Origin of the sequence: Actinomyces urogenitalis, from assembly GCF_002861525.1 — a bacterium.
Taxonomy (GTDB): Bacteria; Actinomycetota; Actinomycetes; order Actinomycetales; family Actinomycetaceae; genus Actinomyces; species Actinomyces urogenitalis.
Genome location: NZ_PKHA01000003.1, coordinates 1 through 56,137, shown reverse-complemented (window position 1 = coordinate 56,137; position 56,137 = coordinate 1). Strand labels below are relative to the sequence as shown.

General features: G+C 69.2%; 52 protein-coding genes, 1 pseudogene and 1 riboswitch (1 of these 54 cut by a window edge). Of the genes and pseudogenes, 47 read left to right on the top strand and 6 right to left on the bottom strand.

What is annotated here, in order from left to right:
* A protein-coding gene (locus tag CYJ26_RS04400; RefSeq protein ID WP_101638029.1) for a xylulokinase crosses the window boundary here: on the bottom strand, positions 1-1,360 show its 5' portion. Its footprint begins 230 nt before the window's first position; only the first 1,360 of its 1,590 coding nucleotides appear in the window; it begins with the start codon at positions 1,358-1,360; the stop codon falls past the left edge of the window.
* A 293-nt stretch (positions 1,361-1,653) separates the two neighbouring features.
* Here CYJ26_RS04400 and CYJ26_RS04395 point away from each other — a divergent pair, with 293 nt between their 5' ends.
* From CYJ26_RS04395 to CYJ26_RS04325, 16 genes and pseudogenes are all read left to right on the top strand, one after another.
* Positions 1,654-2,247, top strand: coding sequence for a hypothetical protein (locus CYJ26_RS04395; protein WP_145990764.1), 594 nt, complete (start codon positions 1,654-1,656; stop codon positions 2,245-2,247).
* Between the two features lie 38 nt (positions 2,248-2,285).
* A complete protein-coding gene (locus CYJ26_RS04390) occupies positions 2,286-3,341 on the top strand; it encodes an asparaginase (protein WP_219619536.1) in 1,056 nt (351 codons plus the stop codon).
* A 48-nt stretch (positions 3,342-3,389) separates the two neighbouring features.
* On the top strand, positions 3,390-4,370 hold the full coding sequence (locus CYJ26_RS04385) for an alpha/beta fold hydrolase (RefSeq protein ID WP_006548784.1): 981 nt from the start codon (positions 3,390-3,392) through the stop codon (positions 4,368-4,370).
* 162 nt (positions 4,371-4,532) lie between these two features.
* A complete protein-coding gene (locus tag CYJ26_RS04380; RefSeq protein ID WP_244902027.1) occupies positions 4,533-5,549 on the top strand; it encodes a LacI family DNA-binding transcriptional regulator in 1,017 nt (338 codons plus the stop codon).
* A gap of 87 nt (positions 5,550-5,636) precedes the next feature.
* Positions 5,637-6,950, top strand: a complete 1,314-nt coding sequence (locus CYJ26_RS04375) for an ABC transporter substrate-binding protein (RefSeq protein WP_101638026.1) — start codon at positions 5,637-5,639, stop codon at positions 6,948-6,950.
* A gap of 103 nt (positions 6,951-7,053) precedes the next feature.
* Positions 7,054-7,989: a carbohydrate ABC transporter permease gene (locus tag CYJ26_RS04370; RefSeq protein ID WP_024035778.1), complete on the top strand. Its 936-nt coding sequence runs from the start codon at positions 7,054-7,056 to the stop codon at positions 7,987-7,989.
* A 1-nt stretch (position 7,990) separates the two neighbouring features.
* Entirely contained in the window at positions 7,991-8,863 is an 873-nt protein-coding gene (locus CYJ26_RS04365) for a carbohydrate ABC transporter permease (RefSeq protein WP_180950847.1), read from the top strand.
* Between the two features lie 63 nt (positions 8,864-8,926).
* Complete coding sequence (yicI, locus tag CYJ26_RS04360; RefSeq protein WP_101638023.1) at positions 8,927-11,209, top strand: alpha-xylosidase; 2,283 nt, start codon at positions 8,927-8,929, stop codon at positions 11,207-11,209.
* 253 nt (positions 11,210-11,462) lie between these two features.
* Positions 11,463-11,914: pseudogene (locus tag CYJ26_RS11245) on the top strand (ADP-ribosylglycohydrolase family protein); the annotation flags it as partial.
* A gap of 33 nt (positions 11,915-11,947) precedes the next feature.
* Positions 11,948-12,217 (top strand): ADP-ribosylglycohydrolase family protein, encoded by a 270-nt coding sequence (locus CYJ26_RS10995; RefSeq protein WP_048780338.1) that lies wholly within the window; start codon positions 11,948-11,950, stop codon positions 12,215-12,217.
* Between the two features lie 27 nt (positions 12,218-12,244).
* Complete coding sequence (locus tag CYJ26_RS04350; protein WP_145990763.1) at positions 12,245-12,799, top strand: hypothetical protein; 555 nt, start codon at positions 12,245-12,247, stop codon at positions 12,797-12,799.
* 185 nt (positions 12,800-12,984) lie between these two features.
* On the top strand, positions 12,985-13,458 hold the full coding sequence (locus tag CYJ26_RS04345; protein WP_006548793.1) for a hypothetical protein: 474 nt from the start codon (positions 12,985-12,987) through the stop codon (positions 13,456-13,458).
* Positions 13,455-14,441 carry an AAA family ATPase gene (locus CYJ26_RS04340; protein ID WP_034235642.1) on the top strand — a complete coding sequence of 329 codons (987 nt, stop codon included), beginning with the start codon at positions 13,455-13,457 and terminating at the stop codon, positions 14,439-14,441. The genes CYJ26_RS04345 and CYJ26_RS04340 overlap by 4 nt, the downstream gene beginning before the upstream one ends.
* Complete coding sequence (locus CYJ26_RS04335) at positions 14,438-15,556, top strand: DUF58 domain-containing protein (RefSeq protein ID WP_101638021.1); 1,119 nt, start codon at positions 14,438-14,440, stop codon at positions 15,554-15,556. The genes CYJ26_RS04340 and CYJ26_RS04335 overlap by 4 nt, the downstream gene beginning before the upstream one ends.
* A 92-nt stretch (positions 15,557-15,648) precedes the next feature.
* The gene (locus CYJ26_RS04330) at positions 15,649-15,837 is read left to right on the top strand and encodes a hypothetical protein (RefSeq protein ID WP_145990762.1); all 189 of its coding nucleotides are present in this window, start codon (positions 15,649-15,651) and stop codon (positions 15,835-15,837) included.
* Between the two features lie 12 nt (positions 15,838-15,849).
* A complete protein-coding gene (locus tag CYJ26_RS04325) occupies positions 15,850-16,110 on the top strand; it encodes a hypothetical protein (RefSeq protein ID WP_101638019.1) in 261 nt (86 codons plus the stop codon).
* On the opposite strand, the gene CYJ26_RS04320 is transcribed toward CYJ26_RS04325, so the two are convergent.
* Positions 16,107-17,204 (bottom strand): ADP-ribosylglycohydrolase family protein, encoded by a 1,098-nt coding sequence (locus CYJ26_RS04320; protein ID WP_101638018.1) that lies wholly within the window; start codon positions 17,202-17,204, stop codon positions 16,107-16,109. The genes CYJ26_RS04325 and CYJ26_RS04320 overlap by 4 nt on opposite strands.
* Positions 17,205-17,286: 82 nt before the next feature.
* Between CYJ26_RS04320 and CYJ26_RS04315 the strand changes: the two genes are divergently transcribed.
* Entirely contained in the window at positions 17,287-19,680 is a 2,394-nt protein-coding gene (locus CYJ26_RS04315; protein ID WP_244902020.1) for a glycoside hydrolase family 3 N-terminal domain-containing protein, read from the top strand.
* Positions 19,655-21,022, top strand: a complete 1,368-nt coding sequence (hisD, locus tag CYJ26_RS04310) for a histidinol dehydrogenase (protein ID WP_101638017.1) — start codon at positions 19,655-19,657, stop codon at positions 21,020-21,022. The genes CYJ26_RS04315 and hisD overlap by 26 nt, the downstream gene beginning before the upstream one ends.
* 73 nt (positions 21,023-21,095) lie before the next feature.
* On the opposite strand, the gene CYJ26_RS04305 is transcribed toward hisD, so the two are convergent.
* The gene (locus tag CYJ26_RS04305) at positions 21,096-22,088 is read right to left on the bottom strand and encodes a magnesium transporter CorA family protein (protein ID WP_006548800.1); all 993 of its coding nucleotides are present in this window, start codon (positions 22,086-22,088) and stop codon (positions 21,096-21,098) included.
* Between the two features lie 60 nt (positions 22,089-22,148).
* Positions 22,149-24,407 carry a RecQ family ATP-dependent DNA helicase gene (locus CYJ26_RS04300; protein WP_244902019.1) on the bottom strand — a complete coding sequence of 753 codons (2,259 nt, stop codon included), beginning with the start codon at positions 24,405-24,407 and terminating at the stop codon, positions 22,149-22,151.
* Positions 24,408-24,591: 184 nt separating this feature from the next.
* Here CYJ26_RS04300 and CYJ26_RS04295 point away from each other — a divergent pair, with 184 nt between their 5' ends.
* The 26 genes from CYJ26_RS04295 (at position 24,592) to CYJ26_RS04170 (ending at position 51,567) form a co-directional block, all read left to right on the top strand.
* Complete coding sequence (locus CYJ26_RS04295) at positions 24,592-25,365, top strand: MarR family winged helix-turn-helix transcriptional regulator (protein WP_244902018.1); 774 nt, start codon at positions 24,592-24,594, stop codon at positions 25,363-25,365.
* 138 nt (positions 25,366-25,503) lie between these two features.
* Positions 25,504-25,598: riboswitch (SAM riboswitch) on the top strand.
* Positions 25,599-25,802: 204 nt separating this feature from the next.
* Entirely contained in the window at positions 25,803-26,999 is a 1,197-nt protein-coding gene (locus CYJ26_RS04290) for a cobalamin-independent methionine synthase II family protein (protein ID WP_006548803.1), read from the top strand.
* Between the two features lie 91 nt (positions 27,000-27,090).
* The gene (locus tag CYJ26_RS04285) at positions 27,091-28,989 is read left to right on the top strand and encodes a cation:proton antiporter (RefSeq protein ID WP_101638068.1); all 1,899 of its coding nucleotides are present in this window, start codon (positions 27,091-27,093) and stop codon (positions 28,987-28,989) included.
* Between the two features lie 72 nt (positions 28,990-29,061).
* Positions 29,062-30,243, top strand: coding sequence for a histidinol-phosphate transaminase (locus tag CYJ26_RS04280; protein WP_006548805.1), 1,182 nt, complete (start codon positions 29,062-29,064; stop codon positions 30,241-30,243).
* Entirely contained in the window at positions 30,240-30,839 is a 600-nt protein-coding gene (gene hisB, locus CYJ26_RS04275; protein WP_006548806.1) for an imidazoleglycerol-phosphate dehydratase HisB, read from the top strand. The genes CYJ26_RS04280 and hisB overlap by 4 nt, the downstream gene beginning before the upstream one ends.
* Positions 30,839-31,537, top strand: coding sequence for a hypothetical protein (locus CYJ26_RS04270; protein WP_006548807.1), 699 nt, complete (start codon positions 30,839-30,841; stop codon positions 31,535-31,537). Before hisB ends, CYJ26_RS04270 begins: the two co-directional genes overlap by 1 nt.
* A 54-nt stretch (positions 31,538-31,591) precedes the next feature.
* On the top strand, positions 31,592-32,242 hold the full coding sequence (gene hisH, locus CYJ26_RS04265; RefSeq protein ID WP_006548808.1) for an imidazole glycerol phosphate synthase subunit HisH: 651 nt from the start codon (positions 31,592-31,594) through the stop codon (positions 32,240-32,242).
* A 35-nt stretch (positions 32,243-32,277) separates the two neighbouring features.
* Positions 32,278-33,021, top strand: a complete 744-nt coding sequence (gene priA / locus CYJ26_RS04260) for a bifunctional 1-(5-phosphoribosyl)-5-((5-phosphoribosylamino)methylideneamino)imidazole-4-carboxamide isomerase/phosphoribosylanthranilate isomerase PriA (protein ID WP_006548809.1) — start codon at positions 32,278-32,280, stop codon at positions 33,019-33,021.
* Positions 33,018-33,776: an SseB family protein gene (locus CYJ26_RS04255; protein WP_006548810.1), complete on the top strand. Its 759-nt coding sequence runs from the start codon at positions 33,018-33,020 to the stop codon at positions 33,774-33,776. The genes priA and CYJ26_RS04255 overlap by 4 nt, the downstream gene beginning before the upstream one ends.
* A 292-nt stretch (positions 33,777-34,068) precedes the next feature.
* On the top strand, positions 34,069-34,695 hold the full coding sequence (gene infC, locus CYJ26_RS04250; protein WP_081449162.1) for a translation initiation factor IF-3: 627 nt from the start codon (positions 34,069-34,071) through the stop codon (positions 34,693-34,695).
* A gap of 101 nt (positions 34,696-34,796) precedes the next feature.
* Positions 34,797-34,991 (top strand): 50S ribosomal protein L35, encoded by a 195-nt coding sequence (gene rpmI / locus CYJ26_RS04245; protein ID WP_006548813.1) that lies wholly within the window; start codon positions 34,797-34,799, stop codon positions 34,989-34,991.
* A 27-nt stretch (positions 34,992-35,018) separates the two neighbouring features.
* Positions 35,019-35,399 (top strand): 50S ribosomal protein L20, encoded by a 381-nt coding sequence (rplT, locus tag CYJ26_RS04240; RefSeq protein WP_006548814.1) that lies wholly within the window; start codon positions 35,019-35,021, stop codon positions 35,397-35,399.
* A gap of 142 nt (positions 35,400-35,541) precedes the next feature.
* The gene (locus CYJ26_RS04235; protein ID WP_101638067.1) at positions 35,542-36,462 is read left to right on the top strand and encodes a TrmH family RNA methyltransferase; all 921 of its coding nucleotides are present in this window, start codon (positions 35,542-35,544) and stop codon (positions 36,460-36,462) included.
* An 8-nt stretch (positions 36,463-36,470) separates the two neighbouring features.
* On the top strand, positions 36,471-37,418 hold the full coding sequence (locus CYJ26_RS04230) for a carbohydrate ABC transporter permease (protein ID WP_006548816.1): 948 nt from the start codon (positions 36,471-36,473) through the stop codon (positions 37,416-37,418).
* The gene (locus tag CYJ26_RS04225) at positions 37,405-38,313 is read left to right on the top strand and encodes a carbohydrate ABC transporter permease (protein ID WP_024034431.1); all 909 of its coding nucleotides are present in this window, start codon (positions 37,405-37,407) and stop codon (positions 38,311-38,313) included. The genes CYJ26_RS04230 and CYJ26_RS04225 overlap by 14 nt, the downstream gene beginning before the upstream one ends.
* A 114-nt stretch (positions 38,314-38,427) precedes the next feature.
* Entirely contained in the window at positions 38,428-39,792 is a 1,365-nt protein-coding gene (locus tag CYJ26_RS04220) for an ABC transporter substrate-binding protein (RefSeq protein ID WP_180950846.1), read from the top strand.
* Positions 39,785-40,528 (top strand): PIG-L deacetylase family protein, encoded by a 744-nt coding sequence (locus CYJ26_RS04215; protein WP_006548819.1) that lies wholly within the window; start codon positions 39,785-39,787, stop codon positions 40,526-40,528. Before CYJ26_RS04220 ends, CYJ26_RS04215 begins: the two co-directional genes overlap by 8 nt.
* 174 nt (positions 40,529-40,702) lie before the next feature.
* On the top strand, positions 40,703-41,788 hold the full coding sequence (gene pheS / locus CYJ26_RS04210) for a phenylalanine--tRNA ligase subunit alpha (RefSeq protein WP_006548820.1): 1,086 nt from the start codon (positions 40,703-40,705) through the stop codon (positions 41,786-41,788).
* Position 41,789: 1 nt separating this feature from the next.
* Positions 41,790-44,447 (top strand): phenylalanine--tRNA ligase subunit beta, encoded by a 2,658-nt coding sequence (gene pheT / locus CYJ26_RS04205; protein ID WP_101638014.1) that lies wholly within the window; start codon positions 41,790-41,792, stop codon positions 44,445-44,447.
* A gap of 132 nt (positions 44,448-44,579) precedes the next feature.
* Entirely contained in the window at positions 44,580-45,077 is a 498-nt protein-coding gene (locus tag CYJ26_RS04200; protein WP_101638013.1) for a flavodoxin domain-containing protein, read from the top strand.
* Between the two features lie 98 nt (positions 45,078-45,175).
* A complete protein-coding gene (gene argC / locus CYJ26_RS04195; RefSeq protein ID WP_048684327.1) occupies positions 45,176-46,285 on the top strand; it encodes an N-acetyl-gamma-glutamyl-phosphate reductase in 1,110 nt (369 codons plus the stop codon).
* Positions 46,282-47,493, top strand: coding sequence for a bifunctional glutamate N-acetyltransferase/amino-acid acetyltransferase ArgJ (gene argJ / locus CYJ26_RS04190; protein ID WP_101638012.1), 1,212 nt, complete (start codon positions 46,282-46,284; stop codon positions 47,491-47,493). The genes argC and argJ overlap by 4 nt, the downstream gene beginning before the upstream one ends.
* Before the next feature lie 101 nt (positions 47,494-47,594).
* Positions 47,595-48,467: an acetylglutamate kinase gene (argB, locus tag CYJ26_RS04185; RefSeq protein WP_180950851.1), complete on the top strand. Its 873-nt coding sequence runs from the start codon at positions 47,595-47,597 to the stop codon at positions 48,465-48,467.
* Entirely contained in the window at positions 48,464-49,708 is a 1,245-nt protein-coding gene (locus CYJ26_RS04180) for an acetylornithine transaminase (RefSeq protein ID WP_101638011.1), read from the top strand. Before argB ends, CYJ26_RS04180 begins: the two co-directional genes overlap by 4 nt.
* A complete protein-coding gene (locus CYJ26_RS04175) occupies positions 49,705-50,271 on the top strand; it encodes an arginine repressor (protein WP_006548828.1) in 567 nt (188 codons plus the stop codon). Before CYJ26_RS04180 ends, CYJ26_RS04175 begins: the two co-directional genes overlap by 4 nt.
* 72 nt (positions 50,272-50,343) lie before the next feature.
* Positions 50,344-51,567, top strand: coding sequence for an argininosuccinate synthase (locus tag CYJ26_RS04170; RefSeq protein ID WP_034235607.1), 1,224 nt, complete (start codon positions 50,344-50,346; stop codon positions 51,565-51,567).
* A gap of 97 nt (positions 51,568-51,664) precedes the next feature.
* Here CYJ26_RS04170 and CYJ26_RS04165 read toward each other — a convergent pair whose 3' ends face one another.
* A complete protein-coding gene (locus tag CYJ26_RS04165; protein ID WP_006548830.1) occupies positions 51,665-51,949 on the bottom strand; it encodes a hypothetical protein in 285 nt (94 codons plus the stop codon).
* A 202-nt stretch (positions 51,950-52,151) separates the two neighbouring features.
* On the opposite strand from CYJ26_RS04165, the gene argH reads away from it, so the two are divergent.
* From argH to tyrS, 3 genes are all read left to right on the top strand, one after another.
* Positions 52,152-53,684 carry an argininosuccinate lyase gene (gene argH, locus CYJ26_RS04160; protein ID WP_034235606.1) on the top strand — a complete coding sequence of 511 codons (1,533 nt, stop codon included), beginning with the start codon at positions 52,152-52,154 and terminating at the stop codon, positions 53,682-53,684.
* A 4-nt stretch (positions 53,685-53,688) separates the two neighbouring features.
* Positions 53,689-54,348, top strand: coding sequence for a DNA-3-methyladenine glycosylase (locus CYJ26_RS04155; RefSeq protein WP_006548832.1), 660 nt, complete (start codon positions 53,689-53,691; stop codon positions 54,346-54,348).
* Positions 54,349-54,474: 126 nt separating this feature from the next.
* On the top strand, positions 54,475-55,749 hold the full coding sequence (gene tyrS / locus CYJ26_RS04150; RefSeq protein WP_034235592.1) for a tyrosine--tRNA ligase: 1,275 nt from the start codon (positions 54,475-54,477) through the stop codon (positions 55,747-55,749).
* 206 nt (positions 55,750-55,955) lie between these two features.
* On the opposite strand, the gene CYJ26_RS10805 is transcribed toward tyrS, so the two are convergent.
* Positions 55,956-56,137 (bottom strand): hypothetical protein (locus tag CYJ26_RS10805; protein WP_219619535.1); only part of this gene is annotated, 182 nt, incomplete at its 5' end.

Here is a 56,137-nt window from a genome sequence, read left to right as displayed (position 1 = left end):
CGGTGACGGGGGTGTCGAAGGCTGCGGCGAGGACCTGTTGGGGGATGCGTGGGGTCTTGAAGATGCCGCCGTGGGCGTGCATGGAGTCGATGGTGATGTTGGTGGTGCGGCGCAGGATCTGGACTCCGTGGGCCATGGAGGCGAATAGGGCGAACAGGTGGGAGCGCATGAGGCCGGCTAGTCCGAACTTGGCGTTGGGGCGGCGCAGGGTGAGGGGGCGTCCTTCGGTCAGGCCTACCAGGGCGTCGCCGGATAGGAAGTTGTAGGACATTGTTCCTGCCTGGTCCATGGTGGTGGTGTCGGCGGCGGTGAGGAGGAGGTCGAATAGGGGGCCGCGGTCGATGGGGTGGCCCAGGGCGGTGGCGAACTGGGAGAAGACCTCGACCCAGGCGTTGAGGTCGGAGGTGCAGTTGTTGGCGTGGGCCATGGCGACGGGGCGGCCGGTGGGGGTGGCGACGAGGTCGATTTCGGGGATGAGGGTGCGTAGGGGCTGGTCCAGGACGATCATGGCGAAGGCGCTGGTGCCGGCTGAGACGTTGCCGGTGCGGGGGCGTAGGGCGGCGGTGGCGACCATGCCGGTGCCGGCGTCTCCTTCGGGCGGGCACAGGGGGATACCTGCTTGGAGGGTACCGGTGGGGTCGAGCAGGGTGGCGCCGTCGGGGGTGAGGGTGCCGGCTTCCTGGCCGGCCAGGGCGACCTCGGGTAGGACCTGGGCCAGGTGCCAGGGCGCGGAGACGGCCTGGTCGAAGGCGGCGAGCATGTGTGGGTCGAAGGAGGCGCCGTCGGCTCCGATGGGGAAGACGCCGGAGGCCTCGCCCACGCCCAGGACGTGGCGGCCGGTCAGGCGCCAGTGGATGTAGCCGGCCAGGGTGGTCACCCGGTTGATGTGGGGTACGTGGGGCTCTGCGGTGGTGATGGCGCGGTGGAGGTGGGAGATGGTCCAGCGTTGGGGGATGTTGAGGCCGAACAGCTGGGACAGGGCGGCGGAGGACTCGGCGGTGATGGTGTTGCGCCAGGTGCGGAAGGGGGTCAGGAGCTGGCCCTGGGCGTCTAGGGCGATGTAGCCGTGCATCATGCCCGAGATCCCGATGGCTCCGGTGGTGGTCAGGGCAAGGCCGTGAGTGTCCTTGAGGTCGTTGGCCAGGGCGGTGTAGGCGGCGCGCAGGCCGGTGATGATCTCCTCCAGGCGGTAGGTCCACACCCCGTCGACCAGGGAGTTGTCCCAGTCGTGCGCGCCGGAGGCGAGCACTGTGCCAGCAGGATCGATCAGCACCGCCTTGATCCGGGTGGAACCAAACTCAATACCCAACGCAGTCCGAGTCAGGTCCAGGGGGGTCGAGGTGGTGGGGTGCTGAGACATCCGAGGGCTCCGTTGCGTGTCGGTGGGTGGGTCACAGTGGCGTCGTGGTGGTCGAGGACGTCACCGGTCTGGAACCGAGTGTAGACGGGATCCGCCCTGAATGTGAACGTTCACTTGTGTCAGAGTTCGTGTCGTACCTCCTGCGTAGCCTCAGGGTCATGAGGACAGGCGTGAGCGGGACCGCGGTAGCGTGCCCGGCGGACAAGGCAAGGCAGCCGTCACCACTGAGCTGTGCCCTGGTGACCAGGATGGGGGCCAATGCGGCGCTGGTCCGTGTCTGGCCGGAGGAGGGGATGCCCGCCGTCATTGACGGCGCGAGGCAGGAGGGCTTTGACCTTCAGCTCCCCGTGCCCGGCCGCTCTTGGACCGTGTGGTGGCAGAGGCAGGACTTTGAGGATGAGCGTATGGGGCAGCTGGCGCAGGCCCTGACCCGGCGGGGCGTGCTGGCCTACGCCTATGCCGGCTCCTGTGATGAGGCTCTTCTCCTAGAGAAGCCCACCGCGGAGCAGATGGTCATGAGGCCGCTGAAGCGGCTGCTCAGCGCACCGCGGACGGGACAGCGCACGGTCTTCGTCCAGGTGGTGGTGTGGGACGCCCCGAGCGCTGCTGGGGCCGAGGGATGCGGCCTGGACGGGCAGGAGCGGATGCGCAGCGTGATCTACGGCGCCGGTGCGGACCTGGTCCGCCTGCGCCCGTTCCTGGCCAGGAGGTTCGTCGTCGAGACCGTGTCAGATACGTGGGGCATCTGTGCGCTGAGCATGGAGCACGTCGACGTCAGCGCCGCCCTCGCCACGCGTGAGGAGGTGATGGAGGATCTCAGGCGCTGCCTGGCCAGCGCCCGCTTCAACACCTTGATCACTACCGCGGACCTGCGTCGGGGTGCCTGAGGCTGGTGGGCTGAGTCTGAGGCGGACACAATGGGCGGGTGAAAGCTGCCGAGCATCGCGTCACGGACGCATCGTCTGACCCGTCCACCGTCTTCGCAGGGCTCGGCCCGGCCGGGATGGTGCCGTTGGTGGCCGCTACTCGCGGAGGCAGCCCGCAGCGCCCGACGATCGAGTCCGTCCACTACGGCAGCCTGGTGGCCCTGGGCGCCCACGGTGACGTGGTGCTCCAGGCCGGGGATGTGCACAGCGGTGTCTTCGCCCGCTCGGCGCTCAAGCCCTTGTTTGCCGTCGGCATGGTGCGTGCGGGGCTGGAGCTGGAGCCGCGTCAGCTGGCGCTGGCCTGCGCCAGCCACTCCGGTGGGGCTGAGCACCTGGAGATCGTCACCTCCATCCTTCGCCGCTACGGCCTGGGCCCGGCAGACCTGCGCAACACCCCGGGGGTGCCGATCGGGGGCCCTGAACGTCGCGCCTTCACGGCCTCGGGCGCCCGGCCTGACCGCCTGCACCAGAATTGCTCGGGCAAGCATGCCGCCATGATGGCCACTGCCGTGGCCTGCGGGTGGGACCCTGCCGGCTACCTTGAGCACGACCACCCGGTGGCCGCACTGGTGCGTTCGAGCGTCGAGGAGCTGACCGGCTGCCGGATCGACCCGTCCACGATCACGCGCGACGGCTGCGGCGCCGAGGTCTATCCCCTGCCACTGGTGGGACTGGCCCGGGCCTATGGCCGCTTGACCAGCGCGGTTCCGGGCAGCGCCGAGTACGCGGTGGCGCAGGCGATGAGTACCTGGCCCGAGCTGGTGGGCGGCCAGGGGCGCGACGTCACGGCGCTCATGCGGGCCCTGCCGGGCGCGGTCGCGAAGGACGGAGCCGAGGGCGTGTACGCCCTGGCTCTTGCAGGAGGGGCGTGCCTGGCCGTCAAGATCGCTGACGGCGCCTCACGTGCTCGGGTGCCGGCCATGCTGCCGGCCCTGCGTGCCCTCGGCGTTCAGGGGGACCTGGGTGAGCGGCTGGAGGAAGCGCTCCCGGCACAGGTGCTGGGCTGGGGCGAGCCGGTCGGCAGCCTGATCGCCCTGTTGCGAGCGTGGGAGTAAGGTCGCAGGCACATCGATCTGCTGCAACATCTGACAGAGAGGTCAGTCATGGCACTGCACGAGACACCGTTCACCTCCATCAACGGCCGCGACGAGATCCAGGCCTGGATCTATGAGCCGACCACGCCCGCGCGTGCGATCGTCCAGATCGTCCATGGCCTAGGGGAGCACTCGCGTCGTTACCTCCACCTCATCACCGCCCTCCTGGACGTCGGCTTCGTCGTCGCTGCTGATGACCACGCCGGCCACGGCCGCACGGCGATGCTCTCCGGCGTGTGGCAGGACGCCGGGGAGGACGGTGCCAGCGTCGTCGTCGAGGACGAACAACAGCTGCGTCAGATCGTCACCGAGCGTCACCCGGACCTGCCCTACGTCGTCTTCGGCCACTCCTGGGGCTCCATGATCGCCCGCTCGCTGGCCACCACCCACCCCCAGGGTCTGGCTGGCCTGGCGCTGTGCGGCGTCGCCGCCTCGATGAAGGGCATGCGCAACCCCCATGTGCGTGATGCTCTGGACGCGGCGATCGCTGAGCGCGGGGGACAGGCGCTGGACAGCGACAACCTGACCGCCGCCATGTTCGAGGGCTTCCTCGACCGCTTTGGGGAGGGGGCGGGACCCACCGACTGGGTCGCCTCCGACCCGCAGGTGGTCGCTGACCACGCCGTGGACCCGTACAACAATTTCGGGGCGCCAATGACCTTGCGCTTCGGCCGCTCCTTTATCGAGCTCTATGACCGCGCCAATGCCGAGGGGTGGATGTCTCCGGTCTCCACCGAGCTGCCGGTGCTCCTGCTGGCTGGAGACCAGGACCCGGTGGCGGACTTCGGCCATGGGGCCTACGTCGTGGCCAATTCCTTGTGGGATGCGGGATTCCATGACGTGCGCACGCGTGTTTACACCGGAATGCGTCACGAGGTGCACAACGAGCCGGCCACCCGTGCCGAGGTGGAGGCGGAGATCATCGCCTTCGTCGAGCACTGCGTCGCCAAGGCCTCTTCACGCCTCCTGCGCGGCCGGGGCGCTGCCTGAGCCCGGCCGTCCGAGACTGCCTGATCGGGCGATCATCGAAAATGTTCGATGATCGCCCGATCTGCTTGCCTGGGGATCGGGGCACCTTCCATCCTTATTGAAGCGTTTCGACGAAGCGCTTCGATTCGAGGCTCTCACAAGGAGGTGGGCTGGGTGGCCACCATGCAGGACGTCGCCAAGCGGGCCAACGTGGCCGTCTCCACGGTCTCCTACGCCCTGTCAGGCGCACGCCCCGTAGCCCGAGCCACCGCCGAGCGCATTCGTCAGGCCATGGAGGAGCTCGACTACGAGCCCAATGCGATGGCACGCGGACTGGCGCGCCGGCGCTCCTACACGCTGGCCATGAGCTTCCCCGAGTTCGACACCGCGATGGGAGAGACCGTCTTCGGCATCGTCCGCGGCGCCCAGCGCGCGGCTGCGGAGCTTGGCTACCACCTGGCGGTGTGGCCCGTCAGCCGCGATCGCGGAGGCGCCGAGCTGGCCACGATCGTGCGCCAGGGCAAGGCCGACGGCGTGCTGCTGGTCGAGGTCGCCGTCGCTGACCCCCGGGTGAGCCACCTGCAGGAGGCGGAGATCCCCTTCGTGCTCGTGGGGCGCACCGAGGATTCCTCGGCCTACGCCTACGTCGACATCGACTTCGAGGAGGCTATCGACTCCGCGGTCCGGCGCCTGCACGCTCTGGGCCACGAGCGCATCGCCTTCGTCGGACGCCCACAGACCCAGGTCGCCACCGGCTACGGGCCGGCCGTGCGCTCACGCACCATCTACCGGGCCTCGATGGAGTCCCTGGGGCTTGCTCCAGCCACGGTCTCCTGCGACGCGAGCCCCGTGGCTGGCCGGCAGCTGGCTCGCAGCCTGTGGACGCAGACCAACCGCCCCACGGCTCTCGTCGTCCTCAACGACATGGCGACCTTGGGCCTGCTCGCTGGCTTCCACGAGATGGGCCTGGACGTGCCAGGTGATATCTCCGTCGTCGGCGCCGTGTCCTCCCGGCCCCTGTCCGCCATGACCTACCCGCCCCTGACCACCTCCCACGGGCCGGGGGAGGAGATGGGAGCCTACGCCGCCCAGGCGCTTGTGGCTCTCCTGGACGGCCAGATCGCCCCGACCGACTGCCAGCGCCTGGTGCGCTGCGCCCTCGTGGCCGGCGAGACCATCGGCCCGGTCCCCGCGCCCTAGACGGCGCCCACGCACGTCCCCGCGCCACCGGCTCGGGGCATCACACCCAGATCCCAGTAACGGCAACTCAACGCAGAGGTAACGACCATGATCAACCGCAGGACCTTCAACACCCTGGCCATGACGAGCCTGGCGGGCGCCGGCCTGCTCGGCCTGAGCGCGTGCGGAGGCTCGGGCTCCGGATCTGACTCCAAGACCTTCGTCATCTGGGACTACGAGTCTGATGACTCCGCGATGGGCCAGGCCTGGGCCCGCGCCATCGAGATCTTCAAGGAGAAGCACCCCGACGTCACCGTCAAGACCGAGGACCAGACCTTCGAGCAGCTCCAGAAGAACGCCAAGATCGTGCTCACCGGCGACGACGTCCCGGACATCATGGAGTACAACAAGGGCAACGCCACCTCTGGTCAGCTCGCCTCCCAGGGCCTGATCGAGGTCCTGACCGAGCAGGCTACCGAGCGTGGCTGGGACACCAAGCTCCCTACCTCCATCCAGACCACCGCGCGCTACACCGAGGACGGCCTCATGGGTGACGGCGACTGGTATGGCGTGCCCAACTACGGCGAGTACGTCTTCGTCTACTACAACAAGGACATGTTCGACGAGGCGGGCCTGGCCGTGCCCACCACGCTGGAGGAGCTGGAGGCCGTGTGCGACGCCTTCGTGGCGCGTGGACAGGTGCCGCTGGCTGAGGCCGGCTCGGAGTACCCCATGGGACAGCTGTGGTACCAGCTCATCCTGGCCCAGGCCGACCGTTCCTTCGTTGACTCCTACCAGCTGTTCAAGGGCGACGTCGACTGGAGCGCGGACCCGGTCAAGGCTGGTACCGCCAAGCTCGTGGAGTGGATCGGCAAGGGCTACGTGGCCCCGGACTCGGCGGGCCTGACCGCTGAGGACGCCGGAGCCTCCTTCATCGCCGGTTCCTACCCGATGTTCGTCTCCGGCTCGTGGTGGTTCGGCCGCATGGTCGCTGACATCACCGGCTTCACCTGGGACCAGTTCCTCTTCCCCGGCTCCAAGCTGTCCATCGGCTCCTCCGGCAACCTGTGGGTGGTGCCCACCAACGCCAAGAACAAGGAGCTGGCCTACGACTTCATCGACATCACCCTGTCCGACGAGGTCCAGGAGATTCTGGGGCAGAAGGGCGGTCTGCCGGTGGCCGGCGACGCCTCGACCATCGAGGATGACAAGACCCGCACCCTGACCGAGAACTTCCAGACCATCCTGGACGAGGACGGCCTGGCCTTCTACCCCGACTGGCCGGTGGCTGGCTTCTACGACCAGATCACCTCTGCCATGCAGTCCCTCATCAACGGCTCCAAGAGCCCTGAGGACGTCCTGGCCGACCTCCAGGCAGCCTACGAGGAGGGCAAGAGCGAGATGGGCGTGGGCGAGGAGTAAGCCTTCCCGCCTCCCTCATGACGACGGCGCAGCGCTGAGCGTGAGCCGCGCTGCGCCGTCGTGCCTCCTGAGTCCACCGCGGTCCACACGGAAGAAGCCTCCAGTGCCTACAGCTCGCACGACTACCGTCCACAGGTCCAGGCGCCGTAGCCTGCCCTACCTGCTCTACCTCATCCCCGGGGCGGTCTCCTTCGCCGTCATCATCGCCTTCCCGCTGACGATGAACATCTGGTACTCCCTGCACAAGTGGAAGGGAGGCATGGCCCCGATGCGCTTCATCGGGCTGGACAACTACAAAGCGCTGCTGGCGGACGAGAAGTTCTGGGCCTCCTTTGGCAACTCGATGTACATGATCGTGGCGATGGTGGTCATTCCCACGCTCATCGGCCTGTTCCTGGCCTCGGTGCTCTTCGACTACATCGGCAAGCACTTCAACTCCTCGGTGGCCACCACGCTTCGCGCCATGTACTACCTCCCCCAGATCCTGCCGATCTCCGTGGCCGGGATCGTGTGGAACTGGATCCTCAACTCCCAGACCGGGGCGCTGAACACCATCCTGCGGGGCATCGGGATCGACAACCCGCCCAACTGGCTGGGCTCGACCTCCACCGCGCTGCCGGCGGTCATGTTCGTCCTGATCTGGATCCAGATCGGCTACCCGACGGTGATCTTCATGTCGGCCCTCCAGCGCGTGGACCCTGAGCTCTACGAGGCCGCCGAGCTCGACGGCGCAGGATGGCTGGCTCGTTTCCGCGCCATCACGATCCCGCAGATCAAGCCCGAGACCTTCGTCATCGTGCTGACCTGCACCATCGCCGCGCTCAAGGTCTTCGCGCCGGTCTACGTGCTCACCCGTGGCGGCCCGGAGTCCTCGACCCTGGTGCCCAGCTACTACTCGTACCTCAACTTCTTCGACAAGTCGAAGGTCGGCTACGGAGCCGCGATCTCGACCGTCCTGACCCTTGTCATCATCGTCATCGCCGGCGTCATCCAGTTCTTCCAGAACCGCAGCGCACGCCGTGAAGAGGAGGGCCGCTGACATGAGCGCCACCATTGCCCAGGCCGTTCCGGCCAAGAAGAAGGACCGCTTCCACCGTGGCGTGGCTCGCTGGGTGGTCCTCGCCGTCGTCGGCGTGCTCGCCCTGTTCATGGTCGCGCCCTTCGTCCTCATGGTGATGAACGCCTTCAAGTCCCCGGCTGACTACTCCGGCGGCAGCCCGCTGTCACTGCCTACCAGCTTCTACACCGATGGCCTGGCCTACTTCTGGGAGCGGGTCAACTTCCCGGTCAAGCTGTGGAACTCCATCTGGACCTCGGCGCTGGTGGCCGTGGCCGGAGCCTTCCTGTCCCTGTTCAACGCCTACGCGATCGGCGTGGGACGGGTCAAGGGCAGGGCCTGGATCATCGCCCTGTTCATGATCGCCAACATGCTGCCGCAGGAAGGCCTGATCTACCCGCTGTTCATGATGGCCCAGAAGGTGGGGCTGACTGACAACCCCTGGTCGATCGTCATCATCTTCACCGTCATCCAGTCCGCCTTCGGTACCTATCTGCTCTCCTCTGTGCTGGGCACCTTCCCACGCGCACTGCTGGAGGCTGCCGAGCTCGACGGTGCCAGCCGCTGGGAGATTCTGTGGAAGGTCGTCTTCCCGATCGTGCGCCCCACGATGAGCGTGCTCATGATCTTCTTCTTCATCTGGACCTGGAACGAGTTCTTCATCCCGCTGGTCATGCTCACCTCCAACGACACCCAGACGGTGCCGATCGCGCTGTCCAGCCTCCAGGGCGACCGCATGCTTGACGTACCTACGCTCAACGCCGGCGCGCTGGTCTCCCTCATCCCGACCTTCCTGTTCTTCTTCTTCTTCCAGCGCACCCTGACCCGAGGGGTCACGGCTGGCGCCGTGAAGTAGCGGCCAGGACCTCTTGTCTCCTGGCGCCCCTGAGCGTCACCCTCACTGATCTAAGGACCCCACATGAAGTTCTCTAACGGATACTGGCTCGACCGCGAGGGCTACCAGGTCGAGAAGGCTCGTGGTCTGCTGGACCTGGGACCTACCACGGACGACGGCGCCACTGCCCTGCGCGCCTACGCCCCGGTCCGCCCGGTCACCGGACGCGGCGACACCCTCAACAACCCCCTGCTCACGGCCACCTTCACCGCCGTGGCCGACGGCGTCATCAAGGTCTCGCTGGTCAACCACGCCGGCAGGCGGGACCCCGGGCCTCACTTCGAGGTGACGAGCGAGGCCGGCTACAGCGGCGTCGTCGAACCTGAGGGCTCGGGACTGACCTTGCGCGCCGGGGACCTGGCTGTGCACCTGGAGGAAGGGGCGGACTGGACCGCTCGCTTCACCCACGCCGGCAAGGAGCTGACCACCTCGCTGCCGCGGGCCGTGGCCCACGTCGTCGCTCCAGACGGCCAGACCTACATGCGTGAGCAGCTGAGCCTGCGTCCGGGCGAGCGTGTCTACGGCCTGGGTGAGCGCTTTGGGGCCCTGACCAAGAACGGCCAGAGCGTGGACATCTGGAACGAGGACGGGGGAACTGCCTCCGAGCAGGCCTACAAGAACATCCCCTTCTACCTCACCACCGCCGGCTACGGTGTCTTCGTGGACAACCCGGGAGGGGTCTCCTTCGAGGTGGGCAGTGAGCTGACTACCCGGACCCAGTTCTCGGTGGAGGGCGAGCGCCTGACCTACTACGTCATTGACGGTCCCACCCCCAAGGACGTGCTGCGCCGCTACACGGCCCTGACCGGCCGGGCCCCGATGGTGCCGACCTGGTCCTTCGGGCTGTGGCTGACAACCTCTTTCACCACCTCCTACGACGAGGAAACCGTCACCGGCTTCGTCGACGGGATGGCGCAGCGCAACCTGCCGCTGAGCGTCTTCCACTTCGACTGCTTCTGGATGCGTGGTTTCCACTGGTCTGACTTCGAGTGGGACCCGGCCACCTTCCCGGACCCGGCCGCCATGCTCGAGCGGATGAAGGCCAAGGGACTGAAGATCTGCGTGTGGATCAACCCCTACATCGCCCAGCGCTCGGCACTGTTCACCGAGGGCGCGGCCAAGGGGTACCTGGTACACAAGACCAACGGGGACATCTGGCAGACCGACCTGTGGCAGGCTGGCATGGCGCTGGTCGACTTCACCAATCCCGACGCCGTCGCCTGGTACCGCTCCAAGCTCGCCGGGCTGCTGGAGATGGGCGTGGACTGCTTCAAGACCGACTTCGGTGAGCGCATCCCGGTTCGGGACATCGCTTGGCACGACGGCTCGGACCCTGAGCGGATGCACAACTACTACACCCACCTGTACAACCGCACCGTCTTCGACCTCTTGAGCGAGGTACGCGGTGAGGGCGAGGCCATCCTCTTCGCTCGCTCGGCCACTGCCGGCGGCCAGCAGTTCCCGGTCCACTGGGGCGGGGACAACGAGTCGACCTACGCCTCGATGGGGGAGACCCTGCGCGGTGGCCTGTCACTGACAAGCTCCGGATTCGGCTACTGGAGCCACGACATCGGCGGCTTTGAGGGAACCCCGGACCCGGGCGTGTTCAAGAGGTGGCTGGCCTTCGGGCTGCTGTCCTCCCACGCCCGCCTGCACGGGTCAAGCTCGGTGCGTGTGCCTTGGGCCTTTGACGAGGAGTCGGTGGACGTGGCCCGCCGGTTCATCAACCTGCGCCTGAGCCTGATGCCTTACCTCTACGCCGCCGCCCGTGAGGCCCACGAGACCGGCACGCCGATGATGCGCTCGATGTTCCTGGAGTTCCCGGGTGACCGCGGAGCCTGGGACGTGGACACGCAGTACATGCTCGGCTCCGATCTCCTGGTCGCGCCGGTGATGGACGCCGAGGGCGAGGCGGACGTCTACCTGCCCGAGGGCACGTGGACCTCGTACTGGACTGGCCAGAGCGTCCAGGGCCCGCGCTGGGTCCACGAGAAGCACGGGGTGGAGAGCCTGCCCCTGTACGTGCGCCAGGGCGCTGCGCTGGCGCTGGCTGGCAGCATCACGCGCCCGGAGGAGGACTGGCGTGAGGGCCTGACGGTCCGGGTCGAGGCGCTGGCTGAGGGCGACGAGCGCGTGGTGACGGTCCCGGCTCACGACGGATGTGAGGAGGCCTCGGTCCAGGTGGTGCGGCAGGGACAGGTCCTGCGCGCCACGGCGACGGGCCTGAGCGGTTCCTGGTCGCTGGTCAGCGGCGGCCAGCGGGTCGACGGCGAGGGCGAGACCACGGTGGAGCTCACTGTGGCCTGAGGCCTCCTAGCGCGCCGAAGGTGAACGGGTGCGACCGAGTGAAGGGTGTGGATCTCTTCAATCGGCCGCACCCGTACACGTTGGTCGGGATACCATCGCCTACCTGAGCGAGGGAGGGGCGATAGGAGCACCAACCGGTCCGTCGTCGTCACGGCAGAAGACCAGCGCGCACGAGGCTGCGCCGCAAGTGGACCGTGACCGGCTTGTTGGCGCCCTGCTCGGCCTGGCGGTTGGTGACGCGCTCGGGGCTCCGATGGAGTTCGCCCCACGTGACACCTTGCCGGCTGTGACCGGCATGCGTGGGGGCGGACGCTTCGGCCTGGAGGCCGGGCAGTGGACCGACGACACCTCGATGGCCCTGTGCCTGGCCCGCAGCCTCATTGAGACCGGCACCTTCGATCTGCGCGACCAGGCCGAGCGCTTCCTGCGCTGGCGAGACGAGGGGTACCTGACGAGCACGGGCCGCTGTTTCGGGATCGGTCACCAGACCCTGTGGTCCTTGAGCGACTTCGCGCGCACCAGACGGGTGCTGCGGAGCCCTCCACCCGCTGGACCGCCGGCAACGGCTCTCTCATGCGCCTGGCGCCGGTGGCTATCGCCTTCGCCAGCGACCTGGATCTGGCGGACACGCTGTGCCGGGCGGGCTCGATGACCACGCACCCGTTACCCGTGTGCGTCGAGGCCTGCGGTGCCTGGGGTCGGCTCATTGCCCTGGCGGCACAAGGTGCCAGCCGGGAGGTGCTGTATGCCCACGCCGAGGCCCTGGCCGGCCAGGTTCACGACGGCGCCCTGCTTGCCGTCAACCTCGGCCACGACGCCGACACAGTGGGCTCGGTCTACGGGCAGCTGGCGGGCACGTTCTACGGTCTGAACGCCATACCGCAGAGCTGGGTCCGACAGCTGGCAGACGGTGAGATGGTGCTTGAGACTGCCCACGAGCTGGCTGGCCTGTCCGGCACGGTCGCAGTGAGCGAGGAGACCGCTGGCCTGCTGGACACCACTGGTTAGGATCGAGGCCCAGTGACAGGAGCGAGGATGAGGCCAGCTGCTTCTATGACGACGTGGCGCGGGCTCGTCCTGTGCGCGCTCGCCCTGGCTGTGGTCCTGGTGGCATGGGCCTCAACGGACACCGCACCGCTCATGACGACCACGGCGCCCTCTACCAGGCCCCAGCCGAGCGCGGCGCCCACGGTGCTTCTTCCATCCCTCCAGCCCATCGCCCCACCGGAGCCGCTCGCCGGCACCGGGACGTCCTGGTGGGCCCTGGCCCTGGTCGTCATGGTCGTGCTCGTTGCCGGCGTGCTTGCCTGTCTGGTGGCCTGGCGGCTTGTGCGTTTCCTCCTCGCACACCTGCAGGGTCTCCAGCCGGTTGCCGTTGACACGCCGGCCGAGGGATGCGGTCCTGACCTCGCCCTCCTGAGCCCGAGCCAGGCGGCACGGCAGGTGGAGGCACTGCGGCACGGAAGCCCGGTCAACGCCATTGTGGCGGCCTGGATGGCGCTGGAGCGAGACGTCACGCAGGTCGGTGTGGGGACCCGGCCCCACGAGACCTCCACCGAGCTGGTCCTGCGGGTGCGGGCGCAGCGATAAGTACCGGCCGCGGCGATTGAGGATCTCGCCTCCCTCTACCGCGAGGCCCGTTTCTCCTCCCACGAGATGACCGAGGCGGCACGCAAGCAGACCCGCGGCGGTCTGGCGCAGGTACATGCCGCTTTAGGCCTGAGTGAGGGGCAAGGGCCGCAGGCCGGGGCGTCGTCGCGCGAGGTGAGGCTGTGATGACGGCGTCTCGCCTGCGCACAGCGGTGCTTGTGACCCTTGTGGTCTGGGCGGCTATGTGGGTCCTCAGCCTCATGGGGGTCCGCCTCCATCCCGTCATCGCGCTCGCGGCACCGCTGCTCCTGCTGGGTATCGCGCGCCTGAGGCGCGTCGAGCTCGGTCTGCCCGCTTTCCCCGTGAGCGAGCCACCGGGGTCGCTCCCGGCACCCAGTGACCGGCTCCTGTCCACACTGACCTGGCTCCTGCGTGACGCGACCTCGTCACGGGGCTGGGACAGCGGGGTGCGTCCGCATCTTGCTCAGCTCACCCGTGATCGCCTGCGTGAGAGGCAGGCCGTCGACGTTGACGCTGATCCTGAGCGTGCTCGTTGCCTCCTGGGAGCCGAGCTGTGGGAGCTGGTCAGCGGCACGATGCCTGCTCCCCGCACTGACCACGACCTCATTCGCCTGATCGAGAGGATCCAGTCCCTATGACCACAAGCCACCCGACGCCGCCCCAGGCCCTCAGCGCTGCGCAGGCCTGCGCCCTGGCAAGACAGGTCCTGGACTCGGTGACCCAGGCCGTCGTCGGCAACCCCGAGGAGCTGGAGCTCATCCTGGCTGGTGTGCTGGCGGGAGGCCATGTCCTCCTGGAGGACTTCCCAGGGCTGGGCAAGACCCTGATGGCCCGCTCCTTCGCCCAGGCCCTCGGGCTGGACTTCACTCGCGCCCAGTTCACCCCCGACCTGCTGCCCTCGGACCTGACTGGCTCCTTCCTGTTTGACCAGAAGCGTGGCGAGTTCAGCTTCCGGCCCGGACCGCTGTTCACCGGCCTGCTGCTGGCCGACGAGGTCAACCGCACCCCGCCCAAGACCCAGGCGGCTCTCCTGGAGGCCATGCAGGAGCGGCAGGTGACGGTGGAGGGGACGACCTTCCCGCTGCCCCAGCCCTTCCACGTCATCGCCACCGCGAACCCGGCGGAGTACGAGGGGACCTACCAGCTCCCCGAGGCTCAGCTGGACCGCTTCCTGTTGCGCCTGTCCTTCGGCTACCCCAGTGCGGACCAGGAATGGGAGGTCCTGGCGCGCCGGATCGGACGCCGGCAGGAGGAGCAGGTCGTGCCACAGGTGGCAGACGCCACCCGTCTGCGGGCCGCCCAGCTAGCGGTGGAGAACGTCGAGGTCGAGGAGTCGGTGGGCCGGTACTGCGTGGCCCTGGCCGCGGCCACACGTGAGCACGAGGCCGTCGCCGTCGGGGCCTCGCCCCGTGGCTCGCTCGCGCTCGTTACCGCCGCTCGCGGCCTGGCCGTGGTCCGTGGCCGTGACTACGTCACCCCGGAGGATGTCAAGCACGTGGCGGTCGTGGCCCTGGCTCATCGCCTCTCCATCCGGCCCGAGCTGTGGATGAGCTCGATCAGTGGGCGCGAGGTCGTTGCCCAGGTCCTGGCGAGCACCCCTGTTCCCGGAGCCGGGCAGTGACCCTGCAACCGGCTGAGCCCTGGAGCCCGGCAGCGACCCAGCAACCTGCTGAGCCCTGGAAGCCGACGACGCTCCACCTGCGCGCCGTCGTGGGTGGCCTTGGCCTGGCGCTGCTCGCCGTCGCCGGGCACCGACCTGACCTGGTGGTGCTGGCGACCCCGCTGCTCATCATCGCCTGCTGGGGCGCAGCGTGCCGCCCCCACGGCCGTCCACGCACCGAGATCCTGGGGCAGGGAGCCGACCTGGTCGAGGGCGAGCGGTACCTGCGCAGTGTGTGGGGAGCCTTTGACAACCGTTGGCTCGCCCGCCACCCCATCGAGCTGACGGTGGCACCAGCGCCCGGCGCTTTTACCTCCGACGCACCGGTGCCCCACCCCTCGCGGATGCTCGGGGTCCACGGGGCCAGGAACGCGGGGGAGGGGGCAGAGTTCAACGACATCCGTCTCTTCCAGCCCGGGGACCGGCCTCGTCTCGTGCACTGGCCGACCTCGGTGCGCACGGGCCGGCTCCACGTGCGCACGACCTACGCACAGGCAGACCCCCAGGTCCTCCTCGTCGTCGACGCCTTCGCGGACACTCCGGCGCCCTCGCGGCAGGACGAGGGCAGCCTGAGCCGGACGGTGCACGCTGCGGCGTCGGTCGCCGCCTGGTGCCTGCGTACCGGGGATCGGATGGGGCTGCGGGTGATGGGAGCAGTGACGACGCCGGTACCGGCAGGCCACGGACGCCGCCACTACCTGCGGGTCCTGGGAACCCTCGGACGCCTGCGGCCGGGCTCAGACCGCACCCCGGCGTCACGACGTCTGCGCCTGGCCACCTCGCCGGGGAGCCTCGTGGTGGTTCTCAGCCCGCTGACCGAGACGCAGGTGGTGGAGCTGGCGGCTCAGCAGGCTGCCTGCGGCCTGGACGTCCTCGTCGTCGACACCGCCCCGCAGCTGTCTGACCCGCGTGGACTGAGCAGCGTGGAGTACACGGCTCGCCAGGTGCTCGCCCTGGAGCGGGATCGGACCATCGCCGCCTTGGAGCACCGGGGGATCGCCGTCGTTCCCTGGCGGGGCCCGGGCACGCTGGACGCGGCCTTGACAGCGATGTCCCGTCCCAGGAGCGGTACATAAACGCGCCAAACCGTTCGGGGCGCAGACCTCGCTCCGGCCCCCTTGGATGGCTCCTGGCCCGAGTGCCCCGGGTTCTGTCACCCTCGCAGCTGGTGATCCGCGCGATCTCGGTGCTCGCGCTGCTTGGCGCGTCACTCGCGGCGGGGACCTTCCCGCTGCTGCTCGCCGTTCTGGCGGTCGTGGCGCTGTGGAGGGCTCTGGCGCCGGAGGAGGGATGCCTGCTGAGTCTGGCTGTCCTGGTCCTGGCCTGGTTCTTCGGCCACCGGGACGTTTCCTCCTGAACTACTCTGCTGATGGCGCTTGCGCTCGTTACTGACCACACCTGCCTGGTCCTGGCCTCCTCGGCGCCGGCTCGTGCCCGCCTGCCGTGGCCGGTGGTCCGGGGCGCGGCGCTGCGTGGGCTGGCCGTGGCCGGGGCGACGACGGCGGTGTGGGCCGGACTGGTCGTCCTGCCTCGCGGGCCGGTCCCTCCGGCAGTCGTGGTGAGCGCGCTGGCCCTGCTGGCAGCAGGTGCCTGGCTGGCTGGGCGGCAGACGGGCTCGGCCGAGGACTAGCGACCGAGCCCCGCCAGCGCCGTGCGCGTGGCCAGCTCGCGCAGGTCGACGGCGGTGCGCTCGGCGCCGTCCTCGCCTCGCGGCAGGCCGTGGATCGCCTTGACCCACTCTTGCGGCGCTGCGCCGGCCCCGAGGTAGCTCCCGGCCAGGGCTCCTGCGATGGCGGCGACGGTGTCCTTGTCCTGGCTCGTGGTCAGAGCCTGCATAAGGAAGGTGCTCATCCACCAGGCCGAGGTCTCCTCGCGCGTGTCGAAGAAGAGCGGCTGGTTCCAGTAGTGGCAGCGGTTGGCGAAGGTGAAGGCCAGGGTGGCCTGGGCCAGTGCGTGGACGGCGAAGCCGTCGTGGTGCGGGGGAGCGTCGTAGTGACTCGGGTCTGCAGGCCCACCGTCAAAGAAGTCGTGCCAGTACTGACGCCGCTCGCCGGGGATGAGGTCGAGGGTGCGCATGGGATTGGCTCCGTGCATAGGCAGGTTCTCCCACGCGGGATTCATGACGTTCTCGCGGATCATCTCGGCGTGGATGACGCAGGCGTCCCCGGCCAGCGGATCAGCATGGGTCAGCTCGGCGACGGCGCGCACCGCCGCTGCGGTCGCCTGGCGGTCTGTCAGCCTGGTCAGAGCCACGATCCCATTGCGCATCAGCGCGCCGTTTCCCGCGGTCATGCCGGTCCTGGCATGGAGATCGGCGGCGGCCTGGCGCATGCGCTGGGCGATCCCGGGCTCGTCGCGGCTTGGGGAGACGGCGTCGATGACATCGCGAGTCTGGTTGCCGACGTCGGTGGCCCCCTCCTCGACCACCCACCGGCACCAGCCGCGCGCGATCTTGTCCAGCGCCTCCGGGCTCGTCAGGTCGGCTCCGGTGGCGGCAACCTCCGCGATATAGAGAGACATCTGGGTGTCGTCGGTCCACTCGGCTGGTGCGTAGTGGCCGTAGCCGCCGCCCAGCATCTGTGGAGGGGTAGTCAGGGGCACGTGGCCAGGCTCGTAAGGCGCTCCCATGGCGTCGCCCACGGCCTGGGCAACGAGGACACCGGCGGCCCGCTCGAGCTGGGAGTCGGACAGAGTGGGCTGGGATGCCTGGGGAAGGGGGCTCATGGGTCAAGACTACGGGGCGCCTGGAGGCAAACCATTCGGTAAAATAGGGGGGTCGACCAGCACAGACGCCGAGGAGGACGCCGTGACGAGCCAGGACCCTGCTACCGCCAGTCAGAAGGCACCGACCTTTCATCACCAGGATGGCGGGCCCACGATCGGTACCTGTGACGCACCGGTGATCGAGGTGGACGGGCACCTGTTCAAGGACCTGGCGCGCACCGGTGAGCTGTTGCCCTACGAGGACTGGCGCCTGAGCGCGAGCGAGCGCGCCGCGGACCTGGCTGGGCGCCTGAGCATCGAGCAGATTGCCGGCCTCATGCTCTACTCACCCCACCAGGCCGTACCCAACCCGGGCCACGGCCCCTTCCCCGGGACCTACGGCGGGTGCAGCCTGGCTGAGGCCGGGGTGGAGCCCTGGTCCCTGACCGACCAGCAGACTCGGATGCTCACCCGTGACCACATCCGTCATGTCCTGGCCATCACGCTGGAGTCGGCGGACACGGCAGCGCGGTGGAACAACGCCCTGCAGGCCCTGGCTGAGTCCACCCCGCTGGGCGTTCCGGTCTCCATCGCTACTGACCCGCGCAACGGTGCGGGAGAGGCGACGGGAGCCGAGTTCACCACCAGCGCCGTCGACGTCTCACGCTGGCCTGAGGGGATGGGGATGGCGGCGCTGTTCGACCCGCAGCGGGCACGCGAGTACGCCGAGATCATCTCCCAGGAGTACCGGGCGCTGGGGATCACGACCGCGCTCGGCCCTCAGATTGACCTGGGCACCGAGCCACGGTGGATGCGGCTGCAGGACACCTGGGGACCGAGCTCAGCGCTCGTGACGGACTACGCCCGGGCCGTGTGCGACGCCATGCAGACCACTCCGGCTGCCGACCACCAGCAGGGGGCTGCTTTCGGGCTGGCGGTGCCTGAGGCCTCCTACGCTGACCCCGGCTGGGGCCAGGCCTCAGTGGCCACCATGGTCAAGCACTGGCCGGGCGGCGGGACAGGCGAGGCGGGGCGTGACGCGCACTACGGCTTCGGCAAGTTCGCCGTCTACCCGGGTGGCAACGAGGCCGAGCACCTGGTGCCCTTTACCCACGGAGCCTTTGACCTCGACGGTCCGACGGCGAGCGCGAGCGCCGTCATGCCCTACTACACGATCTCCTCGGGGTACCGCACCCCGGACGGGCAGGTGCTCAACACCGGCAGCGACGGCGAGCCACGGGCGAACTCCTACCACCGCGTCATCGTCCACGACATGCTGCGCCAGCGCTACGGCTTCGACGGCGTGGTGTGCACCGACTGGGGCATCACAGCCGATCCTGACCCGGAGATGAGCAATTTCGGTCAGCGCTGCTACGGGGTCGAGGACCTCAGTGTTGCTGAGCGTCACGCTCTGGCGATCGACAACGGCGTGGACCAGTTCGGTGGCAACAGCCAGGCCGCTCCGGTTCTGGAGGCCTACCGGATCCTGGCTGAGCGCGACGGTGAGGCGGCTGCTCGCGCCCGTTTCGAGGCCTCAGCCGTGCGCCTGCTGCGGGTCTTCTTCCGCACCGGCCTGTTCGACAACCCCTACCTTGACCCGGCGGCCTCGGTGGCGACGGTGGGCTGCGAGTCCTTCGCCCAGGCAGGCCTGGCCGCCCAGCGTGACAGCCTCGTCCTGCTCAAGAACGCCGACGCCGACCGCGCCCCGGTCCTGCCGCTGACGCAGCCCTCGATCCGGGCGTGGGTCCCACGCCGCCACCTTGATGAGCGCCTGGGCTTCATGCGTTTTCCGGAGCCCGCCTGCGACATCGACCCCTACCGGCCCAGCCCTGCCGCACTGGAACGGGTGGAGGACCCTGCCCAGGCCCAGGTCGCCGTCGTCTTCATCGAGTCCCCGCTGTGCGAGAGCTACTCCGTGGCTGATCGCGAGGCCGGGGGCAACGGCTACCTGCCGATCTCCCTGCAGTGGGGCCCATACACGGCGACCGCTGCCAGGGAGCGGTCCCTGGCGTCCGGTGACTTTCGGGAGACGGCGCACCCGGACCGTTCGGTGCGTGGCAAGCAGGCGCAGGTGGCCAACGCCAGCGACCTGGAGCTGGTGCGCCAGGCTCGCGCGCAGATGGGGAACCGGCCGGTCATCGTCGTGCTGCGGATGCACAACCCGGCGGTCCTGGCCGAGGTGGAGCCGCTGGCGGACGCGATCGTCATCGACTTCGGCGTCCAGCAGGAGGTGGTCTGGGAGCTGCTGCGCGGGCGCGTGACCCCGCACGGCCTGCTGCCTCTGACGCTGCCGGCCTCGATGGAGGCGGTTGAGCGTCATGACGAGGACCGTCCCTTCGACTACGCCGCCTATGAGGACGGCGCCGGCCACACCTACCGCTTTGGCTTCGGTCTGGACTGGGAGGGCGTCATCGATGACGAGCGCGTGGGACGCTACGCCGCCCGTGTGCCTAGGCCGCTACCCTGGGCCCATGCTGAACCGCATCGACCTGCGTGAGAGTGACCTGAACGCCCGAGAGCTGGCTGAGGCCCTGCCTCGCGCCACCCTCGACGTCGCCGCTGCCCTGGATGCCGTCGCCCCGACGATCGCTGACGTGCGTGAGCGTGGGGCGGCGGCGCTGCGCGAGGCCGCTGAGCGCTTCGACCACGTGCGCCCTGTGCACCTGCGGGTGCCGCGCGAGGCACTCACCCGGGCCCTGGAGGGCCTGGACCCGGCGGTGCGCGAGGCCCTGGAGCTGTCCATCGCCCACAACCGGGCCGGTCACGCGGCCCAGCTGCCCCGTGAGACAGTCACCGAGATCGTCCCCGGTGGCACGCTGACCCAGCGCTGGATCCCGGTGCGTCGTGTGGGTCTGTACGTGCCTGGCGGCCTGGCCGTCTATCCCTCTAGCGTGGTGATGAATGTCGTGGCAGCCCAGGTGGCCGGTGTGGAGCAGGTGGCGCTGGCCTCCCCGCCCCAGGCGGCCTTTGACGGCCTGCCCCACCCCACGATCCTGGCGGCCTGCGAGCTGCTGGGGGTCGAGGAGGTCTACGCCGTCGGCGGCGCACAGGCCATCGCGATGTTTGCCTACGGGGCGGCCTGCGAGAACGCGACCGACGAGGCTGACGTCGTGGCCGCGGGTGGGGCGCCGGGGACGGCTCTGTGCGAGAGGGTCGACGTCGTGACCGGGCCGGGCAATATCTTCGTCGCCGCCGCCAAGCGGGCGGTGCGCGGCGTGGTCGGGATCGATGCCGAGGCTGGTCCCACCGAGATCGCGATCGTCGCGGACGGCGAGGCTGACCCCGAGCTCGTGGCTGCCGACCTGCTCTCACAGGCCGAGCACGATCCGAACGCCGGCAGCGTCCTCATCACCGACTCCGAGCGGCTGGCCGCTGAGGCTGAGGCAGCGCTGGAGCGCCGCCTGGCAGCCACTAAGCACACCCAGCGCTCGCGGACGGCGCTGGAGGGACGTCAGTCGGGGATCGTGCTGGTGCGGGACCTCGACCAGGCGATCGAGGTGGCTGACGCCTACGCCGCCGAGCACCTGGAGATCCACACCCGCCACGCCCAGGCGGTGGCGCGCAGGATCCGCAACGCGGGAGCGATCTTCGTCGGTCCTTACTCCCCGGTGCCGCTGGGCGACTACCTGGCCGGCTCCAACCACGTGCTGCCCACCGGCGGCACGGCACGCTTCGCCGCGGGCCTGAACGTCATGGCCTACATCAAGCCTGTCCAGGTCATCGAGTACGACGCCGCGGCGCTGGAGGCGATGACGGACCCGCTCACGGCCCTGGCCGAGTCTGAGGACCTGCCGGCCCACGGTGAGGCGGCACGGGCTCGCCGAGGCTCCCGGGCTTGACGAGGCTCCCGGGCCTGAGGCGCTAGCATCCTCGGCGCGGCTGCGCCCACATGCCAGCACTAGGCGACCGCCGTCAGATCCAGTCGTTGCGCTTCATGATGAGGTACAGCACCACAGCGGGCACGACGACGAGCACGGCGGCGGCGACGGTGCCCGCGTCCTGTCCCTCACCCGGGTAGGGCACGTTGATCCCGAACCATCCTGTCACCAGGGTGGGCACGGAGATCACCGCTGCCCACCCGGCCAGCTTCTTCATGACGTTGTTCAGGCGCTGGTCCTGCAGGGACAGGTGCGTCTCGAAGACTGAGGCGATCATGTCGCGCAGGGACTCGGTCCACTCCGAGGCGCGCAGGATGTGGTCGCTGAGGTCGGCGTAGAAGGGATCGAGCTCGCGGATGCGGTCCTCTCGGTGGCGCCACAGCACGCTGACCACCTCGCGCATGGGCAGCACGATGCGTCGTAGCGTCACCAGCTTGGTCCGCACGTCGTAGGCGGAGCGCTGGAACTCGGTCGAGCGAGAGCTGGGGGAGAACAGGTCGTCCTCCAGGTTCTCGATGGCGTCATCGAGCTCCTGGACCGTGGTGAAGTAGCCGTCGACGACGACGTCCAGCAGCCCGTGGACCAACGCCGTCGGGCCGAGCCGGATGAGGCTGCGGTTGGTGTGCCAGCGCTGGAGGACCCGGGACAGGTCGAGCCTGTCGGTGGCGCGGACGGTCACCAGCGCCCGGTCGAAGATGAACCCGGCGATCCGGGTGAGCTGGTCCTCCTCGTCATCAAGGGTCGAGGCGAAGCTCGGCAGCGTCGCGTAGGTGACGAAGTACTGGTAATTCTCCTGCTGCGCTGCTTTGGGGCGCTCGAAGGGGGCGACGGCGTCCTCTAGGGCGTTGGTGTCCAGCCCGAGCTCAGTGGCGAGGACCTGCAGGTCCTCGTGCGTGGGAGCGACGATATCGGCCCAGATGAGGAGGGACTGGTCAGTCATGGCCCGGTCGATGTCACCGATATCCGTGGGAGCCTCGTCGCAGGGCACCCCGTCACGCCAGGCCAGGGATCGGAAGGACAGTGCCATGGGCGAAATCCTGCCACGTGGCGGCTGCCTCCCGCAGCCTGGGCCCCTGGACGCTGGTGGCTACGAACGCTGAGCCAGGACGAAGGGATAGACGCTGGCGGCGCCGGCCTCGCGCAGCAGGCGCGTGGCCAGCGTGAGCGTCCAGCCTGAGTCCGTCCAGTCGTCAACGAGGACCACCGTGGCTCCTTGGAGGCTGGCCAGGGTGTCCCGACGCCAGTCCTGGAGCGTGAGCGAGCGGGCAACGGCGGCCAGGCGGAAGGGAGAACCGACGTCGTGGCGCCCGGCCTCGCCGCGGACCCCGACCACCGCTAGGGGCTGGGCCGCCAAGGTCCGAGCCACGGCGCGGCCCAGCTGACGCACGAGCGTGGGACGGGTGCGCGAGTCGATGATGACGACGACCAGGGGGCCGTGACGTTCGTCTTCCTCACCGCCCGTCTCGGTCTCGATGAGGCTACCCAGTCGCTGCGCGACCTCGACCACGGCCTGCCGCAGGGAGGCGGGAACCTCGCCATCCGTGCCGGAGTCGAGGAGTGTGCGCAGCGTCGTCGAGATCCCGAGGCCGTCCAGGCGCCCGACTGCCAGGCCGCGGCCGGCGCGGTGCTCCTCCTTGATCCGCCCGCGTAGGCTGGCCAGTCCCAGCCGGTCCATGCCCGTGGGCCACTGGCGTCGGGGCTCGATGACAGTGCCTACCTGCGCCAGCGCCTGGCGAGCGGTCTCCACCTCCTGGGCGTCGGCATGGTCAGCCAGGGACAGTCCTGCGCACAGGTCGCAGCGTCCGCAACGCCAGTCCTGCTCCAGGGCTGGGTCATCCAGGGTCTGGCGTAGGAAGGCCATGCGGCACAGCGGCGCCCGGAGGGACTCGTAGGTGATCATGAGGTCCTGCTCGCGGGCGCGAGCGGCTGCCACACGCGCATAGCGCGCGGCGTCATAGACCCAGGGCGTGCCTGTCCAGCCCCATCCGCCCCTGACCCGGCGCACGGCGCCGTCGACGTCCAGGACCTTGAGCATGGACTCCAGCCTGGTGCGCCGCAGGCTGGTGGAGGTCTCTAGCACTGCGGTGCTCAGCGGGCCCTCTCCCTGGCTGTGCGCCTCCTCCAGGACGGCGAGCACCTGGCGCACGTCCTGCTCGGGTGGGAAGGCCTGGGAACCGAACCAGTCCCAGATCGCCTGGTCCTGGGCGCCGGGCAGCAGCACGACCTCGGCGCGTTCCACGCCACGGCCCCCGCGCCCGACCTGCTGGTAGTAGGCCACGGGGGAGCTGGGGGCCCCGAGGTGGACGATGAAGGCGAGGTCGGGCTTGTCAAAACCCATTCCGAGCGCGCTGGTCGCAATGAGGGCCTTGACCTGGTTGGCCTTGAGCTCGCTCTCCAGCCTCTCGCGCTCGGCCGGATCGGTCCCGCCGGTGTAGGCGGCGACCTCGAGGCCTGCCTGACGCAGTTGCGCGGTGATCTCACCGGCGGCCGCGACGGTGAGGCAGTAGACGATCCCGGAGCCGGGCGTGGAACGCAGGTAGCTTGTCAGCCAGGCCAGACGGGAGGCGTCATCCTCCAGCTGCTTGACCCCCAGGTGCAGGGAGGAACGGTCCAGGCTGCCACGCAGGACCAGGACGGGCTGGTGGTCGGTGGAAGGATCCTCTCCTGCGCTCAGCTGCTCAGCGACGTCGCGGGTGACGCGCTCGTTGGCCGTGGCCGTGGTGGCCAGGACGGGGGTGTGGACAGGCAGATCGGCCAGCAGGGTACGGATACGTCGGTAGTCTGGGCGGAAGTCGTGGCCCCAGTCCGAGATGCAGTGGGCCTCGTCGATGACGACCAGGCCGGTGTCCGAGGCCAGGTGGGGCAGGACCTCCTCGCGGAAGACAGGGTTGTTGAGCCGCTCTGGGGAGACCAGGAGGACGTCGACCTCGCCGGTGGCGATACGGGCCTCGACCTCGGACCACTGCGTGGCGTTGGCTGAGTTGATCGTGGCCGCCTGGATCCCGGCGCGCTCGGCGGCAGCGACCTGATCGCGCATGAGGGCCAGTAAGGGCGAGATGATGACGGTGGCTCCTACGCCCGGGCTGGCGGGGGCGCCCTGCGCACGCACGGGCGGCGGAGGTGTGCCTGGCTGCCAGCCGCCCCAGCCTTCGCGCATGAGCGCGGTGGCCACGAAGTAGACGGCGGACTTTCCCCACCCGGTGCGCTGGACCACCAGGGCGCGGCGACGCAGCGCCACCAGGGCGTGGATCGCCGTCCACTGGTCCTCGCGCAGCCTGGCCCCGGGGCCGGAGACCAGCAGCTGCAGGATCGTCTCGGCGCGCTCTCGCAGGAGTGAGGTGCTCATGGCCTCACCGTAGCCACAGGCACCGACACGATCAGGCACGCCCGCGGCCAGGCGAGTGACGCACAACATACAGGTACCTGTTCTATGGAGCTTGCGCGATAGGGAAGGTGCCTGTAGTTTTCTTCTCGTCAGAGATCAACAGGTACCAGTAAGAAAGGTGCTTATCACGAACCAGGAGAATGACATGACTTCCTACACTGACAACACTGAGGCAATCGGCTCCGAGGACCGCGCCAGCGTCCTGGCCCCCGTCCACGACCGGCTTCGCCGCCTGCAGCGCCTGAGCCACCGCCGTCGCATTGAGGCGCGTACCTCCGGTGGCCCCTACGCGGACACCACTCGCGGCCAGGGACGGGTCCTGGCTGCTCTCAAGCTCTCCAGCCCCTTGCCCACTCGCGAGCTGGCCTACCTGCTCGATATCCGCCAGCAGTCCCTCAACGAGCTGCTCACCAAGCTTGAGGCCCAGGGCCTCATCGAGCGCACCCCGAGCGAGGGTGACCGCCGGGTCAAGGTCGTTGCCCTCACGCAGGCCGGCCGTCACGCCGCCACCGGCTCCGGCCGCAGCGAGTACCTGAACGTCCTGAGCGATGACGAGGCCACGACGCTGGCGGCCCTGCTCGACAAGGTCATCGCCTCCCTGGAGGAGGAGCTCGGCCTTGAGGATGACGACGACGTCGAGGCCTGGCTGGACGAGGCCCGTCGCCGGATGGGGGAGAAGCGCGTGGCCGGGCTGCGGCGCATGCGTGAGCTGGGCTTTGGCCCGGACCACCACCACGGCGGCCCCCACGGCGGACCCCACGGCGGCCGGGGACACGGCCACCATGATCATGGCGAGGACGGTCGCGGCCACGGACACGGCCGTGGCGAGGGCCGTTCGCAGCCCGGCGAGCGCCAGGATCAGGGCCGTGGACGCGCCGGACGCGGTGGCGAGGTCCGTGGAAAGGGGCGGCGCGGCTGAGACCCGCTGAGGCGGGCGCGGCCCGTCCTCGATCCTGATGCTGGGGTGCCTGGGTAGTCACTCACCCAGGCACCCCAGCATCTCGCCTGGCGGATGGGCGGACTTGCGGGCTGGGCGGGCACGTGTATCCTGCCGCCGTAGCCATCCCGAGCGGCTGAGAGACCTGGCTCTTCGACGCCGCAGCAACCGACCGGCTCTGCCGGCCCCGGTGCTCCCGCCAGGACCGATGGAAGGACACCTGATGACCACCAGCCGATGCAGCAGCGCCTGCTGCACCGTCAGGACGGAGACTCCCCTGCTCACGCCCGAGCGCGTGGCAGGGGTGGTCATGCCCCGCTGAGGCGCCCGGACGTCTCAGCCCCCAGCCGGCTCTGCCGGTTCCGGTCCTTATCTCCATGACCACCGCGGCGAGTGCCGCAGGAATGACAGGACCACTCATGACCACCTCCATCCGCACCACCCACGTCGGCTCCCTGCCCCGTACTGACACCCTTCTCAAGGCCAACGCCGACCACGCCACCGGCGCTCTGTCCGACTCCGACCTGGCCGCCGTCGTCCGCTCCGAGACCGATGCCGTGGTCGCCAAGCAGGCTGAGCTGGGCATCACGATCGTCAACGACGGCGAGTACGGCCACGCCATGACCGAGAAGGTCGACTACGGCGCCTGGTGGTCCTACTCCTTCACCCGCTTCGCCGGCCTGGAGCTGCTTGACGAGCTGCCGCCGCGCAAGCCCACCCCCGCCGGCAAGCTCGAGCTGGACGCGATGACCGACCGTCGCGACTGGGTCGCCTTCGCTGACGCCTACTCCGACCCCACCTCGGGTATCCACCTGGCCACCCGTCGCCCCTGGTCCTTCCCAGCCCTGACCGGAGAGCTGTCCTACACCGGCCAGGAGGTCGTGGCTCGTGATATCGCCTCCCTCAAGGAGGCGCTGGCCAAGGCCGGCAAGCCGGTGTCCGAGGGCTTTGTAGCCTCGATCAGCCCGGCCGCGGCGGCGCGCATCGGCAACTATTACTACGAGGACGACGAGGCGGCCGTGTGGGCCTGGGCCGAGGCCCTGCGCGAGGAGTACAAGGCCATTACGGACGCCGGCCTCACGGTCCAGATCGACGCCCCTGACCTGACTGAGTCGTGGGACCAGTTCAAGGTGGAGCCCGCTATCGAGGACTACCGTCGCTTCTCCGCAGTGCGTATCGAGGCCCTCAACCACGCCCTGGAGGGGATCGACCCCGACCTCGTGCGCTACCACGTGTGCTGGGGCTCGTGGCACGGCCCGCACTCCACCGACCTGGAGTTCCGCCACGTGGTGGACCTGGCGCTCGCCGTCAACGCCAACGGGCTTACCTTCGAGGCCGCCAACGCCCGCCACGAGCACGAGTGGAAGATCTGGAAGGACGTCGAGCTGCCTGAGGGCAAGTACCTCATTCCGGGCGTCGTCTCCCACGCGACCAACGTCGTCGAGCACCCCGAGCTCGTGGCAGACCGCATCACGCGTTTCGCCGAGCTGGTGGGACCTGAGCGCGTCGTGGCCTCCACCGACTGCGGCCTGGGCGGGCGTATCCACTCCCACATCGCCTGGGCCAAGCTCGCCTCGCTGACCGAGGGGGCTCGTCTGGTCTCCGAGCGTCTGTGAGGCGGCTGGGCCGACGGCGGTGACGCCCGGCCCGGGCTCCTCCTTCCTGCTGCTCCCGCTTGCCACGGTCTGCCCCGTGGCAAGCGGGAGCATGGCTGTCTGTGCCCCGTTCTATCCTGGGTCCGTGGCTCCTCTTTTTGTTGCCGTGGCCGGGCTCTTAGTCATTGCGGCCTGCAACCAGCTCGCGCCCAAGGTTGGGGTGGCCTCGCCGCTGATTCTGCTGGCCCTGGGGGTCGGCGTCGGATTCCTGCCCTGGGTGGCGGCGGTGGAGGTTGAGCCGGAGATCATCCTGGAGATGGTGCTGCCGCCCCTGCTCTTCGCGGCTGCAGTCTCGATGCCGGTGATGGACTTCCGCCGAGAGCTGCAGACCGTTGCCGGCTTGGCGATCGGGCTGGTGGTGGTCTCGGCGCTCGTGCTGGGAGTGGTGATCCACCTCCTGGTACCCGCCATCGCGCTTCCCTGGGCGATCGCGCTGGGTGCGGTGCTCAGCCCCACGGATGCTGTGGCTGTCTCCATCGCCCGAGGCTCGGGCGTGAGCCACCGCATCATCACGATCCTGGAGGGGGAGGGGCTCTTTAACGACGCCACTGCCCTGGTCCTGCTCTCCTCAGCCGTCTCCGCCGGGCTCATGACCAACGAGGACGCCCTGGAGCCGCTGACCCTGGCAGGGGAGTTCCTGCTGGCCCTGGCGGTGGCCCTGGTCGTGGGCTGGGCCGTGGGCGAGGTGGCGGTGCGCGTGCGATCGCGTATCTCCGACTCAGCCGCGGACACGGCCGTCTCCTTCACCGTACCCTTCCTGGCGTCCGTCCCGGCCGAGCACCTGGGCGGGTCCGGTCTGGTGGCAGCGGTAGTGGCAGGGCTCGTGGTCTCCTACCGCGGACCGCGTCTGCTGCCGCCCAGCAACCGGCGCACTGCCCAGAAGAACTGGCGCACGGTTGAGCTCATCCTCGAAGGAGGCGTCTTCCTCGTCATGGGCCTGCAGGCCTACGGGATCGTCCACGAGCTCACCGACGACCCGGCCGGGGCGGGCCTGGGCCTGGCCCTCCTGGTGGCCGTGGTCTGCGGCGCCCTGACAGTCGTGGTCCGGGCCGCCTTCGTCACGCCTCTGCTCGCCTGGCTGGCTGAGCTGCGACGTCGTTCCGTGCGCCGGGTGGATCTGGGCGAGGAGCGGATCGCGCAGTTCGAGGAGCGGCTGGCGCACGCCTGCGACGCGGACGAGGAGATGCTGGCGGCGCGCAACCTGTCAACCGAGGAGTGGCAGCGAGCCCTGGAGCGGTGGCGTCGTCGCTTGGAGCGGGGACGGCGCAGGCAGAAGCGGGCTCGCAGTGACCTGGCCTACTTCCTGTCCCAGTCGCTGGGGCCGCGTGAAGGAGCCGTCATCGTGTGGGCCGGGATGCGTGGCGCCGTGACGCTGGCCGCGGCACAGACCCTGCCTCTGGAGGCACCCATGCGCTCCTTCATGCTCCTGGTTGCCCTCGTCGTGGCGGCAGGCTCGCTCGTCATCCAGGGGCTGACGCTGACTCCGTTCATCCAGCTCGTCAAGCCACAGATGGCCTCCCACGGCGCAGACGAGGAGGAACGAGCACGTCTCATGCGCCTGCTGGGCCACGCCGTCAAGGACACGGCCTTGGCCCAGTTCATCGCGGGGCAGCCTGGCGAGCTGTCGCAGGCACAGGATCCCTCCTCGGCCCAGCAGGCAGGCAGGGCTGGGGGAACGATGTTCTCGCTGCCTTCGGTCGGCAAGGCCATGTACGCCGGACAGTTGCAGGCCGGTGGCGAGGCAGCCAGTGAGTCGGGGACGCTGGCCGCCCGGCAGGCTCTTGGCACCTTGCCTCGGGAGAAGATGCGGGCTCTGGCCAAGGAGGCGATCCACGCCCAGCGCGACGCCCTCCTGGACGCCCGCGACGACGGCGTCTTTAGCTCCCAGACGCTGGAGGCGGCGCTCATGCGACTGGATGCGGAGGAGGTCCTCCTCGACGCCACGCACTGAGCGGTCCCCTCGGGCTCGCGTGAACGTGGACGCCCGCACCAGCCGGGCCACGCTCCTCGTAGACTGCGGCACGTGAGCACACTTCCTCTGCGACCCGGCCTTGAGGGCGAGACCCCCTACGGCGCCCCTGAGCTGGAGGTGCCCGTTCGCCTCAACGTCAACGAGAATCCCTACCCTCCCTCGCCCGAGGTGGTGCAGGACATCGCTGACGCCGTTGCCCAGGCGGCAAGCACCCTCAACCGCTACCCCGACCGTGACTTCCCTGCCCTGCGTCAGGCGCTGGCGGACTACCTGGCCGTCGAGTCCGGGGTGCGTGTGCCCTGGGAGCAGGTCTGGGCCGCCAACGGATCCAACGAGGTCATGCTCCACGTCCTCCAGGTCTTCGGCGGACCAGGCCGGGTGTGCCTGTCCTTCACACCGACCTACTCCATGTACCCCGAGTACGCCCGTGACACCCTGACGCGCTACGTCGCCGCCGCGCGCGCCGAGGACTTCACCCTGGAGGTCGACGTCGTCCGCGAGGCCGTCGCTGCCCACCACCCCGCCGTCATCCTGCTGGCGAGCCCCAACAACCCCACCGGCACGGCCCTGCCCCTGGACGACGTGCGGGCCGTGCTCGAGGCTGCTCGTGGCCAGGGCCCGCTCGCCGCGGACGGCAGCGCGACGGACTGCGTCGTCGTCGTGGACGAGGCCTACGGGGAGTTCCGCCGCCCCGGTGTCCCCAGCGCGCTGGAGCTCCTGGCCCTGGAGGACGGCCAGGCCTACCCGCACCTGGCGGTGTGCCGCACGATGTCCAAGGCCTTCGGCATGGCCGGGCTGCGGCTGGGCTACCTGGCCGCCTCGCGTGAGCTGGTCGACCTGCTGCGCGTGGTCCGCCTGCCCTACCACCTCTCGGCCCTGACCCAGGCGGCCGCGATGGCGGCGCTGGCTCACCGCGAGGAGCTCATGAGCCAGGTCGCGGCGATGCGCGCTGACCGCGACGCCCTGGTCCAGTGGCTGCGCGAGCAGGGGTGGACCGCCTGTGACTCCGACTCCAACTTCGTGCTCTTCGGTCCCTTCGCCGACCGCGACGCCGTCTTCCGCGCGATGCTGGAGCGCGGTGTCCTCATCCGGGTCGTCGGACCGGCAGGGTACCTTCGGGTGTGCATCGGCACGCCCGAGGAGATGGAGGCCTTCCGCCGCAGCCTCCAGGCGGTGACCAGTGACCTTCCCCGGCCGCAGCGCGCCCACACACCCAAGGAGATCCACGCATGAGCCGTACCGCCCGCATCGAGCGCACCACCAGTGAGTCCAGCGTCGTCGTCGAGCTCGACCTGGACGGGAGCGGACGCACCGACGTCTCCACCACGGTCCCCTTCTACGACCACATGCTCACCGCTCTGGGCAAGCACTCGCTCATCGACCTGACCGTGCGCGCCAGCGGGGACACCGACATCGACGTCCACCACACCGTGGAGGACACCGCGATCTGCATCGGCGAGGCGCTCAAGCAGGCGCTGGGGGACAAGCGCGGGATCGCCCGCTTCGGTGATGCCACCGTCCCGCTGGACGAGGCACTGGCCCACGCCGTGGTGGACGTGTCCGGACGGCCCTACCTCGTCCACGAGGGGGAGTCCGAGGCCTTCGTCCACCACCTCATCGGAGGCCACTTCACTGGCTCCATGGTGCGCCACGCCTTCGAGGCCATCGCCTACCACGCCGGGATCTGCCTGCACGTGCGCGTGCTCTCGGGCCGCGACCCGCACCACATTGCCGAGGCCGAGTTCAAGGCGCTGGCGCGCGCACTGCGCAAGGCCGTCGAGCCGGACCCGCGTGTGGAGGGCATCCCGTCCACCAAGGGAGCCCTGTGATGAGCGCGGACCAGCCTGGCCGTGGTCACGACGGCGAGGACCTGGACGCCGAGTTTGCCGCCCTCATGGCAGGCCTCGACCTGGACACCTCGCAGGAGGATTCCTCGGCCTTGGACCCCGGCTCGCTGGAGGTGCCCGAGGACACCTCCGCCCTGGACAGCCAGGACGTGACGGCCACGGCCAAGGCCGTCAAGGTCGCCGTCGTCCTGACCCCTCTGGCCAGTGCCGACGCCCTGGCCGCCCTGTGCGCCATGAGTGACCTGGACTGCACCGTCGTTCCGGCACGCTCAGGCGCCTTCGCCGTCAAGGAGTTCGTCTCCGCCCACGCGCAGTGGGACGTGGCTGAGCTCCTGGGCGGGGCGGAGACCGAGCCGGCCGAGGCCGCTGAGCTGGCGAGTGCGCTCTCCCGGCTCTCACGAGGAGGGGTCGTCCTGCTGACCGCCGACCTGGCCACCGACGTGGGTATCGAGTTAGGGCTGTCCGGGACTATCACGGCTCGCCGCTACGAGAACGGGACGGCTGGTCAGGAGGCCAGTGCCGGCCTGCTGCTGTCAGCGGTTGACCAGGTGGTCGAGGACGTCCTGCTCGGGCTGACCAAGGCCGAGGACGTCAAGGGGGCGGTGCGCTCCTCCCAGGTCCGTGCCTCGCGGGCCATGCGCTGGCTGGGACGAGGCCTGCGCGGCGGCGGGCGCTCCTGAGGCGCCCCGCGAGACGCGTGTGAGCCACCTGAGGCCGACCGTTAGGCTACGACCATGCTCAAGCCCTCCGTCGTCGTGCTGTCCTATGGCAGCGGTAACGTCCGCTCGGCCGTGCGCGCCCTGGAGCGCGTGGGCGCCCAGGTCGAGCTGACTGCGGACCCTGCCGCCGTCGAGGCGGCCGACGCGCTGGTGGTGCCCGGAGTGGGTGCCTTCGCCTCGGTGATGCGGCAGCTGGCTGCCGTGGACGCGCCTCGCCTCATCGACCGCCGCCTGGCCGGGGGCCGTGCGGTTCTGGGTATCTGCGTGGGCATGCAGGTGATGTTTGCCGCCTCCACCGAGCACAGTGGCCAGTCCGGCAGCACGCCGGGACTCGCTCAGTGGCCCGGGACCGTCTCTCGTCTGGAGGCGCCGGTCGTCCCGCACATGGGCTGGTCCCAGGTCCGCCCGCCCGCCGACTCGGTGCTCTTTGCCGGCATCGAGGACGAGCACTTCTACTTTGTCCACTCCTACGCGGCCAAGACGGACCCGGCCAGTCTCCTTGACCAGGGCCCGACCCGGCTGCCGCAGGCCACCTGGGCCACTCACGGCGAGGACTTCGTGGCGGCCGTGGAGAACGGGGCGCTGTCGGCCACCCAGTTCCACCCGGAGAAGTCCGGCGACGCCGGTGCCCAGCTCCTGCGCAACTGGCTCGCCACGGTGGCCTGAACCTGGTCCTTGTCCGCCGATCGGAAGGAAACCCCATGCTGACCCTCCTGCCCGCCGTCGACGTTGCTGACGGCAAGGCCGTGCGTCTCCTCCAGGGAGAGGCCGGCTCCGAGACCGACTACGGCAGCCCCATCGAGGCTGCTCGGGACTGGGTGGAGGCGGGAGCCGAGTGGATCCACCTGGTGGACCTCGACGCGGCCTTCGGACGTGGCTCGAACGCCCCGCTGCTGGAGCGAATCGTGGGTGAGGTCGGCATCAAGGTCGAGCTCTCCGGCGGGATCCGGGACGACGCCTCACTGACGCGTGCTCTCAAGGCCGGTGCCGCACGGGTCAACCTGGGCACCGCGGCACTGGAGGACCCACAGTGGACTGCTCGCGTCATCGCTGAGCACGGGGAAAAGATCGCCGTCGGCCTGGATGTGCGTGGCACCACGCTGGCGGCGCGAGGCTGGACCAAGGAGGGCGGCGACCTGTGGCAGACCCTCGATCGCCTCAACGAGGCCGGGTGCCGGCGCTACGTGGTCACGGACGTGACCAAGGACGGCACTCTGACCGGTCCTAACACCGAGCTGCTGCGCCAGGTGGCCGCTCGCACGAGCGCTCCGGTGGTGGCCTCGGGCGGGATCTCCAGCCTGGAGGACATCGCCGCCCTGGCCAGGCTGGTGCCGCAGGGAGTCGATAGCGCGATCGTGGGCAAGGCGCTCTACAACGGCAATTTCACGCTGCCCCAGGCACTGGCGGTGGCTGGCGGGGCTGCGGTCCAGGACGTGCAGGCATGAGCCAGCAGTCTCCGGGACAGCCTGACGCCCAGCTGGCGGCCGCGCTGGCTGCACGCGCCAAGATGGAGAGGCTGCTGGCCTCGCCCAGTCCCTTTGCCGATGACGACGGCGGTGCTGACCCTCGGGTGACCCAGGCTCTGGAGGACACGAGCCAGCCCCGTCACCTCTACCTGGACCACCTGTGGCAGGCGCTGGTGGCCAGTCGCCTGATCGTGCCGGTGGCCGCACACCCCCGCGGGGGGGACGAACCCCACACCAACGACGCCGCGCAGGACGCCGCGACCCTGGCCGTCGACCTTCCTGACGGTCACGTGGCGCTACCCGTCTTTACCAGCGTCGATGCGATGAGGGCGTGGCGCCAGGACGTGCGTCCGGTGCCGGTTGAGCCGCGTCGTGCGGCCCAGGTAGCCGTGCAGACCACGGACCAGCTGTGGGTGGTTGACCCGGGAACCAAGGACCTGCGCCTGCCACGGCCTGCGGTCGTGGCGCTGGCTGGGGGAGAGGACTGGGTCCCGTCCTGGCGCAACGAGCCGGTGCAACAGGAGGTCACGGCCCAGCTCATGGCGGTGACAGGAGTCACCGGCGTCGCCTTTGAGCCTGGGCAGGGTGCTGAGCTGAGGGTCTTCGTCCGCATCGACGCCTCCGGCGGGATGCCGGCCGTGGCTGCTTCCCTGGAGACCTGCCAGCTCGTCATGGTCAACCCGGCCTGGGGCGAGCTCATTGACACCGTTGAGCTGTGCCCGGTGCCTGCCTGAGCCCGGAGCGTGTCCAGGTTCACGCACTGATCGCCGGGGCCATGCTGGGGCAGGCGGATGGGTCCTGGTACAGTTCAGCACTGACCGGCCGGAGTCCGACTCTGGCGCGCAAGCGGAGAGATCCCACCTGGGTTCCTGACGGGAACCGGGTCATGCGAGGACAGCCTCGCAGCGTGCAGCCTGAGCTGTGCGTCGTACCACTGGGTACGTGATGGGCCTTCGTACGCGATCTGCGGCGAGGGCCCTGTTTCTTGCTGCGGCGGTTGATCATCACCAAGAGTGAGGAACTGTCATCAGCGAGCCCCGTATCAACGAACGGATCCGCGTCCCCGAGGTGCGCCTCGTCGGCCCCGGCGGTGAGCAGGTCGGCGTCGTACGCGTCGAGGACGCGCTGCGCCTGGCCGAGGAGGCCGGTCTCGACCTCGTCGAGGTTGCCCCTGACGCACGCCCCCCGGTGTGCAAGCTCATGGACTACGGCAAGTTTAAGTACGAGTCGGCCATGAAGGCACGTGACGCCCGGCGCAACCAGGCGAACACGCAGCTCAAGGAGGTCCAGTTCCGCCCCAAGATCGACCAGCACGACTACGCCACCAAGATGGGGCACGTCGAGCGGTTCCTCAAGGGCGGGGACAAGGTCAAGTGCGTGGTGCGCTTCCGCGGCCGCGAGCAGTCTCGTCCTGAGCTGGGTATCCGTCTGCTCCAGCGTGTGGCCGAGGAGATCGGCGACCTGGGGACGGTTGAGTCCCACCCGCGTCAGGACGGTCGGCAGATGGTGATGGTTCTGGCCCCCACGCGCAAGAAGGCGGAGGTCAAGTCAGACCAGCGCCGTCGTCGCGAGGAGGCCCGGGCCAGCCGCCGAGCCGAGAAGAACGCGGCCAAGGCCGCCTCCGGCGCCGAGGCGCCGTCCACCGAGGCCTGAGACCTCCGGGTCACCCACAGACCACCACCCACCCCACCGGCAAACCGTGTGGGGTCCGCAGCCCAGGCAACCTGTCTCGGGCCGAGAAGAGGAATCCAACAATGCCGAAGAACAAGACGCACTCCGGTGCCAAGAAGCGTTTCCGGGTCACCGGTAGCGGCAAGCTCATGCGCGAGCAGGCTGGCAAGCGCCACCTGCTCGAGGTCAAGTCCTCGCGCCGCAAGCGCAAGCTGTCCAAGGACCAGGTTGTTGACGCCAGCAACCTGCGCGAGGTCAAGAAGCTGCTCGGCCGCTGAGAGCCCACCACCTAAAGGAGTCATCACATGGCACGTGTGAAGCGGGCTGTCAACGCCCAGAAGAAGCGTCGTTCCGTCCTCGAGAAGGCCTCGGGCTACCGCGGCCAGCGTTCTCGCCTCTACCGCAAGGCCAAGGAGCAGGTCACCCACTCCGGCGTCTACGCCTTCCGTGACCGCCGCGCCCGCAAGGGTGACTTCCGTCGCCTGTGGATCCAGCGCATCAACGCTGCCGCTCGCGCGGAGGGCCTGACCTACAACCGGTTCATCCAGGGCCTGGGCCTGGCCGGCGTCGAGATCGACCGCCGCATGCTGGCCGAGCTGGCCGTGAACGAGCCGGCTGGCTTCAAGGCCCTCGTTGAGGTTGCCAAGAAGGCTCTTCCTGCCGACGTCAACGCCCCTCGCGCCTGAGCGCGGGCGAGGGCCGGCGGTGAGCCGATCCTCACGTCATGAGACGGCGCCATCTCCTTGTCAAGGAGATGGCGCCGTCTCGCGTAAGCTCCCTTTCATGAGCAAGCGGGCAGACACACGCACCTGGCGCCCCGGTACCCCGATGGCCTGTCCCGACGGCGTGGCGCCGCCACAGCCAGACCTGCTGGACAACCCCTCCTCGGCCCGCGTGTCCCGAGTCGCCGCGCTGGCGCGGCGCTCCACGCGCACGAAGTACGAGCGCTTCCTGGTTGAGGGGCCCCAAGGGGTGCGCGAGGCGGTCCACCACGCCTGCGGTGACATCCTCGATCTCTATGCCACCCAGGACGCCAGCGCGCGTTATCCCGAGATCCTCTCCGAGGCCCGGGCCGCGGGCGTGTACACCCACCTGGTCACCCCCGCGGTCATGGCGGCCATGAGTGCCGACGCCCAGGGTCTGCTCGCTGTGGTTCGCACGCAGGCTGTGGCCCGTCCCTCGGCGGCCGGTGGTTCGCGAGCCCCCCAGGCGACCGCGCTGAAGCAGGTCCTGGACTCTGCCCGGCTGGTCGCCGTGCTCACCCAGGCCCAGGACCCGGGCAACGCCGGCACGATCATCCGGGCCGCCGACGCGGCCGGTGCGGACGCCGTCGTGCTGGCCCGGGGCAGCGTGGACCCCACCAACCCCAAGGTGGTGCGCTCCACCGCTGGCAGCCTGTTCCACCTGCCGGTGCTGTGGGGGCTGGGTCTGGAGGAGATCTCACAGGCGGTCCACGGTGCGGGCCTGGCGATCCTGGCTGCTGATGGCCGAGGTGAGCTCAACCTGTTCGAGTCTGAGACCTTGCTGGCCCGTCCCACCGCCTGGTGGCTGGGTAACGAGGCTCACGGCCTGTCACCTGAAAGCCTGACGCAGGCGGACGCCGTCGTCTCGATCCCGCTGTACGGGCAGGCCGAGTCCCTCAACGTCGCCACCGCCGCGGCCGTGTGCTTCTACGCCTCGGCCCGGGTCCAGCGCCGCGGGGTACTAGCCCAGTCATCTTCGGCGCCTGTCAGCAGCGTGCAGGGGTGAGGGCTGCGATGACGACTCTCCTTCCGACAGCGGCCGGTGCCTCGGTGAGCGGCCCGGCGCCCTCGCTGAGCACGAGGCGGCGCGGCTTAGGCCGGCGCCTGCGTGAGACAGTCACCGGCTACCTGTTCCTCACGCCCTCCGTGCTGGGGGTCGTGCTCTTCATGGTCGTGCCAGTCGGCGTCATCGTGTGGCTCACGGTCCACCAGTGGGACCTCATCGCCTCGCCACGCTACGTCGGGCTGGAGCAGGTCCGCCAGGTCCTCACCGACGCCGCATTCCTACGCTCCTTGCGGGTGACCCTGGCCCTGGTGGCCTTGGTGGTGCCGGCCCAGATCCTGGTGGGTCTGTTCCTGGCCAACATGCTGACCAAGGGCGTGCGTGGTACCACGCTCTTCCGCACGCTGATCGTCATCCCCTGGATCTCCTCGCCCTTGGCGCTGGGGGTGGTGTGGTCGTGGATCTTCGCTCCCACCGGCGGCCTGCTCAGTGCCGTGGCCGGCACGAGGCTGGAGATCCTGGTCTCGCCTACCTGGGCGCTGCCGGCCGTGGCCTTCGTGGTGCTGTGGAACAACGTCGGCTACACCTCATTGTTCTTCATCGCTGGGCTGTTGTCGGTGCCACGTGAGCTCATCGAGGCCGCCTACGTGGACGGTGCCAGCGCGCGCCAGGTCTTCTGGCGTATCAAGGTGCCCCTGCTGCGCCCCACCTTCTTCTTCGTCTCGGTAACCAGCGTCATTGCGGCCTTCAACATCTTTGACCACGTGTACGCGCTGACCGGCGGCGGGCCCGCGGGGGCCACCAAGGTCCTGGCCTACGAGATCTACGAGGAGGCCTTCGTCAGCTGGGACGTGGGCAAGGCCTCGGTCATGGCCCTGGTCATGATGCTCATCCTCCTGGCGATCACGGTCGCCCAGAACCTCTACTTCCGCACGAGGACCACCTATGAGTATGTCTGAGCCTGCCATCGTGTCCGGGGGCGGCTCCAGCTCCCTGGGGCGCAGGAGGACCCGGGCCGGTGGCCGGATCGACCAGCCGGGCTCGCTGGGCACCGCAGGGATCTACCTGGGGCTGACGCTTGCGGCCGCCGTCATGGTCCTGCCCTTCATCTTCTCCTTCCTCACGGCCTTCAAGTCCCCCAAGGACTTCGCCTCGCACTCGCCCCTGGCCCTGCCCGGTCCCTGGACCCTGGAGTCCTTCTCGGCGGTGCTGACCGGGCGCATCGACTTCGCCAGCGCCATCTGGACCACGGTGCTCATGGTCCTGGTCATGGTGGTGGGACAGGTGACTTCCTCGGTGATGGCCGCCTACGCCTTCGCTCGTTTGAGCTTCCCCGGACGTGACCTGGTCTTCTGGCTGTTCCTGTCCACCATGATGATTCCTGCCTCGGTGCTGGTCATCCCGCTCTACCTCATGATGGCCAAGGCGGGGATGAACAACACCTTTTGGGGCATCGTCATCCCCTTCATGTTCGCCTCGCCCTACGCCGTCTTCCTGCTGCGCGAGTCCTTCCGCTCCATCCCGCAGGAGATCATCGACGCGGCCAAGATCGACGGCGCCGGGCAGCTGCGCATCCTCACCCGGATCGTCCTGCCGATGTCCGGTCCGATCCTGGCGACCCTCACGCTCATCACGGTGGTCAGCCAGTGGAACTCCTTCATGTGGCCACGCATCATCGCCAGCCAGGAGCCCAAGGTCATCACGGTGGCGACCGCAGCCATGCAGTCGCAGTACAACGCGAACTGGACCTACGTCATGGCGGCCACGACGATCGCCTTGGTTCCCCTCATCATCCTGTTCGTCATCTTCCAGAAGCAGATCGTCGCCTCCATCACGCTCAGCGGCCTGAAGTAGCCGGGGATCGTTAGGCAGACGGGGGAGAGCCGGCCAGGGTGGGCTGCGCTACAGTTCACGGCACATCCGTCTGACACCCTGTCCAGACGGGTCACGACCACCTGGAGGTATCCCATGTCCCGTCTTCCCGCGATCTCCCGCCGTGACCTCATCAAGGTCGGTGGCGTGGGCGCTGTCACCGCTGTCGGCCTGAGCATGCTGGCAGCCTGTGGCTCGGGTTCCTCCTCCGACTCTGGATCGGGTTCGGACTCGGCCAGCGAGATCACCTTCCGTCTGTGGGACGAGCAGGCCGCTGCTGCCTACGAGGAGGCTCTCAAGGACTTCACCGCTGAGACCGGCATCTCGGTCAAGATCGAGCAGGTGGCCTGGGCTGACTACTGGACCAACCTGCGTAATGACATCGCCTCAGGCTCGGCCCCGGACGTGTTCTGGACCAACTCCTCGAACTTCGTTGACTACGCCGCTGCCGGCAATCTGGTCAACATCGACGAGGCCATCGCCAGCTCGGAGCGTGCGGGATGGTCTGAGGCCGCCGTCGCCCAGTACTCCTCGCAGGGAACCGCCTGGGGCGTGCCGGCTCTGGCCGACCCGAACATCGCTGTCTACTACAACAAGTCGCTGCTGGACGCGGCTGGCGTGAGCGTTGACGACCTGGCCTCGCTGGCCTGGGACCCCACGGCGTCCTCGGATACGCTGCGCGAGATCGCCACCAAGCTCACCCTGGACGCTGCGGGCAAGACTCCGGCTGACGCCGACTTCGACGCCTCGAACATCGTGCAGTTCGGATACAACGCTGCTCTCGACCTGCAGGCGATCTACCTGCCCTACCTCGGGGCCAACGGTGCGACCTACCAGGACGCTGACGGCCAGTTCACCTTCGCCTCCGAGGCAGGCGTGCAGGCCTTTGGCTACCTCGTGGACCTCATCAACACCTCGCACGTGGCCCCCTCGGCCGCTGACACCAACGACAACGGCGACTTCTCCCGCGATCAGTTCATCCAGGGCAAGATGGCGCTGTTCCAGTCCGGTGCCTACAACCTGGCCAACATCAAGGACGGGGCCTCCTTCGAGTGGGGCATCGTGAAGCTGCCGCAGGGCCCCCAGGGCCGTGGTGGGGTGACAAACTACACGGCTGCTGCCGGTAGCGCGGACTCCAGGCAGGCCGAGGCGGTCACCAAGCTGCTGGCCTGGCTGGGCAGCGCCGAGGGCTCCGGGGCACTGGGCAAGACCGGCGTTGGCCTGCCCGGCAACACCGGCGCCCAGGACACCTGGAGCGCCTACTGGAAGGACGCGGGCGTGGACGTCTCGGCCATGATGGAGATCGACGACACCGCCCTTCCCGGCCCCTTCGGCGCCAAGATCCAGGCCGGCATGGAGGCCACGGGCGAGTCCCTCAAGGAGGTCTTCCTGGGCCGAGTGGACGTGGCTGAGGGCGTCAAGGCCGCGCAGGACGCGGGCAACGCCGCGATCAATGGCTGAGGCCCTGGGACACGACCGGGTCCTGGGCGTCTATGCCCACCCAGACGATGCTGACGTCGGTGCCGGCGCCACGATCCACCGCCTCGTGCGGGAGGGTGCGCAGGTCTGCCTGCTCGTGGTGACCTCTGGCGATGCCGGCGGCTACGAGGCTGAGGGGCAGGAGAACATGTCCCAGGTCCGTCAGGCCGAGCAGCAGGCGGCAGCGGCGGGCCTGGGGGTCAGCCAGGTCGTCTTCCTCGACGGCTTCGCTGACGGGCACGTGGCTGAGGGGCACGGGCTGGTACGGCAGGTCGTGGCGGCGATCCGTCGCTGGCGTCCGTCCCTGGTGCTGTCGATGTCCCCGGAGTACAACTTCGCCTCGGTCGCGGCCAACCACCCGGACCATCGTGCGGTGGGCCGTGCCGTCGTCGAGGCGGCCTACCCAGCCAGCGGCAACCCCTTCGACTACCGGGAGCTGGCAGCCGCTGGGCTGGAGCCCCATGAGGTGGACGAGGTCTGGTTCCAGGGGCACAAGGAGGCTAACCACCTGGTGGAGGTCCAGACCACGGACCTGGAGGCCAAGGTGGCTGCCGTGCGCCGCCACGTCAGCCAGTTCCGGGACCTGGACGCCATGGAGGGCTACCTGCGTGAGGCTGCGCTGGCGGCGGGCACGCAGGCGGCTCGTCCTGGGCGGGGCCACCAGGAGGCTGATCAGCCGGTGCTGGCCGAGTCCTTCTTCCGCTGGGTGCTGCACTAGCGAATCAGGTTCGCTCAGCGGCTGCCCGCCGCCATGTGGCGCACCCCGTGGCCTGCCAAGTTTGGAGGCCAAGGGGTGACGACTACCCTGGGAGACGAAGCACTCCCTGACTGGAGAGCACCGACCGGGTGCGTCCGGCCAGGGGGCCATGTACGGCTGGAAGGCACACACCCCATGACTGACGCACCCGGGGCTCTCTCGCCCCTGGACGAGGCAGGCATCAACGCGCTCGTGGAGGAAGGGCTGGCAGCGGTCGCCGCCGCAGCGGACCTCCCCGGTCTGAAGGAGGTGCGTCTGACCTACACAGGGGACTCTTCCGTGCTGGCCCGCACCAACCGCGCGATCGGCTCCCTGGACAAGGCTGACAAGCCGGCCGCGGGCAAGCTGCTGGGCGGTGCGCGCGGACGCCTGAACGCAGCGCTGGCAGCGCGCCAGGAGGTGCTGGAGGCCGAGGCTGAGGAGCAGATGCTGGCCACCGAGGCCGTGGACGTCACCGTCCCCACGGACCGCGTGGCTCGCGGCGCCCGCCACCCCTTGGACGTGCTCGTGGACGAGGTCTCCGACTTCTTCGTCTCCATGGGCTGGTCCATCGCGGAGGGCCCGGAGACGGAGCACGAGTGGTTCGACTTTGACGCCCTCAACTTCGACGCCGACCACCCGGCCCGTCAGATGCAGGACACCTTCTACGTCGACGGCCCCTCGGTAGGAGCCGGCGAGGGACAGAAGGCCAACCTGGTCCTGCGCACCCACACCTCCCCGGTCCAGGCCCACGTCATGCTCGCTCAAGAGCCCCCGCTGTACGTGGCCTGTCCGGGCAAGGTCTTCCGCTCTGACGAGCTGGACGCCACTCACACCCCGGTCTTCCACCAGGTCGAGGGCCTGGCGGTGGACAAGGGACTGACCATGGCGCACCTGAAGGGCACGCTGGACCACTTCGCCCGCGCCATGTTCGGCCCCGAGGCGCGTACCCGCCTGCGCCCCTCCTTCTTCCCCTTCACCGAGCCCAGTGCCGAGATGGACCTGTGGTTCCCCCAGAAGAAGGGCGGGCCGGGCTGGATCGAGTGGGGAGGCTGCGGCATGGTCAACCCCAACGTGCTCATTGCCTGCGGCATCGACCCTGAGGTCTACACGGGCTTCGCCTTCGGCATGGGGCTGGAGCGCACGCTCATGCTGCGTCACGGCATCGCAGACATGCATGACATCGTCGAGGGAGACATCCGTTTCTCCCAGCAGTTCGGTACCACCGGAAAGGGGAACTGACATGCCCTACGTCCCGATCGAGTGGCTTCGCGAGCACGCGGACGTTCCTTCCGGCACCACTGCGGCCCAGCTGGCGGCTGACCTGGTCAAGGTGGGCCTGGAGGAGGAGCGCACCGTTCCCCCCTCAGTCACCGGCCCCCTCGTGGTCGGCAAGGTCCTCACCCGTGAGGCCAAGGAGCAGTCCAACGGCAAGGTCATCAACTACTGCCGCGTGGACGTGGGCCCGCAGCACAATGACGCTCCCGGCACGGGCAAGGAGCCCTCGGAGCTACCCAGCCGCGGCATCGTGTGCGGGGCACACAACTTCGAGGTGGGGGACAGCGTCGTCGTCTCCCTGCCCGGCGCTGTCCTGCCTGGTGACTTCGCCATCGCTGCACGCAAGACCTACGGCCACACCTCGGACGGCATGATCTGCTCGGCCCGCGAGCTGGGCATCGGCGAGGACCACTCGGGCATCATCGTGCTCGACCAGTGGCTGGCCGCCCACGGGCACGACGGCGAGGAGCTGCCGGAGCCAGGAACGGACGCGATCCCGCTGCTCGGCCTGGGCGAGGAGGTCCTGGAGATCAACATCACCCCGGACCGGGGGTACTGCTTCTCCATGCGCGGGGTGGCTCGCGAGTACTCCCACTCCACCGGCGCCGTCTTCACGGACCCCGCGGACGGGACCAACCCGGGCCTCTACCCCCACGGCGTGGCGCAGACGGGGGAGGGCGGCTTCGCCGTCGAGATTCCTGCCGACCCCCGCCCGATCCACGGACGCCCCGGGGCCGACCGCTACGTGGCCCGCGTGGTGCGCGGGATCGACCCGGCTGCCCCGAGCCCGGCGTGGATGCGTGAACGCCTGACCGCCGCCGGGATGCGCCCGATCAGCCTGGCCGTGGACGTGACCAACTACGTCATGCTGGACCTGGGCCAGCCGTTGCACGCCTTTGACCTGGCCAAGGTGCACGCGCCCATCGTCGTGCGCCGCGCCGAGGAGGGGGAGAGCCTGACCTTCCTGGATGAGGTCACCCGCGAGCTCGACCCCGAGGACCTCGTCATCGCTGACTCCCCGCAGGGTCTGGGCTCCCGTCCCCTGGTACTGGCCGGTGTCTTCGGCGGCGCCGCGGCGGAGGTGGACGCCACGACGACTGACGTGCTCATCGAGGCCGCCCACTTCGACGCCGTCTCGATCGCCCGCTCGGCACGTCGGCACAAGCTGCCTACCGAGTCCTCCAAGCGCAACGAGCGTGGCGTGGACACGGCGCTGGCCCCCGTGGCGGCGCAGCGGGCCGTGGACCTGCTGGTGGAGTACGGCGGCGGTACCGCGGACCCGGTGTCCACGGACGTGGACCGCACGGTGGCTCCCGCCCCGATCCTCATCCGCTCCGACGCCGCGCAGCGCCTGACCGGGGTCGCCTACGGTACCGAGAGGGTCAGCGAGCTGCTGACGATGATCGGCTGCACGGTGAAGGCTGCCGGGGCGGACGAGGCCGGTCACGAGCTGCTCGCCGTCACGCCCCCGACCTGGCGCCCGGACCTCGTGGGAGCGGCGCACTTCGCCGAGGAGGTCGCCCGCCTGGACGGCTATGACAACATCCCCGTCATCGTGCCCACGGCCCCTGCCGGCACCGGACTGACGCCGCGTCAGCGCGCCCGGCGCCAGGTGGTGGCCGCGCTGGCGGACGCGGGGCTCACCCAGGTGCTGTCCTATCCCTTCATCGGGGACGTCCACGACCGCCTGGGCATCGCGGGTGACGACCCGCGTCGCCAGGCGATGCGCCTGGCCAACCCGCTGGCCGAGGACGCCCCGCTCATGCGTACCAGCGTGCTCGACTCCCTGGTTGACGTGGCCCGGCGCAACGTGTCTCGCGGGCTTGGCGACGTCGCCGTCTACGAGGTCGGCACCGTCACGCTGCCGGCAGGCACGGTGCCTGCGCCGATCGTGGGCGTGGACCGCCGTCCTACCGACGACGAGCTGGCCGCCCTGGAGGCCGGTATCCCCTACCAGCCCACCCACGTGGGCGCGGTGCTGGCCGGTGAGCGTGAGCGGGCCGGGGTCCTGGGGACGGCGCGCGCCTGGGACTGGGCCGACGCCGTCGAGGTCGTGCGGACCGTGGCGGCGACGTTGGGCGTGGCGGTCGAGGTCGCGGCGCCGGACCAGCCCTACGCGCCCTGGCACCCGGGGCGCACCGCGCAGATCCGTCTGGCCTCGACCCGCAAGGGCAAGGAGCTCGTGCCTGGCGCCGTCGTGGCCCACGCTGGTGAGCTGCACCCGCGCACGGCCAAGGAGCTGGGCCTGCCCGCGCGCGCTTGCGCCGTCGAGATCGACCTGGAGCCGCTACTGGAGGCCGCCGAGGCCGCTGGCGTCCTGCAGGTCAAGGCCGTCTCCACCTTCCCGGCTGCCAAGGAGGACATCGCCCTGGTCGTCGATGAGGCTGTCACCTCCGGGGAGGTCGAGGCGGTGATCCGCGAGGCCGCCGGCGAGCTGGCTGAGGAGGTGCGTCTGTTCGACGTCTTCCGCGGTGAGCAGCTGGGGGCCGGGCGCAAGTCACTGGCCTTCTCCCTGCGCCTTCGCGGTGACCACACCCTGACCGCTGAGGAGACTGCCAGCGTGCGCAAGCGCGTGGTCAAGCGCGCAGCCAAGCGTTTGGGGGCGCAGCTGCGTTCCGCCTGAGCAATCTGATCGCAGGCCAACCGGCCCGCCGTGCCTGGCCAGGTACGGCGGGCCGGTGTGCAAGTGCTCACGGCTCAGTCTTTGGGACTTCTCGACACCTCCTGAACGGGCCGATTCCGCCATACTGGAGGTATGAAGATCCTCTTGACCTGCTCTTCCCGTCACGGCGCCACCGAGAGCGTGGCCGAGGTCATCGCTGAGCGTCTGCGCGAGGCTGACCTCACGGTGGACGTCGCCAAGCCTGAGGACGTCACGGACGTGTCGGGCTATGACGCCTTCATCCTGGGCAGCGCTGTCTACATGACCCACTGGACGCCTGAGGCCGTGGACTTCACCAAGCGCTTCCGCGAGGAGCTGGAGGGGCACCCGGTGTGGGCCTTCTCCGTCGGCCTGTCTGGCCTGCCTAAGGGTGCTATCTCCGACCCTCACAGGATCGGGCCGGTGCTGCTGGCTCTTGACCCGGAGGACCACAAGACCTTCGCTGGGCGTTTTGACCCGACTCAGCTCTCCCTGCGTGAGCGGACCATCGCTCGCCTGGGCGGGGCCGCCGAGGGCGACTACCGGGACTTTGACGCGGCGCGCCAGTGGGCTGGCACGATCGCGGCCAGCTTGACGTCGGGCCAGGAGTAGTCCTGCCGAGACTGACGCCAGCTCAGGTGTGAGGAAGGCGACGGGGGTCCCACCCCGTCGCTTTCGTATTTGTATGCAGTCGGGCGTATGGTTTCTGTATGACCTGGACAGCAGCCGTCGCCGGTGCGACGGGATACGCCGGCGGAGAGGTTCTTCGCCTCCTGGCCGCCCACCCCGATATTGAGATCGGTGCCCTGACGGCCGCAAGCTCGGCCGGCACGCTCCTGGGGCAGCACCACCCCCATCTCCGCTCGCTGGCACAGCGAGTGGTTGAGCCCACGCAGGCCGAGCGGCTGGCTGAGCACGACGTCGTCTTCCTTGCCCTGCCTCACGGAGCCTCGGGAGCCCTGACTGCCCAGATCGAGGCTCTCGATGCTGAGCGTGGCAGCCCTACCCTCCTCATCGACTGCGGCGCGGATCACCGACTGACTGACGCTGCGGCCTGGCAGGCCTTCTACGGCACTGAGTACGCCGGAGCCTGGACCTACGGCATGCCCGAGCTCCTGCACACCGGCGAGAGCCAGGCCAGGGCCCAGCGCGCTGAGCTGGCCTCGACCTCGCGGGTGGCGGTTCCTGGCTGCAACGTCACGGCTGTCACCCTGGCGGCCCAGCCTGGCGTGGTAGCAGAGCTTATTGACACCTCCCAGGTCACCGCCGTCCTGGCTGTGGGCTACTCCGGGGCTGGCAAGTCCCTCAAGCCGCATCTGAGCGCGGCCGAGGCCCTGGGCTCGGCCCAGCCCTACGCCGTCGGCGGCACCCACCGCCACATCCCTGAGATCGTCCAGAACCTGGAGGTCGCCGGGGCGGCGCCGGGATCGACCCGGTTGTCCTTCACCCCGGTCCTGGTGTCGATGAGCCGTGGGATCCTGGCGACCGTGACGGCTCCGGTGACCGACTCGGTCCTCCACTGCGAGCACCCGGACGAGGTCCTGCGATCGGCCTGGGCCCACGCTTACGGGGCTGCCGGACAGGGAGAGGCCCTCATCGACCTGCTGCCTGAGGGCACCTGGCCGACCACCGGCGCCGTGGCCGGATCGGGGCTGGCCACGGTCCAGGTCGCCTATGACCGCGGTGCCGGGGTAGCGGTCATGATGTGCGCGATCGACAACCTCGGCAAGGGCACGGCGAGCGCCGCCGTGCAGTCCCTCAACCTGGCACTGGGGTTGGACGAGACCACCGGTGTGGTGACGGAAGGAGTGGCACCGTGAGCGTGACCGCAGCCAAGGGATTCCGAGCCGCTGGCGTACGCGCTGGGCTCAAGGCCTCCGGCAAGCCGGACCTCGCCCTGGTCGTCAATGACGGCCCGCTGGACGTGGCGGCCGGCGTCTTCACCACCAACCGGGTGGTCGCGGCCCCCGTGACATGGTCCCGGCGGGCCGTGGCGGACGGGCACGCGCGCGCCGTCATCCTCAACTCCGGCAGCGCCAACGCCTGCACCGGGACCCGTGGGGCTGACGACGCCGCTGCCACCGCTGCCCAGGTGGCGCACCTGCTGTCCACGGCCCAGATGGGCTCCAGCCAGGCCGTGACGGCCTGTGACGTGCTGGTGTGCTCCACTGGCGTCATCGGCGAGCCCCTGGACATGGAGCGTGTGCTGGAGGGCGCCGGCGCCGCGGCGCGGGCGCTGGCGGCCACGCCCGCAGCCGGGCACGATGCCGCCACGGCGATCATGACTACGGACACCGTCTCCAAGGAGGACGCGCTGACCCTCACGCACGAGGACAGCAAGGCAACCTGGACGGTCGGCGGCATGATCAAGGGCGTGGGCATGCTCGCCCCGGGGATGGCCACCATGCTGTGCGTGCTGACCACGGACGCCGTCGTCGAGACCGCCGCCGCCCAGCGCGCCCTGTCCCAGGCAGCGGCCCGCACGGTCAACCGGATCAACTCCGACGGGTGCATGTCCACCAATGACACCGTCGTCCTGCTCGCTTCCGGTGCCTCAGGCGTGACGCCCAGTCAGGGCGAGCTGGACGCGGCCGTCGCCGAGGTACTGGGTAGGCTCGGCCGGCGCCTCGTGGCGGACGCTGAGGGTGCCACCCATGACATCGCCATCACCGTCACCGGTGCGGTGAGCGAGGAGGCGGCTGAGCTGGCGGCACGCACGGTCAGCGCCTCGAACCTGCTCAAATGCGCCGTCGCCGGCGAGGACCCCAACTGGGGCCGCGTACTGTCCCAGCTGGGCACCGTGCCCGAGCGGCTGTGCCCCTTCAACCCGAACGAGGTCGACGTCACGATCAACGGGGTGACGATCTTCCGCCACGGCGGTCTGGGCGAGGACCGGTCACTAGTGGATATGACCTCGCGCGAGACCCGCATCGACATCGCCCTGCACGCCGGTGAGGCCCAGGCCACGGTGTGGACCAACGACCTCACCCACGGATACGTCACCATCAATGCGGACTACACGACATGACTTCCTCGACCACCTCTGCGGCCCCCACCACATCCACCGAGCCTGTCAGCACCCTGGAGGCCCTGACCCCCACCCACAAGGCTTCGGTCCTGCTGGAGGCCATGCCCTGGCTACGCGCCTACCGCGGGGCAACGATCGTCGTCAAGTACGGCGGCAACGCCATGGTAGATGACTCCCTCAAGCGAGCCTTCGCCCAGGACATCCTCTTCCTGCACCAGGTAGGCCTGCGCCCCGTCGTCGTCCACGGTGGAGGTCCCCAGATCAACGCCATGCTCCAGCGCCTGGGCATTGAGTCCGAGTTCCGCGGCGGCTTGCGCGTGACCACCCCTGAGGTCATGGACGTGGTGCGCATGGTGCTCACCGGCTCGGTCCAGCGTGAGCTGGTCTCCCTGCTCAACGAGGTCGACTCTGACGCCGTCGGCATCTCCGGGGAGGACGGCGGCCTGCTGCGGGCGCGCCAGCGCCTGGCCACCGTGGACGGTGAGAGCGTGGACGTCGGCCTGGTGGGCGACGTCGTCGAGGTCGACCCCGGCCCGGTGACTGAGCTGCTTGACCAGGGACGTATCCCGGTCATCTCCTCGGTCGCGCCGCTGGTCACCGACCCGACCACCGTCCTCAACGTCAACGCTGATACCGCGGCGGCGGCCATCGCTATCGCCCTGGGAGCCCAGAAGCTCATCATGCTCACTGACGTCGAGGGCCTGTACTCCGCCTGGCCGGACCGCTCCTCGCTGGTCTCGCGGATCGGGGTCGACGCCCTGGAGGCGCTCCTGCCCGAGCTGGAGTCGGGGATGATCCCCAAGATGGAGGCCTGCCTGCGAGCCGTGCGCGGGGGCGTGGGCCAGGCACACGTGGTCGACGGGCGCGAGCCGCACTCGATGCTGCTGGAGATCGTCACCGACGACGGCGTGGGCACCGTCGTCTACCCCGAGCACTCCGCCGTCTCACGGACCAAGGGAGGGATGTCCTTATGAGCCAGGCTCAGCACGTTGCTGGCAGCCAGCAGGACTGGACCCAGCGCTACACCGGTGCGGTGATGAACACCTTCGGCACGCCCCAGCGCGTGCTCGTCCGTGGCGCCGGCACCGAGGTCACGGACGCTGACGGCCGGACCTACACCGACCTGCTGGCAGGTATTGCCGTCAACTGCCTGGGGCACGCCCACCCAGCCGTCGTGGCAGCCGTCACCGAGCAGCTGTCCACCCTTGGGCACGTGTCCAACATCTTCACCTCGCCCGCGCAGATCCGCCTGGCCGAGGAGCTGGCAGGGATCGTCTTCCCCTCCTGCGCGCCGCAGGAGACACGTGTCTTCCTGGCGAACTCGGGTACGGAGGCGAACGAGGCTGCCTTCAAGATCGCCCGCCGCCACGGCGGGACGGCCCGCCCACGCGTGCTGGCGCTGGAGCAGGCCTTCCACGGCCGCACCATGGGGGCGCTGGCACTGACCCACAAGGCCGCCTACCGCGAGCCCTTTGAGCCGTTGCCCGGTGGGGTCGAGTTCGTCCCTGCCGGCGACGTACAGGCGCTGGCGGCGGCGATGGGACCGGACGTCGCTGCGCTCATCATCGAGCCCATCCAGGGCGAGGCAGGGGTGCGCGAGCTGCCCGAGGGCCATATCGCCCAGGCGCGTGAGCTCACCCGCGCCGCAGGTGCCTTGCTCATCATTGACGAGGTTCAGACCGGGATGGGGCGCTGCGGCGCCTGGATGGCCCACCACCTCCTGGCTCCCGGCGTCGTGCCTGACGTCGTCACCCTGGCCAAGGGCCTGGGCGGAGGCATTCCGATCGGTGCCGTCGTGGCGAGCGGGGCGGCGGCCAGCCTCCTCCAGCCTGGGCAGCACGGCACGACCTTCGGGGGCAACCCGGTGGCCTGCGCCGCCGCGCTGGCCGTTATCGACACCATCCGCTCCCAGGGTCTGCTGGAGCGGGTGCGTGAGCTGGGGGAGCAGTGGGCGGGGCAGCTGTCCGCGCTCGAGGGCGTGACCCAGGTACGTGGCCGCGGCCTGCTGCGTGGTGTCGGCCTGGCTGAGGAGGTGGGCCCCGCCAGCGAGGTGGCGGCTGAGCTCCTTGAGGCTGGGTTCATCGTCAACGCCCCTCGTCCACACACCCTGCGGTTGGCGCCGCCCTTTGTCCTGAGCGATGAGCAGGCTGGGGCCTTCACCGCGCAGCTCGGGCGGATCCTTGCCAGCCGTCTGACCCAGGCAGGTGCTGCATGAGCGCGTCCAGTCCCGATACCTCCGTCCAGTCCTCGGCCCCGCAGACCAAGGCTGCGCGCCACGCCCTGATCACCCAGGTGCTCGCCAAGGAACGCATCCGGTCCCAGGCCGAGCTGCGCCAGGTACTGGCCGAGCGCGGCGTGAGCACTACTCAGGCCACGCTCTCGCGCGACCTGGTTGAGCTGCGGGCCACCAAGGTCCGCAGTGCCGGAGGCTCCCAGGTCTACGCCATCCCGGAGGCCGGAGCACCCGGGCAGGTCCAGGGCGGGCTCACGCCAGCCTCGGCCGACGGCGCCCTGGCCGACCACACGACCTCGCGCCTGGCACGCTGGTGCGCTGACCTGCTGGTCACCGCCGAGTGGGCGGGGCAGCAGCTCGTGCTGCGCACGCCGGCCGGGGCCGCGCAGCTGCTGGCCTCCGCCGTTGACGACGCCATGCTTCCTGGGGTCCTGGGGTGCATCGCCGGAGACGACACCGTCTTGGTCGTCACCCGCAGCCAGGACGTCGCCAGCCAGGTGGGGACCCACCTGCTCTCACTGGCTGATCCCGCCTCGCGGGCCTAGGACCTCTCACCACCCACGACCACCTGTGCCCAGGGCCCTCCTGTGGCACCAAACACGATGAAGGAAACACATATGAGCGCATCCAAGGACCGCGTGGTCCTGGCCTACTCCGGCGGGCTGGACACTTCCGTCGCCATCGGCTGGATCGGCGAGCAGACAGGCCGTGAGGTCATCACGGTGGCGGTCGACGTCGGTCAGGGCGGGGAGGACCTGGAGGTCATTCGTCAGCGTGCCCTGGACTGCGGTGCGGTGGAGGCCTACGTGGCTGACGCCTGTGACGAGTTCGCCAACGAGTACTGCATGCCCGCGCTCAAGGCCAACGCGCTGTACGAGGGCAAGTACCCGCTGGTCTCGGCGATCTCGCGTCCGGTTATCGCCAAGCACCTGGTCAAGGCGGCTCGCCAGTTCGGTGCCTCCACCGTTGCCCACGGGTGCACGGGCAAGGGCAATGACCAGGTCCGTTTCGAGGTGGCGATCACCTCGATGGCCCCGGACATGGACTGCATCTCCCCGGTGCGTGACCTCGCCCTGACCCGTGACGTGGCGATCGAGTACGCCGAGAAGCACAACCTGCCGATCGAGACCACGAAGCACAACCCCTTCTCCATCGACCAGAACGTGTGGGGCCGTGCCATCGAGACCGGGTTCCTGGAGGACCTGTGGAACGCCCCGACCAAGGACGTCTACGTCTACACCGACGACCCGACCTACCCGCCGCTGCCTGACGAGGTCGTCGTCCACTTCGAGCAGGGCATTCCCACCGCTATTGACGGTCAGCCCGTCACCCCGCTCCAGGCGATCCAGGAGCTCAACCGCCGTGCCGGCGCGCAGGGCGTGGGGCGGATCGACATGGTGGAGGACCGCCTGGTTGGCATCAAGTCCCGTGAGATCTACGAGGCCCCCGGTGCGGTCGCCCTGATCGAGGCCCACCAGGCGCTGGAGTCGGTGACCCTGGAGCGCATGCAGCGTCGGTACAAGAAGCAGATGGAGCAGGCCTGGGGCGAGCTCGTCTACGAGGCCCAGTGGTACTCGCCGCTGAAGAAGTCCATGGACGCCTTCATCGAGGACACGCAGAAGTACGTCACCGGAGACATCCGCATGGTGCTGCACGGGGGCCGTGCGGTGGTCAACGGCCGCAAGACCGACACCGGCCTGTACGACTTCAACCTGGCCACCTACGAGACTGGCGACACCTTCGACCAGTCCTCCTCGCGCGGGTTCATCGAGATCTACGGCATGCAGTCCAAGCTCGCGGCCGCGCGTGACGTGCGCCTGGGCAACGGCGTGGGCTTCTGAGGCCCGTCCCAGACGGTTCGCGCGAGCCGTCTGGGCTGCAGGACGACGGCGGCCGGTCACCTTCACCTGGAGGCGACCGACCGCCGTCGTCACACGCTCAGGACCGCAGGGCCTCGGCGAGCAGACCCGTGGACGCCAGGATCAGGCCGAGGACTACGGCAACGACGGCCCCGATGATGTACCAGGCGAAGGTGGCACGCGCCCAGTTCCTGCGTGAGGGCGAGGAGGTGGCCCCGAATGCCACGACGACGAGGTAGATGAACCCGACGACCGGGATCGCGGTCACGAGGATGGCGATCATCCACGAGCCGACGGAGTCGGCAGGGTTGTCGTAGATCTCGACGTGATGGTCACCAGAGGCCCGGTGGGTCTGCGTGCTCATGGGGTCTCCTAGCGAGGGAAGGACAAGGACGGGCCCGGCGTGCGGAACGTCGGGCAGGACTGCGCGGTCGGAAGGAACGCGTCGGTCACGGGGCGCGATTGTGCCACTGGCGGCACGGGGTACGATCCGCGCCAACGAGCGGCGGGCGTGCCGAGGCTGGGCAGTGTCGCCCTGAGCCGCACCGATGGCCCACAATGGGCCTATGACGAGTCAGACGACGCCTGGTCCCGCGGCACCGGCCGCATCCTCCACGAGCCCGGCAGGCATCAGCCTGTGGGGCGGGCGCTTCTCCGGCGGGCCGGCCCAGGCCCTGGCAGCGCTGAGTGTCTCCACCCACTTCGACTGGCGGCTGGCCCGCTACGACATCGCCGGGTCGCGCGCCCATGCCCGTGCGCTGGCGAGCGCCGGGCTCCTGGACGAGGCCCAGCTCGATGGCATGCTGGCCGCCCTGGACCAGCTGGAGGAGGACGTCGTCGCCGGTACCTTCGCCCCCGCTCCTGAGGACGAGGACGTCCACACCGCCCTGGAGCGCGGTCTCATGGAGCGCGCGGGCCAGGACCTCGGCGGCCGCCTGCGCGCCGGCCGCTCACGCAACGACCAGATCGCCACCCTCATCCGCATGTACCTGCGTGACCAGGCCCGGCACGTGGCTGGCCTCGTGCTCGACGTCGTCGACGCCCTGGTCAACCAGGCGTCTCGCGCCGGCGAGGCCATCATGCCGGGGCGCACTCACATGCAGCACGCTCAGCCGGTTCTTGTGGCCCACCAGCTGCTGGCCCACGCCTGGCCGCTCATGCGCGACGTCGAGCGCCTGGAGGACTGGGACGTGCGCGCAGCGGTGAGCCCCTACGGCTCTGGCGCCCTGGCAGGCAACACCCTGGGCATGGACCCCGATGCGGTGGCGGCTGACCTCGGCTTTGACTCCTCGGCGGAGAATTCCATCGACGGCACGGCGGCTCGTGACGTGGTCGCCGAGCTCTCCTTCATCCTGGCGATGACGGCCGTGGACGTCTCGCGGCTGAGCGAGGAGATCATCATCTGGAACACCAAGGAGTTCGGCTTCGTCACCCTGGACGACTCCTTCTCCACCGGCTCCTCGATCATGCCGCAGAAGAAGAACCCGGACGTGGCCGAGCTCGCCCGAGGCAAGGCTGGCCGCCTCATCGGGGACCTGACTGGGCTGCTGGCCACCCTCAAGGCCCTGCCGCTGGCCTACGACCGTGATCTCCAGGAGGACAAGGAGCCTGTCTTCGACGCCGTGGACACCCTGGCCATCCTGCTGCCGGCAGTCAGCGGCATGGTGGAGACGATGACCCTCCATTACGACCGGATGGCTGAGTTGGCTCCCCAGGGATTCTCGCTGGCCACGGACGTGGCCGAGTGGTTGGTCAAGCAGGGCGTGCCCTTCCGTCAGGCCCACGAGATCTCCGGCGCCTGCGTGCGCGAGTGCGAGAAGCGTGGGATCGAGCTGTGGGACCTGTCCGACGACGACTTCGCCCGCATCGACGAGTGTCTGACGCCGGCAGTGCGTCAGGTGCTCTCTGCCGAGGGCTCGGTGGCGGCGCGGTCCGGGCACGGCGGGACCGCCCCGGTGCGAGTGGTCGAGCAGCTTGCCCGGGCTATCGAGCACAGCGCTGAGCTGCGCGTCTTCGCCTGGGAAGGATCCCTTCTGGACGGGCCCTCGGGGCCGCTGGGATCCGGGCAGTGGGAGACGGCGGAGGTCGACGAGGCCTGAGGACGTGAGCGAGGCTGACGGGGCCGTGGAGACACCGGCTCCCGTCCTGCGGCTGCTGGAGCGCGACAGTGTGGAGGTTGCGCCGCTGCTTCTGGGGGCAGTGGTGACCTCCTGCTCGCAGGAGGGTGAGGTCTCGGTCAGGCTCACCGAGGTCGAGGCCTACCGGGGTGAGACAGACCCCGGCTCCCACGCCTACCGCGGTCAGACGGCGCGCAACGCAGCCATGTTCGAGGCTGCCGGTGCGGTCTACGTCTACTTCACCTACGGCATGCACTACTGCGTCAACCTTGTGTGCGGGCCTGCCGGCCTGTCGCGGGCGGTCCTGCTGCGAGCAGGCGAGGTGGTGGCGGGACAGGAGCTGGCTCGCTCCCGGCGTGTTGCTGCTCGGCAGGACCGTGACCTCGCACGTGGCCCGGCGCGTCTCGCCCAGGCGCTGGGGCTGTCACGGCAGGACGACGGCGCTCGTATCGGGCCGGTGGGCAGCAGACTCTGTCTGGCGCTCCCAGGGCCTGGCCAGGTCGACCCCGCGCTCGTGCGTCAGGGGCCGCGCACCGGCGTGAGTGGGCCGGGCGGTGACGCGCAGCGCTTCCCGTGGCGCTTCTGGCTGGAGGCAGAGCCCAGCGTCTCGCCCTACCGGGCGGCGCGGCCTCGCCGTCGTTCCTGAGACGGACGTGAGCGGCCGGAAGGTAGCGGGCATGGCAGACTAGCGGGGCTGAGGCCTGTGGGTCCCAGCCCCGCGCCCGGACCGGGACGGGACCGTGTTTGAACAAGACCTGGAAGGCTCACGACCGTGACCGACATCCTGGATGAGCTGCAGTGGCGGGGCCTGATCGCCCAGCACACCGACATCGACGCGCTGCGAGCAGCGCTCAATGAGGGCAGTGTCACCTTCTATTGCGGTTTCGACCCGACGGCACCGAGCCTGCACCACGGCCACCTCGTTGCCGTCAAGGTGATGCGGCACCTCCAAATGGCCGGCCACCACCCGCTGGCCCTGGTAGGCGGCGCAACGGGTCTCATCGGTGACCCGAGGGCGAAGGGCGAGCGCAGCCTGAACACGAAGGACGTCGTGGCCGGGTGGGCCAGGAGCCTGCAGGCGCAGCTGGAGAACCTCCTTGACTTCGAGGGAGACAACCCGGCCCGGATCGTCAACAACCTGGACTGGACCGGTCAGATGACCGCGGTCGACTTCCTGCGTGACCTGGGCAAGCACTTCCGCATGGGGACAATGCTGTCCAAGGACATCGTGGCGCGCCGTCTGGCTAGCGAGGAGGGCATCTCCTTCACGGAGTTCAGCTACCAGATCCTCCAGGCCAATGACTACCTGGAGCTCTTCCGCCGCTACGGGTGCACCCTGGAGGTGGGCGGTAACGACCAGTGGGGCAACCTTGTGGGCGGCATGGACCTCATCCACAAGGTGGAGGGCGAGTCCGTGCACGTGATGACCAACCCGCTCATCACGAAGGCGGACGGCACCAAGTTCGGCAAGACCGAGGGCGGGGCGATCTGGCTCAACCCGCAGATGCTCAGCCCCTACGCCTTCTACCAGTTCTGGCTGCGGGTCGACGACGTCGACGTCGTGCGCTTCCTCAAGGTCTTCACCTTCCTGGACCGTGAGGAGATCGAGCGCCTGGAGCGGGCGACCCAGGACAACCCCAAGGCCCGCGAGGCCCAGAAGGTGTTGGCCCGTGAGGTCACCACCTGGGTCCATGGCGCGGCCGCAGTGGAGAGCGCCGAGGCTGCCACCCAGGCGCTGTGGGGGCGCGGCGAGCTCAGCGATCTGGATGAGGCCACGGTGCTGCAGGCGACGGCGGACCTGCCGACGGCGCAGCTGGAGGTCGGGCGCTCAACCATCGTTGACCTGCTGGTGGCGGCGGGCCTGGAGAAGGGACGCAGCGCGGCACGCAAGACGGTCGCCGGTGGCGGTGCCTACCTCAATAACGTCAAAGTCGAGGATGAGGACCGCGTGGTGACCAAGGACGACCTTCTGGCCGGGGGAGTAGTGCTGGTGCGTAAGGGCCGCCGTAACCTGGCAGTGGCGTGTCAGGAGACGCCCCAGGCCTGAGAGCTGCCATGACGAGGCGGTGACCGTGCGCTGTGCGCAGGGTCACCGCCTCATCATTTGACCGCCGGATAAAGGCTGCGTATTGTTCTCTGCGGCCCGAACGGCGGCGGAGAGATCTCCGAGGCCTTCGGGAGCCGAGAACTGAAGAGAGTCATTGAAGAGATCGGGATCACGAGAATCCGGTTTGACTTCAAAAAAAAGACTCACTAAAGTTCATCGGGCGCTTCCGGAAAGAAGCGGTCCACGAAATGTGGAAAGTGAAATTCCGGTGGGTGTGTTGTTTGAGAACTCGATAGTGTGTCATGTTTTTTATGCCATAGTGGGATGGCTGGCCCTGGTTTTTTGGGGTTGGTTGTTCTTGTTTTGTTTTGGTTTGCCTGCCTTGGTT

What these genes read in the sequence shown, in the direction of transcription:
- CYJ26_RS04395 (WP_145990764.1), top strand. Translation starts at nt 1,654, where the DNA reads ATGCCCGCCGTCATTGACGGCGCGAGGCAGGAGGGCTTTGACCTTCAG.
- CYJ26_RS04385 (WP_006548784.1), top strand. Translation starts at nt 3,390, where the DNA reads ATGGCACTGCACGAGACACCGTTCACCTCCATCAACGGCCGCGACGAG.
- CYJ26_RS04380 (WP_244902027.1), top strand. Translation starts at nt 4,533, where the DNA reads ATGCAGGACGTCGCCAAGCGGGCCAACGTGGCCGTCTCCACGGTCTCC.
- CYJ26_RS04375 (WP_101638026.1), top strand. Translation starts at nt 5,637, where the DNA reads ATGATCAACCGCAGGACCTTCAACACCCTGGCCATGACGAGCCTGGCG.
- CYJ26_RS04365 (WP_180950847.1), top strand. Translation starts at nt 7,991, where the DNA reads ATGAGCGCCACCATTGCCCAGGCCGTTCCGGCCAAGAAGAAGGACCGC.
- yicI (WP_101638023.1), top strand. Translation starts at nt 8,927, where the DNA reads ATGAAGTTCTCTAACGGATACTGGCTCGACCGCGAGGGCTACCAGGTC.
- CYJ26_RS04350 (WP_145990763.1), top strand. Translation starts at nt 12,245, where the DNA reads ATGAGGCCAGCTGCTTCTATGACGACGTGGCGCGGGCTCGTCCTGTGC.
- CYJ26_RS04345 (WP_006548793.1), top strand. Translation starts at nt 12,985, where the DNA reads ATGACGGCGTCTCGCCTGCGCACAGCGGTGCTTGTGACCCTTGTGGTC.
- CYJ26_RS04340 (WP_034235642.1), top strand. Translation starts at nt 13,455, where the DNA reads ATGACCACAAGCCACCCGACGCCGCCCCAGGCCCTCAGCGCTGCGCAG.
- CYJ26_RS04325 (WP_101638019.1), top strand. Translation starts at nt 15,850, where the DNA reads ATGGCGCTTGCGCTCGTTACTGACCACACCTGCCTGGTCCTGGCCTCC.
- CYJ26_RS04320 (WP_101638018.1), bottom strand. Translation starts at nt 17,204, where the DNA reads ATGAGCCCCCTTCCCCAGGCATCCCAGCCCACTCTGTCCGACTCCCAG.
- hisD (WP_101638017.1), top strand. Translation starts at nt 19,655, where the DNA reads ATGCTGAACCGCATCGACCTGCGTGAGAGTGACCTGAACGCCCGAGAG.
- CYJ26_RS04305 (WP_006548800.1), bottom strand. Translation starts at nt 22,088, where the DNA reads ATGGCACTGTCCTTCCGATCCCTGGCCTGGCGTGACGGGGTGCCCTGC.
- CYJ26_RS04300 (WP_244902019.1), bottom strand. Translation starts at nt 24,407, where the DNA reads ATGAGCACCTCACTCCTGCGAGAGCGCGCCGAGACGATCCTGCAGCTG.
- CYJ26_RS04295 (WP_244902018.1), top strand. Translation starts at nt 24,592, where the DNA reads ATGACTTCCTACACTGACAACACTGAGGCAATCGGCTCCGAGGACCGC.
- CYJ26_RS04290 (WP_006548803.1), top strand. Translation starts at nt 25,803, where the DNA reads ATGACCACCTCCATCCGCACCACCCACGTCGGCTCCCTGCCCCGTACT.
- CYJ26_RS04285 (WP_101638068.1), top strand. Translation starts at nt 27,091, where the DNA reads ATGGCTGTCTGTGCCCCGTTCTATCCTGGGTCCGTGGCTCCTCTTTTT.
- hisB (WP_006548806.1), top strand. Translation starts at nt 30,240, where the DNA reads ATGAGCCGTACCGCCCGCATCGAGCGCACCACCAGTGAGTCCAGCGTC.
- CYJ26_RS04270 (WP_006548807.1), top strand. Translation starts at nt 30,839, where the DNA reads ATGAGCGCGGACCAGCCTGGCCGTGGTCACGACGGCGAGGACCTGGAC.
- hisH (WP_006548808.1), top strand. Translation starts at nt 31,592, where the DNA reads ATGCTCAAGCCCTCCGTCGTCGTGCTGTCCTATGGCAGCGGTAACGTC.
- priA (WP_006548809.1), top strand. Translation starts at nt 32,278, where the DNA reads ATGCTGACCCTCCTGCCCGCCGTCGACGTTGCTGACGGCAAGGCCGTG.
- CYJ26_RS04255 (WP_006548810.1), top strand. Translation starts at nt 33,018, where the DNA reads ATGAGCCAGCAGTCTCCGGGACAGCCTGACGCCCAGCTGGCGGCCGCG.
- rpmI (WP_006548813.1), top strand. Translation starts at nt 34,797, where the DNA reads ATGCCGAAGAACAAGACGCACTCCGGTGCCAAGAAGCGTTTCCGGGTC.
- rplT (WP_006548814.1), top strand. Translation starts at nt 35,019, where the DNA reads ATGGCACGTGTGAAGCGGGCTGTCAACGCCCAGAAGAAGCGTCGTTCC.
- CYJ26_RS04235 (WP_101638067.1), top strand. Translation starts at nt 35,542, where the DNA reads ATGGCCTGTCCCGACGGCGTGGCGCCGCCACAGCCAGACCTGCTGGAC.
- CYJ26_RS04230 (WP_006548816.1), top strand. Translation starts at nt 36,471, where the DNA reads ATGACGACTCTCCTTCCGACAGCGGCCGGTGCCTCGGTGAGCGGCCCG.
- CYJ26_RS04225 (WP_024034431.1), top strand. Translation starts at nt 37,405, where the DNA reads ATGAGTATGTCTGAGCCTGCCATCGTGTCCGGGGGCGGCTCCAGCTCC.
- CYJ26_RS04220 (WP_180950846.1), top strand. Translation starts at nt 38,428, where the DNA reads ATGTCCCGTCTTCCCGCGATCTCCCGCCGTGACCTCATCAAGGTCGGT.
- CYJ26_RS04215 (WP_006548819.1), top strand. Translation starts at nt 39,785, where the DNA reads ATGGCTGAGGCCCTGGGACACGACCGGGTCCTGGGCGTCTATGCCCAC.
- pheS (WP_006548820.1), top strand. Translation starts at nt 40,703, where the DNA reads ATGACTGACGCACCCGGGGCTCTCTCGCCCCTGGACGAGGCAGGCATC.
- pheT (WP_101638014.1), top strand. Translation starts at nt 41,790, where the DNA reads ATGCCCTACGTCCCGATCGAGTGGCTTCGCGAGCACGCGGACGTTCCT.
- CYJ26_RS04200 (WP_101638013.1), top strand. Translation starts at nt 44,580, where the DNA reads ATGAAGATCCTCTTGACCTGCTCTTCCCGTCACGGCGCCACCGAGAGC.
- argC (WP_048684327.1), top strand. Translation starts at nt 45,176, where the DNA reads ATGACCTGGACAGCAGCCGTCGCCGGTGCGACGGGATACGCCGGCGGA.
- argB (WP_180950851.1), top strand. Translation starts at nt 47,595, where the DNA reads ATGCCCTGGCTACGCGCCTACCGCGGGGCAACGATCGTCGTCAAGTAC.
- CYJ26_RS04180 (WP_101638011.1), top strand. Translation starts at nt 48,464, where the DNA reads ATGAGCCAGGCTCAGCACGTTGCTGGCAGCCAGCAGGACTGGACCCAG.
- CYJ26_RS04175 (WP_006548828.1), top strand. Translation starts at nt 49,705, where the DNA reads ATGAGCGCGTCCAGTCCCGATACCTCCGTCCAGTCCTCGGCCCCGCAG.
- CYJ26_RS04170 (WP_034235607.1), top strand. Translation starts at nt 50,344, where the DNA reads ATGAGCGCATCCAAGGACCGCGTGGTCCTGGCCTACTCCGGCGGGCTG.
- CYJ26_RS04165 (WP_006548830.1), bottom strand. Translation starts at nt 51,949, where the DNA reads ATGAGCACGCAGACCCACCGGGCCTCTGGTGACCATCACGTCGAGATC.
- argH (WP_034235606.1), top strand. Translation starts at nt 52,152, where the DNA reads ATGACGAGTCAGACGACGCCTGGTCCCGCGGCACCGGCCGCATCCTCC.